The 56093-nt window shown below is 60.4% G+C and carries 52 protein-coding genes and 8 pseudogenes (2 of these 60 running past the window's edge); 31 read left to right on the forward strand and 29 right to left on the reverse strand.

Annotation, left to right across the window (positions count from 1 at the left end; genetic code table 11):
* Positions 1-230 carry the 3' end of an FAD-dependent monooxygenase gene (locus ACP2YO_RS08185; RefSeq protein WP_426440419.1) on the forward strand. Its footprint begins 1387 nt before the window's first position, so the window shows 230 of its 1617 coding nt (coding positions 1388-1617); its start codon lies off the left edge, out of view; it ends in the stop codon at positions 228-230.
* Positions 231-311: 81 nt separating this feature from the next.
* Here the strand turns inward: ACP2YO_RS08185 and ACP2YO_RS08190 are convergent, their stop codons facing one another.
* Positions 312-1193 carry a class II aldolase/adducin family protein gene (locus tag ACP2YO_RS08190; RefSeq protein WP_426440420.1) on the reverse strand — a complete coding sequence of 294 codons (882 nt, stop codon included), beginning with the start codon at positions 1191-1193 and terminating at the stop codon, positions 312-314.
* Positions 1194-1532: 339 nt separating this feature from the next.
* On the opposite strand from ACP2YO_RS08190, the gene ACP2YO_RS08195 reads away from it, so the two are divergent.
* Positions 1533-2891 carry an MFS transporter gene (locus tag ACP2YO_RS08195; RefSeq protein ID WP_426440421.1) on the forward strand — a complete coding sequence of 453 codons (1359 nt, stop codon included), beginning with the start codon at positions 1533-1535 and terminating at the stop codon, positions 2889-2891.
* A gap of 66 nt (positions 2892-2957) precedes the next feature.
* On the opposite strand, the gene ACP2YO_RS08200 is transcribed toward ACP2YO_RS08195, so the two are convergent.
* The 6 genes from ACP2YO_RS08200 to ACP2YO_RS08225 all read right to left on the reverse strand — a co-directional run bounded on the left by ACP2YO_RS08200 (position 2958) and on the right by ACP2YO_RS08225 (position 8696).
* The gene (locus ACP2YO_RS08200) at positions 2958-3242 is read right to left on the reverse strand and encodes a DUF6538 domain-containing protein (RefSeq protein WP_426440422.1); all 285 of its coding nucleotides are present in this window, start codon (positions 3240-3242) and stop codon (positions 2958-2960) included.
* A gap of 199 nt (positions 3243-3441) precedes the next feature.
* Complete coding sequence (locus ACP2YO_RS08205) at positions 3442-4365, reverse strand: 3'-5' exonuclease (RefSeq protein WP_426440423.1); 924 nt, start codon at positions 4363-4365, stop codon at positions 3442-3444.
* Entirely contained in the window at positions 4362-6434 is a 2073-nt protein-coding gene (locus ACP2YO_RS08210) for an AAA family ATPase (protein ID WP_426440424.1), read from the reverse strand. Before ACP2YO_RS08210 ends, ACP2YO_RS08205 begins: the two co-directional genes overlap by 4 nt.
* Positions 6435-6554: 120 nt before the next feature.
* Positions 6555-7337, reverse strand: a complete 783-nt coding sequence (locus ACP2YO_RS08215) for a metallophosphoesterase (protein WP_426440425.1) — start codon at positions 7335-7337, stop codon at positions 6555-6557.
* 2 nt (positions 7338-7339) lie between these two features.
* Positions 7340-7768, reverse strand: coding sequence for a hypothetical protein (locus ACP2YO_RS08220; RefSeq protein WP_426440426.1), 429 nt, complete (start codon positions 7766-7768; stop codon positions 7340-7342).
* A 64-nt stretch (positions 7769-7832) separates the two neighbouring features.
* Positions 7833-8696, reverse strand: coding sequence for a hypothetical protein (locus ACP2YO_RS08225; RefSeq protein WP_426440427.1), 864 nt, complete (start codon positions 8694-8696; stop codon positions 7833-7835).
* A 137-nt stretch (positions 8697-8833) separates the two neighbouring features.
* Between ACP2YO_RS08225 and ACP2YO_RS08230 the strand changes: the two genes are divergently transcribed.
* The gene (locus ACP2YO_RS08230) at positions 8834-9109 is read left to right on the forward strand and encodes a helix-turn-helix domain-containing protein (protein ID WP_426440428.1); all 276 of its coding nucleotides are present in this window, start codon (positions 8834-8836) and stop codon (positions 9107-9109) included.
* Between the two features lie 78 nt (positions 9110-9187).
* Here the strand turns inward: ACP2YO_RS08230 and ACP2YO_RS08235 are convergent.
* Positions 9188-9666, reverse strand: a pseudogene (locus ACP2YO_RS08235) (LLM class flavin-dependent oxidoreductase); the annotation flags it as partial.
* Between the two features lie 132 nt (positions 9667-9798).
* Positions 9799-10308, reverse strand: a pseudogene (locus ACP2YO_RS08240) (isoprenylcysteine carboxylmethyltransferase family protein); the annotation flags it as partial.
* Between the two features lie 663 nt (positions 10309-10971).
* Here ACP2YO_RS08240 and ACP2YO_RS08245 point away from each other — a divergent pair.
* Complete coding sequence (locus tag ACP2YO_RS08245; RefSeq protein WP_426440429.1) at positions 10972-12198, forward strand: reverse transcriptase domain-containing protein; 1227 nt, start codon at positions 10972-10974, stop codon at positions 12196-12198.
* Here ACP2YO_RS08245 and ACP2YO_RS08250 read toward each other — a convergent pair.
* A pseudogene (locus tag ACP2YO_RS08250) lies at positions 12118-13026 on the reverse strand (IS5 family transposase); the annotation flags it as partial. The gene ACP2YO_RS08245 and the pseudogene ACP2YO_RS08250 sit on opposite strands and share 81 nt — an antisense overlap.
* A gap of 558 nt (positions 13027-13584) precedes the next feature.
* On the opposite strand from ACP2YO_RS08250, the gene ltrA reads away from it, so the two are divergent.
* Positions 13585-14838: a group II intron reverse transcriptase/maturase gene (gene ltrA, locus ACP2YO_RS08255; RefSeq protein ID WP_426436699.1), complete on the forward strand. Its 1254-nt coding sequence runs from the start codon at positions 13585-13587 to the stop codon at positions 14836-14838.
* Between the two features lie 75 nt (positions 14839-14913).
* Here ltrA and ACP2YO_RS08260 read toward each other — a convergent pair.
* From ACP2YO_RS08260 to ACP2YO_RS08285, 6 genes and pseudogenes are all read right to left on the reverse strand, one after another.
* Positions 14914-15354, reverse strand: a pseudogene (locus ACP2YO_RS08260) (transposase); the annotation flags it as partial.
* 138 nt (positions 15355-15492) lie between these two features.
* A complete protein-coding gene (locus ACP2YO_RS08265) occupies positions 15493-15666 on the reverse strand; it encodes a hypothetical protein (RefSeq protein ID WP_426443547.1) in 174 nt (57 codons plus the stop codon).
* A 30-nt stretch (positions 15667-15696) separates the two neighbouring features.
* Entirely contained in the window at positions 15697-17433 is a 1737-nt protein-coding gene (tnpC, locus tag ACP2YO_RS08270) for an IS66 family transposase (RefSeq protein ID WP_426440095.1), read from the reverse strand.
* Between the two features lie 44 nt (positions 17434-17477).
* Entirely contained in the window at positions 17478-17825 is a 348-nt protein-coding gene (gene tnpB, locus ACP2YO_RS08275; protein WP_082758020.1) for an IS66 family insertion sequence element accessory protein TnpB, read from the reverse strand.
* Complete coding sequence (gene tnpA, locus ACP2YO_RS08280) at positions 17822-18166, reverse strand: IS66-like element accessory protein TnpA (protein ID WP_426440094.1); 345 nt, start codon at positions 18164-18166, stop codon at positions 17822-17824. The genes tnpB (ACP2YO_RS08275) and tnpA (ACP2YO_RS08280) overlap by 4 nt, the downstream gene beginning before the upstream one ends.
* Positions 18167-18254: 88 nt before the next feature.
* Positions 18255-19080, reverse strand: a pseudogene (locus tag ACP2YO_RS08285) (IS630 family transposase); the annotation flags it as partial.
* Between the two features lie 93 nt (positions 19081-19173).
* Between ACP2YO_RS08285 and ACP2YO_RS08290 the strand changes: the two are divergent.
* Together ACP2YO_RS08290 and ACP2YO_RS08295 are read left to right on the forward strand one after the other, a co-directional pair.
* On the forward strand, positions 19174-19413 hold the full coding sequence (locus ACP2YO_RS08290; protein WP_426440430.1) for a group II intron maturase-specific domain-containing protein: 240 nt from the start codon (positions 19174-19176) through the stop codon (positions 19411-19413).
* 963 nt (positions 19414-20376) lie between these two features.
* Positions 20377-21831, forward strand: a complete 1455-nt coding sequence (locus ACP2YO_RS08295; protein WP_426439819.1) for an IS1182 family transposase — start codon at positions 20377-20379, stop codon at positions 21829-21831.
* Positions 21832-22073: 242 nt separating this feature from the next.
* Here ACP2YO_RS08295 and ACP2YO_RS08300 read toward each other — a convergent pair whose 3' ends face one another.
* From ACP2YO_RS08300 to tnpB (ACP2YO_RS08310), 3 genes are read right to left on the reverse strand one after another with little or no spacing between them, the layout of a single operon-like run.
* Positions 22074-22343 carry a hypothetical protein gene (locus tag ACP2YO_RS08300; protein ID WP_426440431.1) on the reverse strand — a complete coding sequence of 90 codons (270 nt, stop codon included), beginning with the start codon at positions 22341-22343 and terminating at the stop codon, positions 22074-22076.
* Positions 22344-22373: 30 nt separating this feature from the next.
* The gene (gene tnpC / locus ACP2YO_RS08305; protein ID WP_426440432.1) at positions 22374-24026 is read right to left on the reverse strand and encodes an IS66 family transposase; all 1653 of its coding nucleotides are present in this window, start codon (positions 24024-24026) and stop codon (positions 22374-22376) included.
* A gap of 47 nt (positions 24027-24073) precedes the next feature.
* Positions 24074-24247: an IS66 family insertion sequence element accessory protein TnpB gene (gene tnpB / locus ACP2YO_RS08310; RefSeq protein WP_426437454.1), complete on the reverse strand. Its 174-nt coding sequence runs from the start codon at positions 24245-24247 to the stop codon at positions 24074-24076.
* A gap of 23 nt (positions 24248-24270) precedes the next feature.
* Here tnpB (ACP2YO_RS08310) and ACP2YO_RS08315 point away from each other — a divergent pair, with 23 nt between their 5' ends.
* The 4 genes from ACP2YO_RS08315 to ACP2YO_RS08330 all read left to right on the forward strand — a co-directional run bounded on the left by ACP2YO_RS08315 (position 24271) and on the right by ACP2YO_RS08330 (position 27604).
* On the forward strand, positions 24271-24600 hold the full coding sequence (locus ACP2YO_RS08315) for a DUF5372 family protein (protein ID WP_426443101.1): 330 nt from the start codon (positions 24271-24273) through the stop codon (positions 24598-24600).
* A gap of 120 nt (positions 24601-24720) precedes the next feature.
* Entirely contained in the window at positions 24721-25185 is a 465-nt protein-coding gene (locus tag ACP2YO_RS08320; RefSeq protein ID WP_426437455.1) for a helix-turn-helix domain-containing protein, read from the forward strand.
* 29 nt (positions 25186-25214) lie between these two features.
* Positions 25215-25490 carry a hypothetical protein gene (locus tag ACP2YO_RS08325; protein WP_038388924.1) on the forward strand — a complete coding sequence of 92 codons (276 nt, stop codon included), beginning with the start codon at positions 25215-25217 and terminating at the stop codon, positions 25488-25490.
* On the forward strand, positions 25487-27604 hold the full coding sequence (locus ACP2YO_RS08330; RefSeq protein ID WP_426440433.1) for a recombinase family protein: 2118 nt from the start codon (positions 25487-25489) through the stop codon (positions 27602-27604). Before ACP2YO_RS08325 ends, ACP2YO_RS08330 begins: the two co-directional genes overlap by 4 nt.
* A 6-nt stretch (positions 27605-27610) precedes the next feature.
* Here the strand turns inward: ACP2YO_RS08330 and tnpB (ACP2YO_RS08335) are convergent, their stop codons facing one another.
* Positions 27611-27820 (reverse strand): IS66 family insertion sequence element accessory protein TnpB, encoded by a 210-nt coding sequence (gene tnpB / locus ACP2YO_RS08335; protein WP_426437457.1) that lies wholly within the window; start codon positions 27818-27820, stop codon positions 27611-27613.
* Positions 27817-28221, reverse strand: coding sequence for an IS66-like element accessory protein TnpA (tnpA, locus tag ACP2YO_RS08340; RefSeq protein WP_426437458.1), 405 nt, complete (start codon positions 28219-28221; stop codon positions 27817-27819). Before tnpA (ACP2YO_RS08340) ends, tnpB (ACP2YO_RS08335) begins: the two co-directional genes overlap by 4 nt.
* A gap of 269 nt (positions 28222-28490) precedes the next feature.
* Here tnpA (ACP2YO_RS08340) and ACP2YO_RS08345 point away from each other — a divergent pair, with 269 nt between their 5' ends.
* The 5 genes and pseudogenes from ACP2YO_RS08345 (at position 28491) to ACP2YO_RS08365 (ending at position 32269) form a co-directional block, all read left to right on the forward strand.
* On the forward strand, positions 28491-28796 hold the full coding sequence (locus ACP2YO_RS08345; RefSeq protein WP_426440434.1) for a DUF2282 domain-containing protein: 306 nt from the start codon (positions 28491-28493) through the stop codon (positions 28794-28796).
* A gap of 43 nt (positions 28797-28839) precedes the next feature.
* Positions 28840-29756 (forward strand): annotated as a pseudogene (locus ACP2YO_RS08350) (DUF692 domain-containing protein).
* The gene (locus tag ACP2YO_RS08355) at positions 29743-30549 is read left to right on the forward strand and encodes a DNA-binding domain-containing protein (RefSeq protein ID WP_426440435.1); all 807 of its coding nucleotides are present in this window, start codon (positions 29743-29745) and stop codon (positions 30547-30549) included. Before ACP2YO_RS08350 ends, ACP2YO_RS08355 begins: the two are co-directional and overlap by 14 nt.
* The gene (locus ACP2YO_RS08360; RefSeq protein WP_426440436.1) at positions 30549-31049 is read left to right on the forward strand and encodes a DoxX family protein; all 501 of its coding nucleotides are present in this window, start codon (positions 30549-30551) and stop codon (positions 31047-31049) included. The genes ACP2YO_RS08355 and ACP2YO_RS08360 overlap by 1 nt, the downstream gene beginning before the upstream one ends.
* Positions 31050-31711: 662 nt before the next feature.
* Entirely contained in the window at positions 31712-32269 is a 558-nt protein-coding gene (locus tag ACP2YO_RS08365; RefSeq protein ID WP_426440437.1) for a DUF1109 domain-containing protein, read from the forward strand.
* A 25-nt stretch (positions 32270-32294) separates the two neighbouring features.
* Here ACP2YO_RS08365 and ACP2YO_RS08370 read toward each other — a convergent pair whose 3' ends face one another.
* On the reverse strand, positions 32295-32882 hold the full coding sequence (locus tag ACP2YO_RS08370) for a sigma-70 family RNA polymerase sigma factor (protein ID WP_426440438.1): 588 nt from the start codon (positions 32880-32882) through the stop codon (positions 32295-32297).
* A 262-nt stretch (positions 32883-33144) separates the two neighbouring features.
* Between ACP2YO_RS08370 and ACP2YO_RS08375 the strand changes: the two are divergent.
* Positions 33145-33237 (forward strand): annotated as a pseudogene (locus ACP2YO_RS08375) (LysR family transcriptional regulator); the annotation flags it as partial.
* 63 nt (positions 33238-33300) lie between these two features.
* On the forward strand, positions 33301-34002 hold the full coding sequence (locus tag ACP2YO_RS08380; RefSeq protein ID WP_426443102.1) for a LysR family transcriptional regulator substrate-binding protein: 702 nt from the start codon (positions 33301-33303) through the stop codon (positions 34000-34002).
* On the opposite strand, the gene ACP2YO_RS08385 is transcribed toward ACP2YO_RS08380, so the two are convergent.
* Positions 33988-34383 (reverse strand): hypothetical protein, encoded by a 396-nt coding sequence (locus tag ACP2YO_RS08385; RefSeq protein ID WP_426440439.1) that lies wholly within the window; start codon positions 34381-34383, stop codon positions 33988-33990. The two genes, ACP2YO_RS08380 and ACP2YO_RS08385, sit on opposite strands and share 15 nt — an antisense overlap.
* 43 nt (positions 34384-34426) lie before the next feature.
* Here ACP2YO_RS08385 and ACP2YO_RS08390 point away from each other — a divergent pair, with 43 nt between their 5' ends.
* Together ACP2YO_RS08390 and ACP2YO_RS08395 are read left to right on the forward strand one after the other, a co-directional pair.
* Positions 34427-34852 carry a hypothetical protein gene (locus ACP2YO_RS08390; protein ID WP_426440440.1) on the forward strand — a complete coding sequence of 142 codons (426 nt, stop codon included), beginning with the start codon at positions 34427-34429 and terminating at the stop codon, positions 34850-34852.
* A gap of 32 nt (positions 34853-34884) precedes the next feature.
* A complete protein-coding gene (locus ACP2YO_RS08395; protein WP_426443103.1) occupies positions 34885-36051 on the forward strand; it encodes a patatin-like phospholipase family protein in 1167 nt (388 codons plus the stop codon).
* Positions 36052-36160: 109 nt separating this feature from the next.
* Here ACP2YO_RS08395 and ACP2YO_RS08400 read toward each other — a convergent pair.
* The 4 genes from ACP2YO_RS08400 to ACP2YO_RS08415 all read right to left on the reverse strand — a co-directional run bounded on the left by ACP2YO_RS08400 (position 36161) and on the right by ACP2YO_RS08415 (position 41535).
* Positions 36161-36912, reverse strand: a protein-coding gene (locus ACP2YO_RS08400) for an IS5 family transposase (protein WP_426440441.1) whose coding sequence is annotated in 2 segments (ribosomal slippage) — positions 36161-36582 and positions 36582-36912 — 753 coding nt in all. Because the reading frame shifts where the segments join, the coding sequence is not laid out codon by codon here.
* Positions 36913-36994: 82 nt separating this feature from the next.
* Positions 36995-37944 (reverse strand): IS630 family transposase gene (locus ACP2YO_RS08405; RefSeq protein WP_426435017.1). Its coding sequence is split into 2 segments (ribosomal slippage): positions 36995-37608 and positions 37608-37944, totalling 951 coding nucleotides; the frame shifts between segments, so codons are not numbered across the junction.
* A gap of 1463 nt (positions 37945-39407) precedes the next feature.
* Positions 39408-40310: an N-acetyltransferase family protein gene (locus ACP2YO_RS08410; protein WP_426440442.1), complete on the reverse strand. Its 903-nt coding sequence runs from the start codon at positions 40308-40310 to the stop codon at positions 39408-39410.
* A gap of 31 nt (positions 40311-40341) precedes the next feature.
* Positions 40342-41535, reverse strand: coding sequence for an acyl-CoA dehydrogenase family protein (locus ACP2YO_RS08415; RefSeq protein ID WP_426440443.1), 1194 nt, complete (start codon positions 41533-41535; stop codon positions 40342-40344).
* Between the two features lie 155 nt (positions 41536-41690).
* Between ACP2YO_RS08415 and ACP2YO_RS08420 the strand changes: the two genes are divergently transcribed.
* Complete coding sequence (locus ACP2YO_RS08420) at positions 41691-43256, forward strand: winged helix-turn-helix domain-containing tetratricopeptide repeat protein (RefSeq protein WP_426440444.1); 1566 nt, start codon at positions 41691-41693, stop codon at positions 43254-43256.
* Positions 43257-43262: 6 nt separating this feature from the next.
* Positions 43263-43499 (forward strand): helix-turn-helix domain-containing protein, encoded by a 237-nt coding sequence (locus tag ACP2YO_RS08425; protein ID WP_426440445.1) that lies wholly within the window; start codon positions 43263-43265, stop codon positions 43497-43499.
* A 976-nt stretch (positions 43500-44475) separates the two neighbouring features.
* On the opposite strand, the gene ACP2YO_RS08430 is transcribed toward ACP2YO_RS08425, so the two are convergent.
* Positions 44476-45069 carry a TetR/AcrR family transcriptional regulator gene (locus ACP2YO_RS08430; protein ID WP_426440446.1) on the reverse strand — a complete coding sequence of 198 codons (594 nt, stop codon included), beginning with the start codon at positions 45067-45069 and terminating at the stop codon, positions 44476-44478.
* Positions 45070-45379: 310 nt separating this feature from the next.
* On the opposite strand from ACP2YO_RS08430, the gene ACP2YO_RS08435 reads away from it, so the two are divergent.
* The 9 genes and pseudogenes from ACP2YO_RS08435 to ACP2YO_RS08475 all read left to right on the forward strand — a co-directional run.
* Entirely contained in the window at positions 45380-46534 is a 1155-nt protein-coding gene (locus ACP2YO_RS08435) for a hypothetical protein (protein WP_426440447.1), read from the forward strand.
* 673 nt (positions 46535-47207) lie between these two features.
* A complete protein-coding gene (locus ACP2YO_RS08440; protein WP_426440448.1) occupies positions 47208-48659 on the forward strand; it encodes a hypothetical protein in 1452 nt (483 codons plus the stop codon).
* A gap of 35 nt (positions 48660-48694) precedes the next feature.
* Positions 48695-49894: a methionine adenosyltransferase gene (gene metK / locus ACP2YO_RS08445; RefSeq protein ID WP_426440449.1), complete on the forward strand. Its 1200-nt coding sequence runs from the start codon at positions 48695-48697 to the stop codon at positions 49892-49894.
* 171 nt (positions 49895-50065) lie between these two features.
* Complete coding sequence (gene ahcY, locus ACP2YO_RS08450; protein WP_426440450.1) at positions 50066-51493, forward strand: adenosylhomocysteinase; 1428 nt, start codon at positions 50066-50068, stop codon at positions 51491-51493.
* A gap of 15 nt (positions 51494-51508) precedes the next feature.
* A complete protein-coding gene (locus tag ACP2YO_RS08455; protein WP_426440451.1) occupies positions 51509-52420 on the forward strand; it encodes a hypothetical protein in 912 nt (303 codons plus the stop codon).
* Complete coding sequence (locus ACP2YO_RS08460) at positions 52417-53451, forward strand: adenosine kinase (RefSeq protein ID WP_426440452.1); 1035 nt, start codon at positions 52417-52419, stop codon at positions 53449-53451. Before ACP2YO_RS08455 ends, ACP2YO_RS08460 begins: the two co-directional genes overlap by 4 nt.
* A 148-nt stretch (positions 53452-53599) precedes the next feature.
* Positions 53600-54460 carry a formyltetrahydrofolate deformylase gene (purU, locus tag ACP2YO_RS08465; protein WP_426440453.1) on the forward strand — a complete coding sequence of 287 codons (861 nt, stop codon included), beginning with the start codon at positions 53600-53602 and terminating at the stop codon, positions 54458-54460.
* Between the two features lie 327 nt (positions 54461-54787).
* Complete coding sequence (gene folD / locus ACP2YO_RS08470) at positions 54788-55672, forward strand: bifunctional methylenetetrahydrofolate dehydrogenase/methenyltetrahydrofolate cyclohydrolase FolD (RefSeq protein ID WP_426440454.1); 885 nt, start codon at positions 54788-54790, stop codon at positions 55670-55672.
* Between the two features lie 196 nt (positions 55673-55868).
* Positions 55869-56021: pseudogene (locus ACP2YO_RS08475) on the forward strand (IS5/IS1182 family transposase); the annotation flags it as partial.
* 22 nt (positions 56022-56043) lie between these two features.
* Here ACP2YO_RS08475 and tnpC (ACP2YO_RS08480) read toward each other — a convergent pair.
* Positions 56044-56093: the end of an IS66 family transposase gene (gene tnpC, locus ACP2YO_RS08480; protein WP_426443053.1), read on the reverse strand. It continues 1555 nt past the right edge of the window; 50 of the gene's 1605 nt are visible here — the last part of the coding sequence; its start codon lies beyond the right edge, outside the window; it ends in the stop codon at positions 56044-56046.

The raw sequence follows: 56093 nt of genomic DNA on the forward strand, positions 1-56093 counted from the left end.
ACACTTTGTTGCGGCTTGACGGTTCGCACAAGACCGATGCCCTCGAATCGTCGTTTCGTAAGCGAGGCGTGAGCTTTTCCGTACTCGACATCGCTGACGCGACGGCGCGCGCGGTCTATGATCGCGACCTGTTGCTGTTGCGACCCGACATGCATATCGTCTGGCGCGGCAACCAGCCGCCGGAGAATCCCGCGGAGCTGGCCGCGGTCGCTACGGGCCACGGCGATTGAACCGCGCCGGTCCGGCGGACCGCCAATCAGATAAAGCGATACAGGCGCCTGCACGGCTCGTCTTAATGAAACGCATTCTGATTATTGACGTGTGGCAGCCTCTTTAAGTTTAAGTGCAGTCCATTCACGTTGTTCTAGGTCAACGGCTTCCATTTTCATGAGAGCTCGATCCTCATCTGTAGTTAGCGACTTGATTTCCCGTCCCAGCCGATAGCTGTCGAGTAGGACCTCGCCGTTTTTTGCAGCGTTCAAAGCCCGCGTGGTGACGATGCCAACGCTCGGTCCGACGATAACGTCACCGTGACCGCGAATGAGGATCATCTGATTTTGGCCGAGCGTTGCGGCGAGTTGCATTCCAATCGCCTCATTTGCGATCAGAAGTGTCGGGTTCGTCCCATCGGAATCTGCCTCAAAGACCGGCACATGGTCGCCAATGAAAGCACCGAAGTGAGTGACGGCCCGTAACGGAATGCTCGAGATACTGAACGCAATCGAGCTCGCGGAATGACTATGCACGATAGCCATCACATCGGGCCTGGTTCGATAGATCGCCGAGTGGATGAAACGCTCGAGGTAAAGCCTGCGGCCTGCATCGTCGACGACCCTTCCATCCAAATCGAATTCGAGGATATCTTTCGTCGTCACAGAGTTCGGTGCAAGCGATCGGGAAAGAAGGAAGCAATCTGCGCGCACCGGCGAGCGCGCGCTAACGTGGCCGTAGTTATCCAGTACGCCGTGGGAAAATAGGATATGATTGGAAGCCACCAAATCCGCGATGGTTGTAGCGGTCGTATCCTCCGCGAGAGACCGCCGCGAAAGCCCATAAACGCCGAGAGCGAACGCGCCCCACAGGATTTGACGACGGTTCGATATGTCATACGGGCGATATTGCCGACGGGGTGCATCGATTGCCAGGACGTGGCCGTCTGTCTCTCGGACACTCTCTGAATCAATGATATCCATTGTTCTCACCTTCGCCGGCCCGTGCTGACCGCACGGCAGTTTTGACAACAACTTGCGCAAAGGATTGACAGGGATCGGCGCGATTTGAATGTGTCGCACTGCAGCGGCCCGCTTTATCACGCTGAAATCGTCATTCGTCCGTCGCGGTCTGTTATTTGGCTTGGGCAAATTGGATCGATCCCAAACGCGCGCATCAGGGTCAAGATAGACTTGGCAAGCGGGTCTAACTACCGTTCAAAATCCGGGGATTTCGCGACCGAGTATGCTCGATCGCGGCTATCTGAAGCGCAGCGCGCCTCTTAGACTATAAGCTTGCCGGCTCCGAACGGAGAGGATCCCATGGACGTCGCTTCAACTCGTCCCCTTAAGGCCGCCAATCGATTGCCCTTGGACGTCGCGGCATTGATCGACGCGCATCCGCTTAGTCCGTTCCAGAAATGGATCATGGTTCTGATCGGTGGCGTGGTGGTAATGGATGGTTTCGACGTCCAGGCCATAGGCTTTGTCGCACCCGCCCTGACCCAGGACTGGCAGATCGATCCATCCGCTCTCGGCCCTATCTTCGGTGCGGGATTGCTTGGCATGCTCGTCGGCTCAATGCTGCTGAGTATCCTCGCCGATCGCATCGGCCGACGGCCGGTACTCGTTGGAGCAACGGGGCTCTTCAGTTTGTGCATGCTTGCGACCGCGCACGTTTATTCCTTACCACAACTGGCCGTTTTGCGCTTCCTAACCGGTCTCGGGATCGGCGGGGTGATGGGTAATGCCGTTGCGCTCGCGACGGAATACAGCCCGCGGCGTCGACGCGCGTCGCTGTTGATGTGGATATCATGCGGGTTCACCGGGGGCGCCATTGCCGGCGGCTTGATTTCCGCGGTGATGATTCCGCGGGGCGGGTGGCAGTCCGTCTTCGTCATCGGAGGGATATTACCTTTAGGAATTGCCTCGGTGATGTACTGGCATCTGCCGGAGTCGCTTCAGTTCCTATCGTTGCGCGACACAAATTCGAACGAGGTACGCCGGTTGCTGCATCGCATCGCGCCGGAAGTCGATTTAGATCACGATTCGCATCTGGCTCACCCCGAAGAGTTCCGTGGACGAGGTTCGCTCGCAAAACTCTTCAGGGAGGGGCGAAGCCCGATGACTCTGCTGCTTTGGGTTGTCAGTTTCGCCAATCTCCTCAATCTCTTCTTCCTCGCGAATTGGTTGCCACTGCTCTCGACCCGGATGGGATTTGGCCAGTCGACGGCGGTACTGATGGGCTCGAACCTCCAGCTTGGTGGTTTAATCGGAGCACTCTTCATGGGGCCGATGATTGACCGATTTGGCTTCTATCGCGTGCTTGTCCCTTTATTCTTTATCGCTGGGTTCGCGGTGGCGGGTATTGGGCAGTCGGCGTTACCAATTTCTGTCCTATATGCGGTCATCTTCATGGCGGGGGTCTGCGTTGTCGGCGCCCAGCCTGCGCTTAATGCCCTTGCCTCTACTCTTTACCCAACGGAGATTCGTGCGACAGGCGTCGGCTGGAGCCTGGGTGTCGGACGGGCCGGAGCCATCGTCGGGCCCGTCGTTGCGGCCCAGCTCATAGCCCTGAATTGGTCGACTCAAGCATTGTTCTTGGCTGCGGCGATCCCTGCCGCGTTATCCTGTCTGACGATTGTTGCGCTCGCGAGCGTCGTGCGCGGTAAGACCGCATGAACAGTCTGATTGCGCGTCGCCGGACGAATTGCCGAACGCTGGGTGGCCGCTAATGGTCTGAGCTGGCTAGTAACGGCTGGTGTCGAGGTGGATTCTCGCTTGCGGATCTGGGCCTCGCGCTCCTGCTCGTGGACGAGCCGCTGTAGCTCGCTGAGGTCCCGGTCGGCCATCGTCCGGGCCGACGCGGTCGTCGTTCTGCGGGCGGCTCGAGCCGCCTGCAGGCGATCGCCTCAGTCCTTCCAGCTCCAGGCTGAGCTTATGGCAGCGGACGATGGCCGTCTTGAACTCGGTCGTATCCAGCGAGCGCCGGACCTCGCCTCTGCCGACGACGTCCCGATAGCGCTCCGGCACCGAGCCACCAGACGTCTGATTTGTTGGATCCGTCCTTGTTTTTCTTGCGGACTGGCTCTGGCATTCGGATGCTTCCCACGGTGTAGCCCCGAGACGTGCAGGAAGCCCTTATTTCGCCGATAAGATTTGAAACATCAGCGGGTTAGTTCAACGGGGGTAGTGGGAATCCCTCCCTCCGCGGATCGTTGTGCCATTTGCTTCAAAACTCCGACCTATCCGAGTATCGTTCGAAGGCGGTGAGCAATCGTGCGTCGATGACGGCGTCGTTCCGACGGTAGATCTCGGTCCGCAGGAAATCGCATTCGGTCTCGAACGCTTCCTCGGCGACTTCGCTCCACCAGGCGCCGCGCGTCGTAGCGACGCCGGGCTCCCATCTGTAACCTCTTCGCTTGAGAACGTCGCGCAGAGCATACGGCGCGCCTAGCGCGCGGATCCGCCACCGCGGACGTCGCGCGGATTCGAGCAGTGCGCTCAGCACCGTCCTGCCGCTGCGCGGCAGCGGCCTCGAAAGCAGTTCGAGCGCGGCTTCGCAATCGTTGAGCGCTCTGTGGCCGTCGAAGAAGAATCCGTCGCCGTTCGCCAGCTGCGAGAGGCGCGAACTCTCGAATCCTTCGGCCTTCCAATCCACTTCATGAAGGGAACAGGCCCAAGGCTTTTGCGCGAACACGGGAAACAGCCGTTCGCAGAAGCGGCGGTCGAAGGCCGAGTTGTGCGCGATCACGAGCGCCGCTCCTTCGACGAACGCGGCGACTTCGACCGGGTCTATGTGCTTTCCGCATACCATCTCGTCCGTGATGCCGGTCAAGGCCGACACTTCCGCGGGGATCGGGCGGCCCGGATCCCTCAGCCGGTCGAACGATCCCGCCGGAGACGCGAAGGTGCCGTCAATGCGATAGTCGAAGGCGAGCATCGCCAGCTCGAGGACTTCGTCCGACTCCGGGTCCAGACCGGTGGTCTCCGTGTCGACGAAGACCGCCCGCCTCGTCGACGCCGCGTCCGGCGGAGAAGCCGCCTTCCTCAACCGCAATCGCCGAAGGATTCGGTATTCGCCACTCGCTTCGAGCGCCGACGCATAGCCCTCGAGCTCTTCGATGAACCCGCCCCGCGAGTCGAACGCGTTCATGACCCTCTCCTCGGCGGGTCGCCGATCGGATCGCCTGGGGACGGTGAGCTTCCCGTCGCCAGGATCGCCTCGATGTCGGTGGCCGTCAGGAAGCGCCGGCGGAGCAGCGTGTCGGCGATGTCCGCCACCTGCGTGCGGCGCTCGCGGACGATTTCGATCGCGCGCGCCTGGAGACGCTTTAGGTCGTCGTTGACCCGCCGGCGCGCCGCCGGATCGAGGCGCAATTCCGCCAGCGCGTCCTCGGCGCTGGCGAGATAGATCAGATCGTCGCCCGCCAAGCCGCAGGATAGGGTCGCCGCGGCGAGCATGCGCGTCGCGGTCGCGAGATCCGATCGCTCGTTTCCGCCGGCTCCGACCGAGGCCTCGCCCAACAGCACGATTTCGGCGGCGCGACCCGAAAGCACTTCTACCACGCGCTGTTCGATCCAGGTCCGCGTCTGCAGATCGTCCGACTGCTCGTTCATGGTGGTCAAGCCGCCTACGCCGTCGCGGCCGCCGATCCGGACCGACCTGACCCGCCGCCGACCGAAGAACTCGGCCGACACCACGTGCCCCGCTTCGTGAAACGCGATTCTTCGCAACGCGTCCGCCGGCAATTCGAGTTCGGGAAGCGCCGCGTTCCTCAGGTCCGCGATCGAGAGATCCCGACGGTCGTGCCGCGCCTTCCGCCGTGCCCGCCGCACCGTCTCCATGATCTCCGCCGGCGTGGATCCTTCGAAGAGTCCGACGATCTCGCGAAGCTCGTCGTCCGACAGGCTACCGCGTACGTGGAAGCGGAGAATGTTCAGGATGCCGTCGGGCCCGGGTGCCACGATCTCGATGGCGCGCTCCAGCCTTCCGGGTCTGAGGATCGCCGGATCCACGGCGCCGATCCGGTTGGTGGCGCCGATGACCACGACGCCCTCCCGCTTTCCGCTGGTGGCGTCGTCGAGCTGCAGCATGAAGTCCTCGATCACCGGCATCCACCAGTCTCTGTTTCTCGAGTCCAAGGATTCGCGCGACGGGAGTCCGTCGATTTCGTCCAGGAACAGGATGCAGGGGGCCGCCGCCGCGGCGCGGGCGAACAGCTCGCGCATGCTCTTGATGATGCCGTCCAAGTAGCCCGAACTCGTCGCGAAGAGCTCTCCCATGCTGCCGACGATGAGCGGGACCCCGCATGCGCGCGCAAGGCTTCTCGCGAGAACACTTTTGCCCATGCCGGGGCCGGAGTGGAATACCGCGCCGCGATCGATCGCGCTCCACGACAGATTGCCCGCCTTGTACTCTCGCAGGTCCCGCGCGAGCGCGAGACCCCATTCGCGGGCCAAGCCGTATTCCGTCGCCGTCGTCAGGTCGGGGACGTCGTCGGAGCCGTTGTCGCCGGCACGGACTTTCGCGGCGGCGGCGATCCGCGACACAGCGCCGTGCGCATCCGAATGCGGACGCATCGCGGCCACGATATCGTCGAAGCCCAATCCGATCAGATCGGCTTCCCCGAGGTCGGGAGGAGCCCCGCCATACACCGCGCCGATGGTTCGGACGAGCACGCCTTGGTCGAAGGCCACTGTGATCCGCAGATCCGCCGCGGCGATCAACGTCGCCGGCAGCAACCTCTCGGGCCCGACGGCGATGCCGACGACGGAGTGTCCTGCTGCGAGGTCGGATGCCACCACCGCGTTGCCGAAGGTCGGCTTGTGACGCGTACGATCGGAGCCGTCCCGCGCGACGCAGCTCCACTTCCTTCCGAACGCTCGGTCCTCGAAGAAATCCTTCACGGGTTCGACCCAGTCGCTGGTCGGAACGGAAACCACTACGGCCTGCGGCGACTTTCCCTTCAGGGTCTCCTCGATCTCCGGCGTGATGGCTGCCGAGACGGCGAGGGCGACGAGCGCGCCTCGCGGGTCGTGCTTCGCGGTCTTGTCAGCGGCCAACGAGGACGTCCCGTCCTGCTGGTCGTCGTCTTCCGCCCGGCGGTCCACGTTGTCGAGCAGTTGCTGGTCTTCCGCACGCCGGGCATGTCGGGTGGCGAGGTGACCGAAGCCGGTGAGAGTTCCATCGGTCTTTGCCCCGGAGTCATGAGGGTCGGTCATCGTGCACGCTCCACCGACCGAACGACAGTCGGGCCGCGTCCGGGGGATTCCGAACACTGGGAAATTGAACGACGCTGCGGCGCGGCGTTCGCGACGGCGGAGCCGTTGTTGGTGCTAGTTCTAGACATCGGTAAGCTCGACGACGAGGTTCGGTTTGAAGGCGCCGTTTTCGCCCGGGTAACCCGCCGGGTTGCTGATCATCCGCGTCCGGCCCCGTTTGAGGTCGATGCAATGATGGGTATGACCTGTGACGACCAGATCCGGCTGGAAACGATCGATCATGGGCAGCATCTCGGAGGCGTAGGCGGCGGTCAGGATGCTGCGCTGGTGAGCAGGTGCCACCGCGTCCATGGTCATGGCATGATGCGAGACCCACACGGACGGACCATGATGGGGTCTCTGCATCTCTTCCTCGAGGAACAAGCGCGACCGATGGTGCATGATGCGCGCCTCGGCGGGCCGAAATCTCGCCCACGGCTCCCGGGACCACTTGATGCGCCGGTGGTCGAGCATGTTCTCGGCGGCCGTCCGCATCGCCGCCTCTCGCAGGGCGTGACCGAACAGTTCGTAGTCGGTCCAGAGCGTGCACCCCAGGATTCTGATGCCCCTAATGGTCGCGACCGAATTCTCCAGAAGGCGTACGCCGTGCAGTTCGGCGGCGGCATGGCCCGCTTCGAAGTGCTCTTTGAAGTCGAGCTTCCGCGACCAGAGCTCATGATTTCCGGCGACCATGACGATCTCCGTCGGAGACGGATAGGCACGGCGCAGCGTCTCGATCGCGGAGACGAGACCCTGGCACGTGTCGCCGGCGACGACGACCAGGTCGACGCCCGGAACGAGCGGCGGGACGCCGCGGCTGCCGGGGTAGTCGACGTGAAGGTCGCCCATGATCTGGAGTTTCATGCCTAACTCCGCACTGATCGGCCCAGGATGTTCGAAGCGCGAAGCGCCCACGCGTCCCCGAGGTCGGATTCCTTGTCGCCGGCCCGGGGCAGATTGATGATGACGTTGCCGACGACCACGCAGGCGGCGGCGCTTCCCTCGCACGCGCAGACCGCGAGCACAGTCATGGCGAGGTCGAATTTCTGACGGAACGATCCCTTGGGATTCATCGCCAGCACGATCGCGATCGCGCTGGAGGCGTCGCCGGCGACTGCGGTGTGCCAACGGGGCTCGCCGAAGAATTCGACCTGCGAGGCGACGGATCGCATTGCGCGGAGGGCATCCTCGTGAAAGTCGGACGGCGGAAGAAGGCGCCACCAGCGAGTGGGCGGATGATCCCACGCGGTCGGACGGTCGTGGATCTCTCCCGCCATCAACGATTTGCTGCTCATGATCGCCTCCTCGGCAAAATCCTCGGCGCCGCCTCGCCCGGAGCGTCGGCGGCGCCGAAGGGGACTACGCAGCGTCGCCGATCTGGACGGGCTTGCGCGGTCCGGGCCCGGTCGGACGCGCGTTGGCGAAATGAGTGACCACTTCGTCGCCCGGCACGGGATCGGGCACCAGCCCGATGCCGCGGGTCGTGAAATCCTTCTTGGCGTTCTCGCGGTTGACCGCCTTGATGACCGTGGAGAAGAGGGTGGGCAGCTCGGCGAGCAGCGCCTTGCGGAGGCACAAGGTCACCTTGTCCAACGTCTCGCGGATCGACACCTCGAAGTGCGCGTCGAGTTCGTCGCCGCTGATCTTGAAGCCCTTGTTGAAGCCGGTGGCGCCGTAATAGTCGATGACGCCGGCCGTGACGCGCGAAATGTTCGGATAGCCGCGCTTCGCGAGATAGCTGGACAGCACCATGCCCGCGGCCCTCAGGTCGTGCTCGATCGGGCGGCGGGTCCGGCCGTCGACCGGGCCATTGCCACGCTTGACATCGTAGATGCCGGCCCAGCCCACCTCCGGATCAATCACCGTGAGATCGACCGTGACGATGCGCTCGGCGGCGGCGTCGGCGCGGATGTTGATCCGGGCCAGGTCCTGCGCAGAGTTGCGGGCGAGCAGCAACTCGTTGGCGGCATCGACGATCGGGATCGCGACGTCGACGAGGACATCGAACCTCCCGCTCGCGGCCAGCGCGTTGGCCATCGTGCTCTGGAGCAAGAGGCCGTGGCGCTTCACCACGGAGCCGACCACCGAGATGGCGCGGCTAAGGTCCGGGCCGATGATGGGATCCTCATTGAATGCCGATGCGACGGCGTTCGCGACAAGCGTCTGGGCGGTGCGAGCGAGCTCGCCCTCAGAAACCGAATGAACGTGCGACTCAACTTCCATACTGGTACTCCTGTTACATGTGACCGCTATCCGCGTTGTGCTGAAAGCGTGTACACAAGCTATATAGGCTTAAACACGCTTTTTGCACAAGAGAGTTCTGCAAAGAATCCGCTTGTGAGGCGGCTCGGACTTTCGTGATGGTTAAGAAGCCCTTTACGACGACAGGAACGATCACCGGCCAACAGGTGAAGGCTGCCAGGGCCTGGCTGGACCTGTCTCAGGATGACCTCTCGGCAGAGACGATGGTTGCCCGACGCGCCATCCAAGATTTCGAGACCGGCAAAGGGGCTCCCAAGCCGCGGACATTGCGCGACCTGCGGGCGGCGCTGGAAGGAAGAGGAATCGCCTTCCTATTCGTCGATGAGCGCGCCGTCGGGATCGCCGTCGGCGATCAAGTCAGCCACAAGGAATGACATTCGCGTAGGCGCGCTCAAGTGAGCCATCGCCGCGGACTTCCGCTCCTCAATCGGACGACGGACGGGCCTTTGCGACAGCCGGGTGATGACATCGAGATATTCGCGCGCCCGTTCGTAGCGTTCGCGGCGCGGTGTATCCTCGTGCAGGCCAAGATTCTGCGCCGCCTGCGCCGTGCTCGTCGTCACGATTTCCAGCCGGCCCGGCCGCCACTCAGATGATCGAGCGAGGCGAAAGGGCGGGCAAGATTGTAGGGTTCGGTGTAAGTCGTTGATGCCGTTGCGATCAGGCTGATGCGCTTTGTCGCAACGGCGATCGCAGTGAGCCAGGTGATCGGCTCGAAACGGAAGCGCTGGGCATAGCGGACATTGTCGGCGAGCGCCGGTCCGTCGGCAAGGAAGATCGCGTCGAACTTTGCCGCTTCGGCCGTTGCGCCAGCTCCTGATAATAGCTGACGTCGAGGATCCGGTCGGCAGCGGACCCCTTGTAGCGCCAAGCAGCCGTGATGGCCACCGGGATAGATGAAAAGATTAAGGGAAAGCCGTCGATCGCTCATATCTGAAGCTCGCAAGGCCGCGAAGGAAACGTTCCTCAAGCCGGGCCTTGATCCAGAATCCGACCACAGGACAAATACGCCGACGACAGCCAGCGCGGTGCCCAGCTGCGCTGCGGTCGCCGCGCAGGCGATGATGATGCCGGTGTAGATCGGATGGCGCACGATGGCGTATGGGCCTGTATCGACGACGCGATGATCAGCCTTCTTGGTCACCGAACTCGACCACATGCGTCCAAGGTAGAGCCGAGCCCACCATGTGAACGCGATGCCCGACAGGACGACCAAGACGAGCGCATAATCGACAACGGGCTCAAGCGACCATAACCGGTCCGCCGTGCGAGAGAACTGTGCGCCGCCGGCAACGAGCAGGACGACGCCGGCAACCGTCACCGCGCGATAGAGCCAAGCTTCGCGCCTCGCCGGTCGCTTTTCCGCCCGATCGGCCCAAAACGCGGCACCAATCCACGACAGAACAAATGCGCTCCAGGCCATCATTGTAACGAGTTGGGGGGTCATGCAGAACTTCCTCCTCACAAAGCAAGTTCGGGCGAACTTCGGGCTCAAGCTCAACACGAAATCTGCCTGTCTATCAACGGAGACCCGCGTCTTCTGCCCGGACTGACGTTCCCGTCTCCTTTTCATGCCTTACTGGTTCGTGATCAGGCTTGTCAGCGGGTTCATGCGCCGCCGTTTTCTCGCTGCGGTGAAGCGGTCCGCCGAACTGAGGCAGCCCGCTGTCGAGGGCCTCCCGGCGGACGCCATATCCTGACCCGCGGTGCGGCATAAGCCAACCCGAGGTCAGTTTAGGGTGTGCGCCGTGAAAAGGCGGCGCTTTCCAGTGGGTGCAAGTCCCACCCGGCAACCGCTCCAGCCGGAAGCAACCGGAGCAGTCATGGAGGTAACGAAATGGCTGAAGCCTCTGGTTAGCGTGTCACGATATACGGTGACAGCGCGAGTGTGCAGGCCGTAACGCGAGTAAACGCCGAGCAAGCCTCGAAAAGGACGATGCGCAGGCCGACCCGACAACCCTTTCGGGGAAGGCTGATACGGCTGGGTGAATGAGCGAAGCAGTACGCCCAGCCGCTGCGCCGGGGTAGTGGCGACAGCATGTACACAAGGAAAGCGTACGCAACACGGGAGACCCCAGGACGTGGTCAGGGATGATCAACCGGATGCCCGTGAGGGACAGGCCGGGCGCCCTGGGGAGACGGAGAGGTTCGCAGTACCGCTGAAGCCGGGTAATGCCGGGGGAGGGAAGGGACCTCAGTTCAAGACGAACGCAAGACGTAGTGAGGGACCTGGAGATTGGGCAACCTATCAACTCCGAAAAGTGTTCAGAAGCTGCAGACGGCGTTGCACGCGAAAGCGAAGGCAGAAGCCGGCTATCGCTTCTATGCCTTGTACGACAAGATCAGCCGCGAGGACATCCTGGCCCATGCCTATGCCCAGTGCCGCTCCAACAAGGGCGCACCGGGCGTGGATGGGCAAGATTTTGCGGGCATCGACGCGTATGGGGTGCAGCGGTGGCTTGGCGAACTGGCGCTTGCGCTCAGGCAGGAGACTTACCGACCGGACCCCATCAGAAGAGTGTTCATCCCGAAGGCCAACGGCAAACTCAGGCCGCTGGGCATCTCAACCCTGCGGGATCGGGTCTGCATGACAGCAGTGATGCTGGTGCTGGAACCGATCTTTGAAGCCGACCTTCCACCAGAGCAGTACGCTTACCGTCCCGGGCGCAATGCCCAACAGGCGGTGGTCGAAGTGGAAGCGCGGCTGTTCCGAAGCCACCCGGAAGTCGTTGACGCCGACCTCGCGGACTACTTCGGGAGCATTCCGCATACCGAACTTCTAAAGTCGGTAGCGCGCCGGATTGTTGATCGGCGCGTGCTGCATCTGATCAAGATGTGGTTGGAATGCCCCGTGGAAGAAACCGACGATCGAGGAAGGAAGACACGTACGACCGAAGCCCGGGACAACCGGCGCGGCATCCCGCAAGGTTCACCGATCTCACCATTGCTGGCAAATCTCTACATGCGCCGGTTCGTGCTGGGATGGAAGATGCTCGGGCTGGAACAAAGCCTCGGCTCTCGCATCGTGACCTACGCCGACGACCTTGTGATCCTGTGCCGGAGAGGCAAAGCCGAAGAAGCCTTGCAGCGACTGCGCGAGATTATGAGAAAGCTGAAGCTCACGGTCAACGAGGAGAAGACACGAATCTGCAAGGTCCCGGAAGGGGAGTTCGACTTCTTGGGTTACTCGTTCGGGCGGATGTACTCAGCGAGGACCGGCCAGGCACGCCTGGGTTACCGGCCATCAAAGAAGAGCATTAAGCGCATGGTCGAGAACGTCCACGCGCTGACCGACCGATCGGGGACATGGCAAGAAACCACAGAGCTAGAGCGTTTCACGATTTGGCGGAAGCATAACCTGCGTTGGCGAAATAGTCGTCCGTTAAGAAACCGAATTAAGCGGAGAGCGGTCGCTGGCGGCAGCGATGAGGGTGGTCAGGATCAGGCACCAAAGAGCCCTTAGCCAGGCGATGATGCGGCGGAAGTTGTGGCCGACGGCTGAGAGGATGACGTTAGCCGCATCGCCGGCGCGGCCTTTGAGGTAGCAGCGGCCGAGGTGACCATCGGTCTTCAGGTGTCCGATGATGGGTTCGATGGCGGAGCGGCGGCGCAGCTCGCGCTTGATGACACCGAAGACGCCGCGCTTCTGGCCAGAGATGAAGATTCGGCGGGGATTTTGTGCGTTGTGACCGCGGTATCCCTTGTCGACATAGGCCCGCTCGATCGCGCAGCCGGTGAGTGTCTCGGTGCGGTCAATGACGTCCTGCAAGGTATGACCGTCGTACGGGTTATCGGGTAGCGCCGTGGCGTGCAGCACGAACAGGCCCCCAGGAGCCAGGCGGTTGTTGGTGACGATGGAGGCTTTGACGCCGAACTCGTAAGGCGCGGCTGCTTTGCCCTTGCCGATGCACTCCACCTCCGGGGCGTGGAAGGAATAGAGCTTCCAGCCGCGCTGGCGTTGCTGCTGCGAGCGGATCTGCGAAGCCCGGCTGAGCGGGAGGGCGAACGCGTTCTCGATCACAGCCTGACCTTCGATCTTGCGGCGGAGATCGCGGATGATCCGGCCCAGCCGGCTACGCAGGATGCGCAACTGCCGCTGATGCCGTTTGAATTGCTTGGCATGGGCGTAGCGCCCCGCCATCATTGCCGCGGTCTTGGCAATGCGAAGGTAGGACTGCCGCAGCTTGACCCCGTGCTTCCTCGCCAGGCGGTTGAGCCCCTTGATCGCCGCGTGCAGCAGCTTGGCATCGGTCGGGAAGGTGATCGCCTTCGGCTGCACGGTGGTATGTGCGCCATGACGGCGCGAAGAAGGAGGTTGAATATGTAGACCATCTTTCGAGCAGCCTTGCTGCGCAAGAGATGAGGGCAGGTCCCTCGGACTCGGATTGCAGGATCAGAGTCCAAACCGCCACAAGCTGCTTTAGCTCAATGGCTGAGGTGGTGAGCGTTGCTGGAAAAGGCGGGCGATCAGCCCGTCAGGTGAGCCACGGGAAGACGAACGCAAGTAAACCGCCGATGATGCATCGAAAGTACAGTTCAGGTGTTGTCGAAACCAGGGGCGATACCACCTCCTGGGATCAAGCGCGGCGAGAGCCTGTCTATTGGCCGAGCGGCAACCGGTGTAGAGGCGGCGTGATCCCGATGGCAGGCTCTTGCGCGGAACATGGGAACCTGCGTCGCGATGCCAAGGGAGACCCCAAAGGCGGCGGACCCGCCGAGGGCAGAGTACCAATGCGCGACGCAGGGGCGGACGGGTTCGTAATAGTGATGAGGCCCGGTAATACGGGCGGAGCGAAGGGACCCGATCTTCCAGCCAAAGTCACAGGCCAACCGGAAACGGGAGGAGCCGATGACTGAGGCAAAGTCGTATCAGATCCCCAAGCATCTCGTTTGGGAAGCTTGGAAACAGGTGAAAGCGAACCGCGGGTCAGCGGGTGTGGACGGGGTCTCCATCGAGGAATTCGAAAAGGACTTGAAGAGAAACCTCTACAAGATCTGGAATCGAATGTCGTCGGGGACATACTTTCCGCCTCCCGTCCGTCTCGTGGAAATTCCCAAGGCTAATGGAGGGAAGCGACCGTTAGGAATACCCTCTATAGCTGACCGCGTGGCTCAGACGGTTGCAAAGATGGTTATGGAGCCGACGATGGAACGAATATTCCATCCCGACTCCTATGGCTATCGGCCCGGCCGTTCGGCGCTTGACGCAGTCGGGACAGCGCGAAAGCGTTGCTGGAAATTCGACTGGGTTATCGACCTTGATATCAAGTCGTTCTTCGACTCGATTCCTTGGCACCTGATCGAAAAGGCCGTCGCCCACCACACGGAACTGAGTTGGATTCGTCTCTACGTAAAGCGGTGGCTGCAAGCTCCCGTGGAGAAAGAAGACGGAATCCTTGTGGAGAGAACACGCGGAACCCCTCAGGGTTCAGTGGTTTCACCGCTGCTCGCAAATTTGGTTCTGCACTATGCATTCGATCACTGGATGCAGCGAACCTTCCCTTGTTTGTGTTTCGAAAGATACGCTGACGATGCGATAGTCCATTGCAGAACTGAAAGCGAGGCTCGAACCGTGATGGAGGCGATCCGAAAACGTCTTACGGAATGCGGTCTGGAGCTCCACCCGGAGAAAACCCGGATCGTCTACTGCAAGGATAATAAACGGAGAAAGGAATGCGAACACATCTCGTTCGACTTCCTTGGCTACACCTTCCAGCCGCGCAGCGCTCGCGATCGAAAGGGCGAGAAGTTCCTCAACTTCCTCCCGGCAATCAGCAACAAGGCTGCCAAAGGAATCCGACAAACCATTCGCTCATGGCGACTGGGTTCGACGCGAAACCACTGGAGTCTTGAAGAACTCGCCAAGCTGATTGATCCTGTCGTGCAAGGATGGCTGAACTATTATGGACGGTTTTACCGGACAGAATGTGTCAACGTCCTTCGTCACGTTAACGACGCGCTCGCCCGTTGGACGAGGCGGAAATACAAGCGGTTGAAAGGCCGGAAAGTCGCCTCAGTATATTGGTTGGGACGGCTCGCACAGCGCGATCCGAACCTGCTCTATTTGTGGCGAGTCGGCATTCGACCTGCGGCTGGAAGATAGAAGCCGGATGAATCGAGAGGTTCACGTCCGGTTTCGTGAGAGCCTCGGGGTGCAATTCCCCGGGGCTACTCGACCGACCGTGACCCGCTTGAGGTCCTGGCTGCGTAACGCGCCGGCCTCGTGCGCCACCCGCAAGCTCTCGGCCAGCAACAGCTCCAGCTTGTTGCCGAGCCGTTTGCGCCAGTGGCTCAGGTCCGAGCGCTCGTGCGGGAAGGCGTGCTGAAAGAACTCTTCGCCGGTGAAGAACTGGAAGTACGGGTCGTGGACCCAGCGCTCGCACACCCCCTCATCGGACAGGCCATAAACGTGCTTGAGCAACAGCAGCCCGATCATGAATCGGGTCGCGATGCCTGGCCGACCGTTCTCGCTATAGAGTGGCGCGATCTCACCGTCGATCCAGTCCCAATCGACTTTGCCGGCGAGCTGAACCAGCTCGTGCTTCATATTGATGATCTGGTCCAGCCTGGCCCGGAACAGATCGCCCGATCCCGTCGTCCTGTGCTTCTTCGGTCGCATCGCCACCTCCGATGCGACGACGGAATCATGACTGGCGATTCGACGGAATCCTGAAAATGAAATTGCAGGGTTCCGATGCTCGAAGCATCAAAACCCTGCAATCGCAAAACAGTCCACAACGACAAATGCGATTCTAGCTCAATCGCTTAGCCGCTCTTCACGGACGACGAAATAGTTGCTGCATTCGCGGGGCTGGATAGTTGCAACAAGGTCGCCGATGTGACGCCAAGTGTCTTCGAGGGTGCGCTTCTGGGCGATGCGCATCGTACGCATACGACGAAGACCGCCTGATTGACGCATGCGCGCGGGCATGGCGAGCTCTATGATGGCGTTGCGCGAAGGTCAGGCGGCCTGCTGATCGGCAGGCTTGCCGGCTTGGCGCAGGAGCTTCCATTCCCAGGGCAGCAGTTCGTGCAGACGCGATGCGGGAAGATCTGCGATACGGGCGAGGACGTCGGCGAGCCAGGCCTTGGGATCGACGTCGTTGAGGCGACAGGTCGTGATCATCGTCAGCATGATGGCGGCACGGTCAGCACCCCGCCGGCTGCCAGCGAAGGTCCAGTTGCGCCTTCCCAAGGCGATGCCTCTCAATGCGCGCTCAGCGCAATTGTTGGTCAAGCAGATCCTGCCATCGTCGAGGAAGCGGGCGAAGTCGTCCCAGCGCCTGAGCATGTAATTCATCGGTTTCAGGACCTCGGCAGAGCGCGACAGGGTTTCGCGCTCACGCAGCAACCAGGCGTGCATGTCCTCGAGAAGCGGCTTGCTCTTTTCCTGGCGCACGGTGCGCCGCTCGTCGGCGCCGCAGCCGTTAATGGCGCGCTCGATCTCGAACAACGCATCGAGGCGTCTGACCGCCTCCAGCGCGATCGGAGAGACCGGTTTGCCCTTGTTACCTTCCCGAGCATTTTTCTCGATGTCGGCCAGCTCGAAGAAGCCCCGCCGCGCATGGGCCAGGCAAAACGCCGGTGTGATCGGCAGCACCTTCTTGCGCGGGTCGAACAACGGCTCAAAACCATTGTAGCAATCGGCTTGCAGGATGCCGGCGAAGGCGGCCAGATGCTTCTGCGGGTGCTCACCTCGCCGGTCGCTCGAGGCGTAATAGACCGCCGCCGGCGGCGCAGGCCCGGCAAAGGGCCGGTCATCCCGCACATAAGTCCAGATCCGACCGGTCGTGCACTTGCTTTTGGCCAGGATGCGGATGGTGGTGTCGTCGCCATGAAGGCGCTCGGCAGCGAGCACATGGCGCTCGATCAGGTGGAAGAGCGGCATCACGGCGAAAGTCCCGTGGCCGACCTGATCGGCCAGCGTCGACAGCGGCAAGTCGATCCTCTCGCACTTGAAGCGCGCACTCTGGCGGTTGAGCGGGATATGCATGCCGAACTTGTCGAACAGGATCGTCGCCAGCAACTGCGGGCCGATGAAGCCGCGCGGCGTGGCATGGAACGGCGCCGGCGGCTGGGTGATCTTCTCGCAATCGCGGCAGGTGAACTTCTCGCGCACCGTCTCGATGACCTTGAAGCGACGCGGGATCTCCTCCAGCGTCTTGGTCACATCCTCACCGATCTTCGCCAGCCGCGATCCACCGCAGCAGGCGCAGGCCGTTGGAGCCTCAATGACGACGCGCTCGCGTTCGATATCATCCGGCCATGGCTTGCGCACCGGCCGCTTGCGCATGAAGGGGCGGACGTTCTGCGTCTTCGCCGCCGCGGCCTGTGCGGCAAGCTCATCCTCGCTCGCCGTGGTGACGAGTTCTTCGAGCTCCAACTCCAGCTGCTCGAGCAGCCGTGCCGTGCGCTCGGAGCGCTGCCCGTACAGTTCGCGTTTGAGCTTCTCGATCCGCAACTCGAGATGCGCGATCAGCGCCTCGTTGTCCGACAGCTCCGCCCGCGCATTGGCCGCTTCGGCTTGCCAATTGATGGCTTCGGCTTGTATCTGGGTGACCTTCGCCGCGGCCGCATCGCGTTCGACCTCGACCCGCAGCCGCGCTTCGCGTTCAGCCCGCAACGCCTCACGTTCGATCAATAGCGCCGCCTGGGCGCTGGCAAGATCCGAAGGAAGATCATCCGGCTTCAAACTCATGAAGCCAGTGAATCAGATTTCCCGGGAGGTTCAATCGCAGAATGCTATCCAACCCGCGTTGGACGCAAAGTTTCTTGAGGATTCCGCCAGTCGATCCCAGACAGCAGGTAAGAAAGTTGTGCCGGAGAGATCGTTACGGCTTCACCAGCAGCCGAAGGCCAAATGAATCTTCCTCTTTCGAGTCTTTTTGTAAACAGGCACGCTCCCTGAGAATCGTGCCAAATGATTTTTATCAGGTCTGAACGGCGCCCCCTGAAGCAAAACAAATGACCCCCCAGTGGGTCATGCTTCAAGACTTCCTGCACCTGCAAAGCCAAGCTCGGAAAGCCGCGCCGCATATCGGTATGGCCCGTCGCCAGCCATACCCGCACGCCAGAGGGGATCGGAATCATCGCAGCGCCTTCAACACCGCCGACACCAGCAAGGGCGGCGCCGACCCGCAAATCCTGATCCGTCCGCTCCCCGTCAATTCCACCACGATCACTTCACCGGACGGCGCCGCTTCCTTGATCGGCTCCGCTTCCATCGAAGCTTCCACAAAGCCCTGGTCAGCAAGGTCCTGGCGAAGCCGGCGACGCCAAGTGTAAATCAGACCCGTCGAAATATCGTGATCCCGCGCAACCTGCGCCACACACGATCCCGGCGCAAAGGCCTCCGCAACGATCCGGCACCGTTCATCCTCGCTCCAACGCCGCCGCCGTTCCGGCCCCGTCAGCACCGAAATCTGACCCATCAACCGCTCTTAAGCTCGCTCTTAAACACGTGCTTATGAGTGCTCAATCCACCTCTCAGAACAAGGCGGTCTTCATCGTAGGCGTACTGCGCATCCAATGCTTGATTTTAGCAAAGGCCTGCTCGATCGGATTGAGGTCTGGTGAGTAAGGCGGCAGATACCAGAGCTTGGCGCCGGCGCCGCGGATGGCGCGGCGCAGAGCGGCCGACTTATGGCTGCCGAGATTGTCCATGATGACGATGTCGCCCGGCTTGAGAACGGGGATGAGCTGCTGTTCGACGTAAGCTCGGAAGCACTCGCCGTTGATTGGCCCATCGAAGACGCAAGGGGCCGTGAGGCCATCGCAACGCAGAGCGCCGAGAAAGGTCAGCGTTCGCCAGTGGCCGTGCGGGGCAAAACCTCCCACTCGCTCGCCCTTCGGTCCCCATCCGCGCAGCGGGGCCATGCTGGTTTTGATCCAGGTCTCATCGATGAAAACCAGGCGCTGGGGATCCAGGCTGGCCTGCCATGACCGCCAGCGTCGCCTCCGACGCGCAACGTCAGCGCGGGCTTGCTCGAGGGCGAACAGCGTTTTTTTTGAATCGCAGCCCTTCGCGCCGCAGGAATGTCCAGACCGCATTGTGAGAGACCTTGACCCCGCGCGCAGCGAGTTCGTCCTTCAACTTGTGCAGCGTCAGATGCGGTGTCTGGCGAATCCGCTCTTTGATGAACGCGCGGTGCGGTTCCAGCACCGGCTTCCGGTGCCCGCCCATTTTGCCCGGCGCCACTGAGCCGGTCGCCCGGTAGCGCTGCGACCACTTCACTACAGAGGACACTGCAACACCAAACCGTGCCGCCACTATACGGCAGCTCTCGCCAGTTGCCACCGCTGCCACCACGCGCTCTCGCAGGTCATTGGAAAGAGGTCGGCCCATCAGATGCTGGCCCCCAGCCCAGCCAGCATCTTGAATCACAAACCGCCCCTCAGGAGAATCCCTCCCGATTCATCCTAGCCATGAACCGCTCTAGTGGGCAAGTTGAACCGCACGCTACGCGGATGGGCCAACTACTTCAACGTAGGCACCGTCAACAAGGCGTATCGAGCGATCGACAACTACACAGCTGTGCGGTTGCGCCGGTGGTTGCGCATCAAGCACAAAGTTAGGCGACGCAAGGGCGGGACTTATCCACTCTCGCACCTCTACGGGCACTTCGGGCTCGTACGCTTAACTGCGCGTGGGCGCGACGTGCCGTGGGTGAAGGCGTGAAGTCTTGTCCGAGAGCCGGATGCGAGAGATTCGCCCGTCCGGTTCGATGAGCGGGATGTGGAAACGGAGTCATGGTTGAACCACTAAGGCACCGCCAGACGAAAGAGGCGGCAACAGATATGTTCAGCCTAAAGCCACCGCGCCACATCTCGACTCTACCAATCTCTACATTGTGCCGCTGGCCTGCCACGTCCGATCTGCCCCCATCTCCAGACATACCGCTGCACTGCGCCGACTGACGCGATGGGCCAACAACGGACTAACTCACTCACTTGAAGACGGCCCCACCGCCCGATCGCGCCATTGTGCCATGAGGGCCGCTAAATCATCGGCCGACATGCCGAACGTATCTGGGAGCATCGCATTATAACCCAGCCGCGCGGTCTCCCATTGCACAAGCCTCCAACCGCCCCATTGAGTATCATTGTATCGAATGAACTTTGTGCGCGAGGGGGGCGAATAGCCCACATTGATGTTTGTCACGTTTTGCCACCGAGCTCTTCGGACGAAGTAGAATTGCTTCACTCGGAAGCCATCCGCGTCTAGCGTTAGAGATGCAGAGCCGGGAAGAAGAGTTGCTGCGAAACCAGCCGCGCCAAGCGCGAAAAATATGACACAACCCCACACCATGGCGCTGCTACCATCCTGAGCCAAACTGGTTGCGCCAATGGCCACGAAGGTTAGGGACCCAACAAAGAACACAATAGACTTGAGCCGGCTGGGTGGGGTACAGCGTCAGAGGACCAGGGAATTGAGACATATGGGATTGATCCATGTTGGCACGCTGATCGCCAAGCCGCCTGACCGACGCTTAGCGATAGGTTGCAGAACGGCGCACCGTCAACCAGCATAAATCAGCGTGCTAAAGGTTGAGTAAAGCGGGTGCGACTTCCGCTTTGGGTCCAGGCTGTGTGAAAACCCAGTCGATGCTATGATTCTCTTGCTGAATCGGCGGGGGAAGAGATGCAGGGTTTCGTTCAAGGGGCGGATCGCCAGCAGACGACGCTGTTGCCGGGATGCCTCGATGATTGGGTCGACGAGGGCAATTCTATTCGGGCGGTCGATGTGTTCGTGGATGCGTTGGAACTGCGCGACCTCGGGTTCGATGGTGTTGATCCTGCAGCGACCGGCCGGCCGGCGTATCATCCATCGCCGATGCTCAAGCTCTACATTTACGGCTACCTCAACCGGGTCCAATCGAGCCGGCGGCTGGAGCGCGAGGCTGGCCGCAATATCGAGGTGATGTGGTTGACCGGACGGCTCGCTCCGGATCACAAAACGATCGCGGACTTCCGCAAGGACAATGGCCCAGCGATCAGGAAAGTTTGCGCGCAATTCGTTGCGTTGTGCCGCAAGATGGGCTTGCTGACGAAGGCCAGCGTTGCCATCGACGGCAGCAAGTTCAAGGCCGTGAACAGTCGCGACAACAACTTCACGCAGGGCAAGATCCAGCGCCGCCAGAAGCAGATCGAAGAGAGCGTGGCGCGCTACATGAACCAACTCGACACCGCCGACCGTCAGACTGCCGCAGGAGAAGAGCCGTCGGAAACGGTGCTTCTGACCAAGACGCGGCTTAAGGAAAAGCTGGCGAAGCTAGAAGAAGAGGTAAAACGGCTGGCCGCGATTGAGAAGGCATTGCTCGCCTCGCCCGACAAGCAGATATCGCTGACCGATCCCGATTGCCGCTCGATGGCAACGAGCGGACGCGGCTCAGGCATGGTCGCCTACAACGTACAAAGTGCGGTCGACACCACGAACCATCTGATTGTCGCGCACGAGGTCACCAACGTCGGCACCGATAGATCGCAACTGGCGACGATGGCGCAGGCGGCGAAAGCCGCGCTGTGCAGCGGTAACTTGGACGTCGTGGCGGATCGGGGCTACTTTAAAGGTGAAGAAATCCTGGCCTGCGAACGGGCCGGGGTCGCGGTCACTCTGCCCAAGCCGCAGACCTCGGGCGCCAAGTCGGCAGGCCGTTTTGGGAAATCTGATTTTGTTTATTTGGCCGAGGACGATGTCTACCGCTGCCCGGCCGGCGAGAAGCTGGCGCACCACTTCACCGCTGACGAAGATGGCCAGAAAATGCGGATTTACTTGACGAAGGCGTGCCGCATCTGCCCGTTCAAGGATCAATGCACAACGTCCAACGAGCGCCGCATCAAGCGCTGGGAACATGAACATGTCGTCGAGGCCGCGCAGACGCGGCTCGATCAGAACCCGCAAGCCATGCGTGTGCGCCGCGAAACCGTCGAGCACCCGTTCGCCACACTGAAGATGCGGATGGGTGCGACGCACTTTCTAATGAAGCGGTTGCCCAATGTAGCGACCGAAATGGCGCTGAACGTACTCGCCTACAACCTCACGCGCGTAATGAACATCGTCGGCATCAAGCCACTCCTGATGGCAATCCGGGCGTGAAGAGTTCGTGTTGTTATGCGTATCGTGTGACCGTTCAGGTAGCCAGCGTGGCCCGGGCTTGCGGCCGGGTTGACTCTGGACCCGACAAAGCAAAAATATGCTCAGACCGTCGTGTCTGACACGGATAGTCCCCGGTTGCGTGCAGTTTTTGGGGGAGGAAAGACGTTTTTACACAGCCTGGGTCATTTGCGTCGATATTGCCATGTCTGTGAATGCTGATCGAAAAATAACCCCCATCGGCATCAGCGGGACCCCTCCAGACCATTGATTTCGTTGAATTGGGAGGACGTGACCCCGTTGCCGATCTTAGTCGGGACCCCGGGCCGAAACACAGAGAAGAATTGCCGGGAAAATAGAAGATATACGTAAGAGCCGTGGACTTCGGCGTCATCGAAGCTGGCCTCGATCGTCCGTCGAGTCACCGCGCCGAACAAGCCGACGATATCGGCGAACTCGTAGTTCACGGTACGCATACGACGAAGACCGCCAGATTGACGCATGCGCGCGGGCATGGCGAGCTCTATGATGGCGTTGCGCGAAGGTCAGGCGGCCTGCTGATCGGCAGGCTTGTCGGCTTGGCGCAGGAGCTTCCATTCCCAGGGCAGCAGTTCGTGCAGACGCGATGCGGGAAGATCTGCGATACGGGCGAGGACGTCGGCGAGCCAGGCCTTGGGATCGACGTCGTTGAGGCGACAGGTCGTGATCATCGTCAGCATGATGGCGGCACGGTCAGCACCCCGCCGGCTGCCAGCGAAGGTCCAGTTGCGCCTTCCCAAGGCGATGCCTCTCAATGCGCGCTCAGCGCAATTGTTGGTCAAGCAGATCCTGCCATCGTCGAGGAAGCGGGCGAAGTCGTCCCAGCGCCTGAGCATGTAATTCATCGGTTTCAGGACCTCGGCAGAGCGCGACAGGGTTTCGCGCTCACGCAGCAACCAGGCGTGCATGTCCTCGAGAAGCGGCTTGCTCTTTTCCTGGCGCACGGCACGCCGCTCGTCGGCGCTACGGCCATTGATGGCGCGTTCGAGCTCGAACAGCGCGTCGAGGCGCCTGACCGCCTCCAGCGCGATCGGGGAGACCGGTTTGCCCTTGTTACCTTCCCGAGCATTTTTCTCGATGTCGGCCAGCTCGAAGAAGCCCCGCCGCGCATGGGCCAGGCAAAACGCCGGTGTGATCGGCAGCACCTTCTTGCGCGGGTCGAACAACGGCTCAAAACCATTGTAGCAATCGGCTTGCAGGATGCCGGCGAAGGCGGCCAGATGCTTCTGCGGGTGCTCACCTCGCCGGTCGCTCGAGGCGTAATAGACCGCCGCCGGCGGCGCAGGCCCGGCAAAGGGCCGGTCATCCCGCACATAAGTCCAGATCCGACCGGTCGTGCACTTGCTTTTGGCCAGGATGCGGATGGTGGTGTCGTCGCCATGAAGGCGCTCGGCAGCGAGCACATGGCGTTCGATCAAGTGGAAGAGCGGCATGACGGCGAAGGTCCCGTGGCCGACCTGGTCGGCCAGCGTCGACAACGGCAGGTCGATCCCCTCGGCCTTAAAGCGCGCACTCTGGCGGTTGAGCGGGATATGCATGCCGAACTTGTCGAACAGGATCGTCGCCAACAACTGCGGGCCGATGAAGCCGCGCGGCGTGGCATGGAACGGCGCCGGCGGCTGGCTGATCTTCTCGCAATCGCGGCAGGTGAACTTCTCGCGCACCGTCTCGATGACCTTGAAGCGACGCGGGATCTCCTCCAACGTCTTGGTCACATCCTCGCCGATCTTCGCCAGCCGCGATCCGCCGCAGCAGGCGCAGCTCGTCGGAGCCTCGATGACGACGCGCTCGTGTTCGATGTCATCCGGCCATGGCTTGCGCACCGGCCGCTTGCGCATGAAGGGGCGGACGTTCTGCGTCTTCGCCGCCGCGGCCTGTGCGGCAAGCTCATCCTCGCTCGCCGTGGTGACGAGTTCTTCGAGCTCCAACTCCAGCTGCTCGAGCAGCCGTGCCGTGCGCTCGGAGCGCTGCCCGTACAGTTCGCGTTTGAGCTTCTCGATCCGCAGCTCGAGATGCGCGATCAGCGCCTCGTTGTCCGACAGCTCTGCCCGCGCGCTGGCAGCCACCGCTTCGGCTTGCAGCCGCGCCTCACGCTCGGCCTGCAGTGCCGCCAGGGCACTCACAAGGTCCGAAGGAAGATCGTCCGGCTTCGATATCATGAAGCCATTGAATCAGATCAAGCAGCAGATGCAAACCGTAAAAGCGGCTATCCGACCCGCGTCGGACGTTGGGTTTCTTGAGGATTGCGCCAATCGATTCCGGACAACAGATAGCTCAACTGCGCCGGAGAGATCGTTACCGATTCACCGGCAACCGATGGCCAGATGAACCTTCCTCTCTCGAGTCTTTTGTAACTCAGTTGGAAATGCAAGCGGTTCATCAGTCCCGTTGCAGCTTGTGACGGTGAGCCATCCCTTTCATCCGTATTCCGGCCAGAGAGGTGCCTGCGTCGGGAGGCGTGGCAACCGAGCGGGCAAGCTGTTGCTGCTGCGCTTTGACGATGGCCGAATTTGCTCTGTTCCGCCGCAATGGACCGATGCAGCAGGCCCCAATCTCGAGGGGGTGGTGGGAGATGGGCGCGCACTGTGCAGTCTCGCCGATCTACTGGCTCTCAGCGGCCTTGTAGAGCGCCTCATGTTGCAAGGCAGGTGCATGACGCCGAAAGGCTGTAAAGTAAATTTTGCCGGAAATGTAAGCGAAATAACGCCGCAAAGCCCATGGACGCTTCGCTAAATGTTGCCTATTTGTAGATCTCAAATACACCATTAGGCGGCAGCGTGGTGCTTGACCATTTAGTCTTGTGCGGCATATTAATAGTTACGTTTATTGAGTCGACCTTGGAGAGCGACGCAGGTGTCGGACGGCGTCAAACACAAGCGATCGAAGGTCAGCGCTCTGGCCGCGGATGGGGTGCTCAATCCGGCTCCGGAGAAAGTCGGCGACCCGAAATTCCAGGAGAACGACTTCTTCGACCCGCGAGACATCGTGCAAGTGAAGTACGAAATGCTGCGGCGCGTATCGGTCGACAAAATGTCGGTAACGGAGGTGTCCGACGAATATGGCGTCTCTCGGCCAACTTTCTACCAGGCCAAAGCGGACTTCGAGGACGCGGGTCTGGCCGGTCTGGTGCCCAGGAAACGCGGACCGCGCGGGCCACACAAGATCCAAGGCGACGTACTGGCCTTCCTCAAGGCACAGGTGGAGCCCGGCGAACCCATTCGGGCGCGCGCACTGGCAAACCAGCTTCGGACCGAGTTCGGCCTCGATATCCATCCCAGAACAATCGAACGTGCGCTCGGCGTAAAAAAAACAGCGTGACCAATCGTGGCCCGGGACCGCATTGCACGATGTCGTCCAACGCCACCGAACAATACGAAATACTGCGCGCAGCCGCGCTCGGCGCCGTTTTGCCGCCGGAGGCGCGCAGCGGCCTTACCATCCTTCTACACCGCGGCATGTGGGCGTGGACGCGTGCGATTTTGCGTGAGCCTTGCCGGCGCCAACCCATTGCCGTGCCGCTGAGGGCTGGCCTGCCCATCGCGGACGAAACTTCCGAGCGACACACAATCATCCACTTGCTCGCCGCCATCGTGATGGCAACCCCTGAACGGAAAACAGCATGAACGAAAAGCTCAAGGTCCAATCGCATCATCTCGAGCGGAGCGCCTATCTCTACATCCGGCAGTCGTCGATGCGACAGGTCATGGAGAACGTCGAAAGCACCAAGCGTCAATACGATCTTCGCGGTCGCGCGATCGGACTTGGATGGCGCGACGACCAGATCATCGTCATCGACAGCGACCAGGGCGTATCCGGCGCATCTGCGTCATGGCGCGAAGGCTTCCAGCACTTGGTGTCCGATGTCGGCATGGGGCGCGCGGGGATCGTCATGGGGCTGGAGGTATCCCGCCTCGCCAGAAACAATGCAGACTGGCACCGACTGCTAGAGATATGCGCCTTGGCTGACACGCTTATCCTCGATGAAGACGGCGTGTACGACCCGGCCAACTTCAATGACCGCCTGTTGCTCGGGCTCAAGGGCACGATGAGCGAAGCTGAACTGCATGTTATCAAGGCCCGATTACGCGGCGGCATCCTCAACAAGGTGCGTCGTGGTGAATATCGTTGCCCTCTGCCGACCGGCTTTATCTATGATGAGATTGGCGATGTCGTTCTCGATCCGGACGCTCAGATCCGGGAGATGATCTCCCACTTCTTCGAGACGTTCTCGCGGGTCGGGTCGGCTACGCAGACCGTCAAGACGTTCACCAGGGAAGGTCTGCTCTTCCCCTCACGTCTGCGCAACGGCAAACAAGTGGTCTTCCAACAGCTGACCACATCGACCGCCATGCGCATGCTGCACAATCCTCGTTACGCGGGTGTCTATGCCTATGGCCAGCGCCTTTACCGCCGGACCGTCGATGGAAAGAAGCAGCTCCGCAAACGGGACCCCAAGGAATGGCTCGCCTGCATTCCGGACGCCCATCCCGGCTATATCAGCTGGGAGCAGTTCCAGCACAACCTCAAGGTACTCGAGGCCAATGGCCAAGGTTATCAAGCCGTTCGCGCTTCGCCACCGCGCGAAGGCGCGGCTTTACTACAAGGGCGTGTCATATGCGGGCGTTGCGGCAGTCATATGAGCGCCCGTTACGCGGCCCGACGCGGCCAGGTGGACACCTGGTATGTCTGTCACCGCGCTTACGCCTCTCGCGGCGAACCCCACTGTCAGTCGATCGCAGGCTGGCCTGTCGACGAAGCGGTCGGCGAATTGATCGCCGCCGAAATGACGCCTGCCGCCGTGGAGTTAGCATTGGAGATCCGAAAAGAGATCGAAGCGCGTCATGACGAAGCGGACAGACTCCGGCTCCGTGCCGTCGAACGCGCCCAGATCGATGCCGATCTTGCACAGCGGCGGTTCATGCTGGTTGATCCGAACAACCGCCTGGTTGCGGACACTCTTGAACGCGAATGGAACGAAAAACTGCGCGTGCTGGCTGATGTGCGAGAAGAAAGAGAACGTGCTCTGTGCGAAGATCGGGTGACGCTCGACGATGCGATCCGGGATCGATTGATCGCCATGACGGCCGACTTCAAAACAGTCTGGTGTGATCGGACCTTGCCGAACCGCGAACGCAAGCGGCTCCTTGCCTATCTCGTCGAAGACGTCACCTTGCTCAAGTTCCCGGCCGAGGGAGAGACCCGGATCCACATCCGCTTCAAAGGCGGAAAGACCGAAACATTGACCACTCAGAACCCAAAATCCTCCGCACAACAGGTAAAGACCCGGTCCGAGGTGGTCGAACTGGTCGACAAGCTTCTCGACGATCATATCTGCGCCGAAATCGCTGACATCCTGAATGACCGAGGGATCCGCCCCGGCGGCTCAGCACGCCGTGCTAAAGCCGACGCGAAGTTCACTGATTTGCGGGTCATCTATCTTGTTAAACAATATGGTCTGCGCTCTCGCTATGATCGGCTGCGCGAACGGGGGATGCTGACAAAAGCGGAGGCCTGCGCCAAACTCGGCATCACCGAAAGTACCCTGGTCAGATGGGCGAAATACGGCATCGTGAAAAGACATGCCTACAATGGCTATATCGGCCTCTATGAACCGCCAGGACCGCACGTTCCGGCCAAGCAATGCAGCCGATGGAATCAGCTTGCCCACCGCGCTGAGATCATTCGTCAGCTCAACTCATCAAAATGCACCGATCCCAAAGAAAGGGCTGTAGTATGAAGCCAATTAGTTGGTAAACAGGCATGCTCCCTGGCCATCGTGCCAAATGACCTTCAAAAGATCGCCGCGTTTGCCCCTGAAGCAGAAAAGACCGCCGCCCATGGCGTCGCGCTTGAGCACTTCCTGCACGCGCAGAGCCAGGCTCGGAAAGCCACACCGCATGTCGGTATGGCCCGTCGCCAGCCATACTCGCACGCCTGTCGGTATCGGGATCACCGTAGTGTCTCCAGCCCTCGCATGATCCGTAGCAAAACCGCGACATCGACGTTGCGATCCACGATCACGCGGCGGCCATTCGCGGTCACGACTTCCAGAGTGCCAGTCGCCGCCGGTGCCGCACGCTCCGTCGTGGACTGGACTTCCGACACAACCCGGGCCGGGACAAATCCACCTACCTGACAGCCGCCACCAAGCTGGCCGTCGCGATAGGCCTTGCGCCACGAAAACAGAAGCTGTTTCGAAAGCCCATGATGCCGTGCCGTCGCCGACACCAGCCGCGGACCCGAAAAACTTTCCTCGACAATCCGCAGCTTCTCGGCAGCCGACCAGCGCCGACGCCGACCAGTCTCCACAATTTCAAGGCGACGCACTTGGCGACTATCAGTAAGGATATCCATACCGACAGTCAGCTACAGACCGGATAAACTCGCAAGACGGCCGTCTTCGGACGAGTACAGTTCACGCGTCAGTCTTCCGTTTCGGAAACGCATGGGTGAGTGATAAATCCCCGCTCAGGTTCAGCCTTGCCGGTATGCCGACTTGCGATGAGTCCGATCACCTAATTTGTAGTCACATGATCGTGACAGTGTAACTTTGATCCTCAACGACACGGACTTCTCCATGTGCACCGGATAGCCGCTGCGCTCACATTTTATTGGAGAACTTCATGTCAGTCAGAACTAAAGTTACGACAGCGCTGCTCGCGAGCGCTGTCACGACCGCACTCGCCTCGTCCTCATTCGCCGCTCCCTTGACGAAGGCCGAGATGGACGCCGCGACTGCAGCCCACAAGGAGAAGTGTTACGGCGTCTCGCTCAAGGGCCAGAATGATTGCGCGGCTGGACCGGGCACCACTTGCCAGGGGACCTCGACGATGGATTTTCAGGGCAATTCCTGGAAATTCGTCCAGCACGGGACCTGCGCTTCCATCCAGGTACCTGGCGGCAAGACCGGCTCGCTGACCGCGCTGTAACTCGACGACGACCTGCCGGAAAGCGGAGCAGCCGATGAATGCGATGATGAAATTTGCTGACCCGCCAGGATCGGCTGTGCTCCGCTTTCCAGTTCACTCCATCGCGGGTTTGGCGGGCACCAGCTTCAAGCCCGAACATCTCGGCGAAATTCTCGCCGAGCGGCCACGGCATGGGTTCTTTGAGGTTCATGCTGAAAACTACATGGGAGCGGGCGGCCCGCCCCACCGCGGGCTCGAAAATATCCGACGCGATTATCCGGTTTCGCTGCACGGCGTCTGCATGTCGATCGGCGGACCGCAGCCGATCGACATGGCCCATCTCGGACGGTTCGCCTCGCTAGTCGAACGCTACGAGCCGGGGCTCATCTCCGAACATCTGGCATGGTCGACCCACGGCACAACCTATTTCAACGACCTTTTGCCGCTCCCCTACACGGAGGCGACGCTTGCGCGGGTCGCCGACCACCTCGATCAGGTTCAGGAGATGATCGGCCGGCCCATTCTGCTGGAAAATCCATCCACCTACGTGGTGTTTCGCGAGTCCACGATGAGCGAGACCGATTTCATTCGCGAATTGACCAGACGGTCCGGCTGTGGGCTGCTGCTCGATATCAACAACGTCTTCGTGTCCGCCGCCAACCACGGCTTCTCGACGCTCGACTATCTCGCGGATTTCCCGCTCGAACGGGTCGGGGAAATTCACCTCGCCGGACATGCGGAACAGACTGACATGAGGGCGAGCGACTCCTGATCGACAGCCATGACGGCCCCGTTGCCGATGCGGTTTGGTCGTTGTTCGACACCGTCATTGGTCGGCGCGGGCCAATTCCGACTCTGGTGGAGTGGGACAGCAAGATCCCCGACTGGTCGGTGCTCAAAGCCGAAGCCATCGCGGCGCAGGCGATGTTGGATCGTCATGCAAAGGCTTTCGCCTGCGGAGCGACCCATGCGCCTTACTGATCACCGCCACAGCAACCGAGCCATGCCGGACTATGGAGCGGTGTTCTCCGCTGGCTTGCTCGATCCGGAACTAGCCACGCCCGATGGCGTGACCGGCCCTCTCGGGAAGGCGGCAACACGGCGCTATAATGTCTATCGCAACAACGTCACGGTCAGCCTGATCGAGGTGTTGGGCTCGATCTATCCGGCGGTCCAACGCATCACCGGCTCGGAGTTCTTCCGGGCCATGGCGCGCTTCTACGTTCGCGCCAATCCGCCAAGCTCCGCGCTGCTGTTTGAATATGGCCGCGAGTTCTCCGATTTCATCGCGAAATACGAATACGCGCAATCGGTGCCATGGCTGGCCGATATTGCGCGGATCGAGCGAGCATGGCTGGACTGTTATCATGCGGCCGATGCCGAACCTCTCAGCACAGCAGTCCTGGGATCGGTCCCGCCCGACAAGCTCGCAGACCTGGTGTTCGTTCCGCACCCGGCCGTTCGGATCGTCTGCTCGCGTTTTTCGGCGGTTTCGATTTTCGCCGCCTATCGCGACCAGAGACGGCCCGCGCCGGATCACGCGACCGTAGCCGAGGATGCGCTGATCAGCCGGCCCGGCCCGGACGTTGCGGTCCGGCACCTTCCCGCCGGCGCGGCGGCCTTTCTCACCCGGCTGATCGAAGGCGCGCCGCTTGGCGTAGCCGTGTCAGCCGCGCTGGAGGCAGCTCCGAACTTTGATCTTCCCGCCAATATCGCCGGCATGATCGATGCCGGTGTTTTCACGACGATCAAGAATGGAGATCCACGATGGTGATGACCGAGCAAACCGCGAGCGGCGGCCTTCGCCAAAATGTCGTGGCGCTGGTGGAGCGGGCGATCGGCATTGTCCGGTTGATCGCGCATCCCGACCTGGTCCAGTTCGTCATGCGGGTAGCCTTAGCTGTCCCATTCTGGAAATCCGGTATCCTGAAGTGGACCGGCTTTCTCCAACTCAGCGACACCGCGGTGACGCTGTTCACCGATGAATTCATGATCCATCTGCCGGGCGGGCCTTATCCGTTTCCTGCGCCGACCGTCTTTGCGTTCCTGTCCGGATCGGGCGAGATCATGTTTCCGATCCTGCTTGTCCTCGGGCTGGCGACGCGTTTCGCGGCGCTAGGCCTTTTATTCATGACGATCATCGTGGAATTGACCGTGCCGGACGGCTGGCCAATCCACATCACCTGGGCGGCGATGGCGCTCGGCATCATGGCGTGGGGGCCCGGACGCGCCTCGATAGACCATGCGATCGGTCATGGATTCGAAAAGCCGTGAGCAGGCGTGTTCGTTCGACCTGCCTGCTTACGTCCTTACCGGGAAGGTTCGCATCAGACCGCTGATCTCGGCATAATGCATTTCGACGGCAAAATGCCTGGTTTCGAAGAATTACATCTCGGCCTTGGGCAGATCGCGTCTGTCGGCTCAGCGCCGGGTAAGATATTGCCTCACCGCAAGCAGTGGTGGTTGCCGCTCCCGGAAACTACGATGGAAATTGGGGTAAAAGTCCACATTGGCTCGATAACTCAGGACCAAATCGGGCTGAGTGTCTCGCCCGCCCGGCTTGCCCACGCAAATTGGTCGAATGTAGCCATCCAGGAGTTGGGCCGGCGCTGCCTGCTGTTAATGCATGTGGATCGCCTCGTCGGGCGGCGCAGCCCGAAGGCGTCTCGTGTCGCGTTGGACGGATCGCGCCAATAGGCTTGGAACGGACGCCAGATATCGCTCAGCCTGTTCGATTGAATTTTCGACTCATTTCCCGCGGATTCCTGTAACCTTTCGTTGCGGCGCGCGGATTTATCGGAGAAACCGTCACTTCCTCCGCATTCGTTCGGGCCGCCAATTGAAAGTCTATCAATTTGAAGAGTCCGGAACTGATCCGTGCGCTAGCGAATGACCTTACTCCGGTTCGTCCGGGGAAGACACGCAACGATCTGCTTGTGGGCCTTGGCCTCGGCGCCGCGGTTTCGCTTGTGCTTGTACTGGTGATCTACGGCGTGCAGCCCGGCCTGCTCAGCATCGCCCACGGCGGCCCGATGGCGATGAAGGTCGGCTATGCGCTCTCGCTTGCAGCGATCGCTGGATCCATGCTCATGCCGATGCTGCGTGCCGGAGACCGGATCCTCGACCGCCGGAAACGCTTCGCTACTCTAGTCGTTCTCCTGGCGGGGCTCGCTTTATGGCAGACGACGACATCGGATGCCGACCCCGTTTCGCTTTGGTTGGGATTGACCTGGCAGCGGTGCTCGCTGTGCATCGCGGGCCTATCGGTGCCTGTCTTTGCCGGTGCATGTTGGGCGATCCGCCGACAAGCGCCGCTGCGCCTGCGCGCGACGGGTGCCTTGGCCGGATTGGTATCGGGTGGCATTGCGGCAACCGTGTACGCGCCCGCATGCAGCGAGAGCGGAGCCGGCTTTGTGCTCGTCTGGTACACACTTGGAATTGCGATCAGCGCCGCGTTCGGCGCCACCACGGGCCCATATTTGCTGCGCTGGTAGCGATGCTGCCGCGCATGAATGCTCGTCAGATGACCTCCGCGGCGGCAATTTCGCTAAGCCGGCTAAGGCCGCGGTGGATGTTTACCTTCACCAGTGAGGTCGACTGACCCGTGCGTTTGGACGCTTCTTGGATGCTCAGCCCCTCGAGTTTCACCAGCCTGATCGCTTCCGACTCCGAGGGCTTCAATTGGCTCAAAAGTTCGCGGAGCAAGAGCGCGCAGATGATCGCGGGGCCATGATCGTCGATCGCGATGTCCTCGGACATGGCCTCGGAAGAGGGGGCTGCGGGGTCACGTTCCAGGGCACGCAGCCGGTCGATCCATTTGTACCGCGCGATGCCGGCGACCCATGCCTTGAATGGACGGCCGGGCTCGTAGGTATGGCGCCGGACGTGGAGCGTAAGCAGCGTGTCCTGGGCAGCATCCTCAACCATCGAGGGCGGCAGGCGGCGTGCGTAATAGCGGCGCAACCAGCCATCGACTTCGGTCAGAAGACGTGTGTAAGCGCCGCCGTTCCCACGTTGGGCCGCGGCCATCAAATCGCCCCAGCAGTCGTCGGCCGCGTGGGGCAAAGCCGCTTCTTCGCGGGGAGGTTTCCTGATGACGGCGAGCATGGGAGCGGACTCCATCGAAGGGCAATCACCTCGCCCTTTCCGATGCCAAATTCGCTCAGACGGAAATGTAAGTGAACGTCACCTGCGTTTATGTGTTTGATGCGCGGCGGCTATGCCGGACGGCACGGCACTCAGCAGGTTGTGATCGAAGGAAAGGTCTCAACCTATTGGCTACTTCGCGCCGGGCCCGACAGGTGCAATTTCGGCCGATCCGTGGCATAAACCGCCCATGGAGATGCATCAGGTTCGATATTTTCTGGCCATGGCGCGAAGCCTGAATTTCACGCGTGCGGCGGAAGAATGCAACGTCACGCAGCCATCGCTCACCCGTGCGATCCAGAAGCTCGAAGAGGAGTTCCGTGGCCCGCTGTTCCGACGGGAGCGGTCGCGAACTCATCTGACCGACCTTGGCCGTCAGATGCTGCCGCATCTTGAGCGTACTTACGAAGCCGCGCAGGCGGCAACTGTTCTGGCGCGCGAGATCGGCAAGGCACAGGTAACACCGCTGACACTCGGGATTGCGGCGACGATTGAAAACGACGCCCTTGACGCGGTGCTGGAGGAAATCGGCGCAGGCCTCCCGGGCTTCGAACTTACTCTGCAAAGTGGCTCGTCCGAAGAGATGATCGAACTCGGTCTGAACGGCGCGCTCGATCTCTTCATCGTCGAAGTGCCCGAGGACGCGCCGGAACGATTCGAAGCCTGGTCGCTGTTCGATCATGTCTATCACGTGATCACGAGAGCCGAGCATCCGCTGGCGGCCCGGGATGCGGTCACGCTCAACGACATACGCGACGAAATCTGGATCGAATGCCGCGGCGACGGAGCGCGGGCTCTGCGCGATGCTGCCAAAACGGCCGGGTTTGAACCGGCATTCCGGCATCGCGCGGACAGCGCAGTCCATCTTCGCAGGCTGGTGCTGGCCGGACTCGGCAGCGCCTTCCTGCCTCCGCCACGCGATCGCGCACGGCTCGCTGTGTTCCCTCTCTCCGGAGTGGAGGCTTCCCGCAGCGTCGTGCTCGCGGCGATTGCCGGGCGGCGCCGGTCCGTTGCGGCCGATGCCTTCGTCCGCGCGTCGCGCGCCCGCGCCTGGAATCAGCAGCCGTCAGCGCGTCAATGAGGCGACGACAACGACGACATGTTCGGGCTCCGCGCGGAGCCTGAAATCGGGCTCGACGAACGCATATTCGATGATGCCGTCCGTTCGCACGACGAAGGTTGCCGGCACGGGAAGCAGTCCGGCCGCCCCGCCGTAGAGCTTGTTCAAATCGATGCCGATCTCGCGATAGTCAGCGATCAAAGTTGGTCCGACATGAAATGCCAGACCTAGTTCCAGGGCTAAGCCGTGATCGACGTCGCAGAGCGCTACTGCGCCCGGCCCGACGATATCGCCGAGGGCCTGGCTCCGGCCACCGAGTTCTGCCGTCACGATAGCGAGTGTGCCGCCGGCTGCCTTGAGACCGGGTAGCGCTGCGCTTGCCGACCGCAGCGGCCGCGTCAACGTCGAGCCGGATCTGAGCGTCCCCGGTCATCCCGAGATTTTCGTGATCGGTGATACCTCAAGCCTGGTCGACGCGAGCGGACGTCCGGTGCCTGGCGTAGCACCAGCCGCCAAGCAGGAGGGCATGCATGTGGCCCGCTCGCTGCTCGCACGGTTCACCGGCCGTCGGGCGCCGCTGCCCTTCCGCTATCGGAACTGGGGAAATCTCGCGACCATCGGACGCAAGCGTGCCGTCGCGGAGATCGGCACACTCCAGATCGCCGGTCTGCCTGCATGGTTGCTGTGGTCCACCGCCCACATTTACTTCCTGGTCGGCTTCCGCAACCGCATCGTCGTCGGCGCGAATTGGCTGTGGAACTATCTCACGTTCGAACGCGGCGCGCGGCTCATCACTGGCTTGACACACGCAACGCGCCAGCAAGCCAAACCTCTCAAAACGTCCTCACAGACGCTTCACCAAGCCACCTAATCCCATCTTTCATCGAATTCAGGGTATTCCGTATGTCGCAGGACATTATAAATTCAGATGTAAAAGCCTTTGGTCAGCAAGTGCTGGTGCTCCAGGGTGGTGGAGCGCTAGGCGCCTACCAAGTCGGCGTCTATCAGGCACTCGATCAGGCCGGCATCGAGCTTGACTGGGTAGTCGGTACGTCGATCGGCGCCATCAATGCCGCGATCATCGCCGGTAGCCCGCGCTCCGAACGCCTGGAACGGTTGAGCGCCTTCTGGAAGCGTGTCGAGCACGGCCGGATGTTCGAGGGATTGTTGCCTTCCCAGCTCTCTTCGCCGCTACGAAACTGGCTTGCGATGTCGACCGGAATCACAGGTTTCTTCAAACCCAACGCGTCGGCGTTTCTAAATCCTTTGCTGGCATTGAACCCGGAGGGGGCGGGCTATTATTCAGTCGAGCCGCTCAGGCGCACGCTGTCCGACCTGATCGATTTCAATCTCGTCAACGCTGGACCGACACGTCTCACCGTCGGGGCTGCAAACGTCCAAACCAGCGAAATGGTCTATTTCGATTCACGCACTGCGCCGCTCGACATCCGACATGTGCTGGCGTCCGGCGCTCTGCCGCCCGCTTTTCCGGCGGTCGAGATCGACGGTCAGCATTACTGGGATGGCGGCATCCTCTCCAACACGCCCGTCGAAGTCGTGTTCGACGACAATCCGCGGCGTGATTCGATGGTGTATGCGGTCCATGTCTGGAACTCGGAAGGCGACGTGCCGAAGACAATGAGGGACGTTGAGAATCGCAGGAAGGAGATCCAGTACTCGAGCCGCGCTGTCAGCCATATCGTGCGGCAACGGCAGTTGCACCGGCTGCGTCATGTCATTACCGAGCTCGCCGACCTGCTGCCAGCGGAGCAGCGTGCCGAGTCCGGCATTCGCGCCCTTGCCGGTTTCGGCTGCCGCACCCGAATGCACATTGTCCGCTTGCTTGCGCCGCGGCTCAGCGAGGAGGATCAAAGCAAGGATCTCGATTTCAGTCCATCGGGAATCCGGCAACGATGGGACGCAGGCTATGCGCACACGATGCGCGTGCTTGAAAGCGCTCCTTGGCTCAAGGAATTCGATCCGCTCGAGGGTTTCGTGCTGCACGATACAATGGTCAGTGAACGGAGCGGCGGCGTGGCCGGTGAAGCTATCCATCTGTCCCCGGAGTGAGCTCGCCGCGGTGGGCTTCGACGAAATCGGCGAAGGACGCCGGCTGGGTGCCCGTCATCCGCTGCTAAAGATCGGAGACCCGCATTGGCGTCCTAGGGTCTGTTGAGATTCATCTGGAATGGATGACGGCGGTAGCGAGGTAGATCATGGCCTCGAAACTGCCGTCTGTCTTGTCGGATCGCAATGCGATGCGTTTGAATTCCTTCAGCTTGCCGAAGAGGTTCTCGATCAGGTGGCGCCATTTGTAGATGTCCTTGTCGATGTCGAGAGGCTTGGTGCGACTTTGATGTTGCGAGATGACGATCTTCGCCCTGCGTTCGTTGATGTCTTCGATGATCCAGTTGGAATCAAAAGCCTTATCGGCGATCAAGCCGCCGAATTCGATATCCTTGATCAGGGGCGCGAAGCCGACGGTGTCGAAGCGGTGGCCGGGCAGCAGGATGAACCGCACCAGATTCCCGAGCGCGTCGGTCAGCGCGAGGATTTTGGTGGTCCAGCCGCCCTTCGACTTGCCGATGGCCTGACTTTGGGTCCCCCTTTTGCACCCTGGGCGTGGCGGTGAACTTTGACGATCGTCGCGTCGACCATGGCGAACTCCATGTCCGGATCATCTGATACGGCGTCGAAAATCCGCTTGAAAACGCCCGCTTTCACCCAATCGCGATAGCGCTTGAACACCGTATTCCAGTTGCCGAACATCGGCGGCAGATCTCTCCACGGACTGCCCGTGCGGGCGATCCACAGCACCGCTTCAAGAGACATACGGTTGTCACCTCCCGTGCGGCCGGGATCGGTGGGCTTACCCAAACAAAGCGGCTCCATCTTCGCCCACTGGCCGTCTGTCAAAACGAATCGCTGCATGCAAAGCTCCTTGCGGAGCTTGAATCACGGACATTCCCTTCTGTGAATCCTGAATCTCAACAGGCCCTAGTCTAGAGCGTTTTCATGGTTGGTGACGATAACCGGCATCGGCGAGAAAGTTCAGGCATTCTGTTGGCGAGAAGCGGGTAAGGGCGTCGGCGATTGCGTTGTCGAGGGCTTCGAGAGTTCGTGCGCCTGCCTTGCGCAGCAGGGACTTTAATTTGGCGAAGAACTGCTCGATCGGATTGAGGTCCGGGCTGTATGGCGGCAGATAGCGCAACATCGCACCGGCCGCCTCAATGGCTTCGCGGACGCCCCTGACCTTGTGGCTCGACAGATTGTCCATCACGACAATGTCGCCCGACCGCAGCGTCGGAACGAGGAACTGCTCGACCCAGGCGAGGAATGTCTCGCCGTTCATCGGGCCGTCGAAGACGCACGGCGCGGTCATGCCGTCCTGGCGCAAAGCTCCGACGAAGGTGGTTGTTTTCCAATGGCCGTGCGGGACTGTGCAAACGAGCCTCTTGCCGCGCGCGCAGCGGCCGTAAAGCCGGGTCATTTTGGTGGACGCGCCGCTCTCGTCGATGAAGACCAGGCGCTCCGGGCTCAATTCCGCCTGACCGGCGCGCCATTCCACACGCGCCTCGGCGACATCGGCCCGATCTTGCTCCGCAGCTCTCAGTGACTTTTTTTGAGCGTCAGGCCGAGCTGGCGCAGGCGCTTCCACAAGCAGCCGATACTGACCTTCACGTCGTGCGTGGCCAGCAGCCACGCCCGGATCTCCTCCAGCGTGGCGTCTGGCTTGTGCACGATCCGCTGGCGCAGCGCTTCATCGTGAGCAGCAAGTTTCGGAGCCGGCCCGCGGCCCGACGGGCGAGCCGTCGTCTCGCCAGTCGCCCGCCAACGCCCCAGCGCCTTGTAAATGTAGGAAACGCTGACCCGCAGCAGCGGCGCTGCCTGATACGCTCCCATTCCGCCGTCGACGACGGAAATGACCCGTTCACGCAAATCTTGAGAATAAGGTGCTCCCATCAAAGCCTCCGCCTCGAATCAATGCGGAAACTGAATCATGGAGCAACCGCGCTGGGAATCCTCCGATTCCACCAATTGTGAAAATGCTCTAGTGCGGAGCGCGACCGACTGGGCTAGGAGAGGGTCGGCGCCGCGCGGAGTCGGCTCGCTGGTCAAGATCCGCCGCGCCATCGGCGGGAATGAGTGCTCCGAAACGAGAAGCTCCTTCGACCTTAAATAAGCGGCGCAACATTGCGTCGGGCGTTTCTTTTGGTATCAGCTGCTTCACGCAGGCGATTCGGCGCGTGGTCGACTGAGAATCAGTAAGACGGCGAAGTGCGTTGCCGAGCTACGGCAATTGAATCTGTGCTGGCGTGCCCCAGTTTTTGCGGTTGCCGGCGCAATCACAGCGGCGACGAATTTCCGCCGTTTGCTTACTCGATTGAATGATGCTCAATCGAAGTTCAGTTCGTGCGCACATATCGCGCTGTAAAATAAGTGAAACCTGGCGCACCCGACACGAACGTGTGACCTTTGCCTTCGCAGGGCAACGGTGAATTCGTTCTGGATGAAGGCCTTAACCGCCGCGAGGTTGGACCGAAATCACGTTCGATCACTGCCTAAGAATGCTCAATCATGATTGAGCGTGAAGACGGCCCGCGAGCGGAATTGTTGTGGACCAGCAAACTCAAAACGAAATTGCTTTGGAAAACAATCGTCGGTTCGTAGTGCCAAACAATTGGGGTATGGGTCGGGGATCGGTCCTCTGTGCTCGATCATGACAAACCCGAGTAAGCACAAAGAGTCTTTGCCTGCACTTGACGATCCTATCAAATCACGGATTCCGAATCGACATCAATCCTCGTCGCATCCATTGCCGAGCGTCTCGGACGTAATGCATCCGTTTCGGGTGACCGACGATGGCACGGCTTCTAACTCGCCTCTTCAATAGACAGTGACCTGGAGGGTCGGCAGACGATGAGATTTCTGCGATCCCAACGTTCAAGTTCCTCGAGAGGGTAGAGAACGGCCTTGCCGAGCTTTAGGAACGAGGGCCCGACTCTCATGGAGCGCCAGTTGCGCAAGGTCCCCTCGCTGATCCGTCCGCGATAACGGTCGACAACCTCGCCAAGCGTCAGGAACATTTGATCGGACATGCCAGTCTTCCTTGTTGTCCGGACACTTCCGGCATCAAGGCGTGCGATTATGTTCGGTGGTCCTGTTTTAACCGCAACGGAGGTCCGGGACTGAATAATCCATCGGTTCTATGCATACTACAAAAATTCAATCCCACTAAATGTCCGATGCATCGGCGCCCCAATGATGGATTGGAACGAGAGTTCGATATGCGGGAACTCACTTTGGTTCCTGAGCAGCCATTCGCGTTTTGGCGAACTGATCAGCCACCCGCGCGCCGTGGGAGATTTCAGGGATCGAGGCCTGCCGCTCCGACCTCCGGCTCCGCATCGAAGCCGGCTCCGCGATCACATGAAGCCGGGGTTGCGGGGCAAATACTGAGCCCAATTTCCGAAATCATGCGACGACATTAGCAGCATCGGAAACTTGATCCGCATTCCGTGCCCAATCGCGGTGTTGAGAGACGCCTCGCTCGCGCCGGGCAGGAACGCTGACACTTGCGACGAGCCGCTCTCTATGGCCAAGTGCAGGGCCGTCCTGAAGGCGGTAGTGACGGCGTGGCGATGCAGGACGGCGAGCGGCCCGATATGTCCGCTGCCGTCGACGTAAACATAACCTGCCCAATCGTTTCCGTCATGAAGATTGAACCCTCTGGTCCCGCCATCGTTCATCAGGTAGCAATGATGCTTTTCGCGGGACACGCCAAGGACCCTTCCATCCACCAGCGCGAGGCGACGCAGGGTCGAAGGTTCCTTCTTGAGCGGCGTGAAACTGAATTGCGGCCCCTGCAGCCTGCCGACCAAATGCTCTCGCGCTACAGTCACGCTGTAAATGGGGAATCGCGGAAATAGTCCGTGGCGGATGTAGAGGCCTTGCGAAACGGTGTTGAAGCTGAAGGTGATAAGGACCTTGTTGGAAGCGCCCGATTTCTCGGCGTGTTCCAGGGTCCGTTTGATCAACTCGTTGCCGATGCTCCGCCCCTGTTGATCGGACGATGCGAAGAGCTGCGCCAGAAACCACATGTCGCCGCAGACCCAGCTCCATGCGAAACCGAGGATCCGATCGTCCTCTTCCGCCACCCACAGACCATCGGCGTCGTCGTTTAAGGAAAACGACTGAAATTTGGGCGGCGACGACACGGCCATCGGCCCGAAGCCATGCCGCTCCGTGAGATCGTTGATGCTGGAGACGACAAGGGCGTCGGCGAATTCCAGATCCTGCGCGCGTGCTGGCCGGTAAACCACAGACATCTGATAACTCCGCTGCGCGGTCGCGTAAGGTTCAAAATCTCGCCGTGCCGGGATCGAGCCCGAGCGCCAGCCGGCCGGCAATGATGTAGTTGTTCGGGCTCATCGCGATATGCTTGGCCGCGGCGCGCACGTCGCGGACCGCGCGCTCCAGGGCGCAACTCTCGAAGATGGCGGCGGCGCCCGCGCTGGCGGCCAGCATGTCGGCGACGGACATCGCGGTCTCGGCCGCATGTGCGTTTGCGATCCGAATGGACACGCGCGCTTCCACCAGCCGTTCGCCGCCTGCCTCGGTCGCGGTCATCAATTCCGTCATGGCATCGATCAGGAAGGCGCGGGCGGCGCGAAGCATCGCTCTTGTCCGCCCGACCGTCGCCTGAACGGTTTCGCGATCGCGCAGCAAGGCCCGGGCACCGAGGCGGCCTTTCCCGGAGGCAAGGTCTGCGAACGAGGCGATGGCGCCGTCTGCGATACCGAGCGGCACCCCGCAGATGCTCCACGCGAACACCGAGGATGGCGGCATCCGATAGAGCTGCCCGGATTGGGTGGGTTGCAGGCCGAGGAAGGGATGGGCGTGAGCGGCAGGCACGAACAGGTCGCGCACCTCGAAATCGCAACTGCCGGTGCCGCGAAGTCCGGACACATGCCAGTTATCGAGGATCGTCACATCCGCCCGGCCGGGATAGCAGCAGATCAGGGGTGAACCCGGATCCTCGGGCTTGACGCTGGCCAGCACCATGAATCGCGTCGCGTGATGCGCGCCGCTGCCGAACGGCCAGCGCCCCGAAACGCAATAGCCGCCTTCGACAGGGATCGCTCTGCCGACCGCACCGGTCGAACTGACGACAAAGGCGCGCGGCGCGGCAAACCAATCGCTTGCGACAGTCTCACCGAGATAGCCGCCGATCCGGCTCATGCCGCCGCCGTTGCCGACGAGCCAGCCGACCGAGCCATCGAGCGGCGAAGCGGCCTCGACGACGCTCATGAACGAGAAGGGGGACAGTTCGGGCCCGCCGAGCGCTTTGGGTAGCCACAGGCGGAACAGGCCAGCATCGGCCAGCGCCCCGAAAACCGCGTCGGGCAATCGCCGGCCGCCGTCGAAGTCGTTGCGCTGCGCGGCGATCAGCGGGGCCAGCGACCGGATGGCCTCGAGCGTGCTGCAAACCCGATCCGGGGCATCGGCAACCATGGCCGGGCCGGGACCGGCCATCAGATCAGACTGCGCCATGATCGTTGGCCCTCCGCCGCATTGCAGGGATCACGCATCGGGTCGTATCCGACGCTTTCCTCAACCCCGTTGCAGCATGATCGCCTGTTCCCCCGGAGGTCCTGAATCTGTTCCGAAAAAGTTGCAAATTCCTCCGAAAATGTAGTCTCTAGACCATGGTGACGATCCATGAATTCGGTCCCTATCGCCTCGACGCGGACGCCGGGATGCTGTTTCGCGAATCCGAACCGACCACGCTCGGACGGCGCGCGGTGACCCTGCTTCGGCTGCTGGTCGAGCGGGCGGGAACGCCGGTTTCCAAGGACGCATTGATGGAGGCCGCGTGGCCGGGGCTTGCGATCGAGGAGAGCAACCTGACGGTGCAGATCGCAGCGCTTCGACGGACATTTGCCGGCATCGACGGGGGCACGACCTGGATCGAGACCTTGCCGCGCCGCGGCTACCGCTATATCGGGCCGCCGGTTGCGACCGGATCCGAAGCGGGCCCGCTCACGCCACACCCGCCTGCGGTGTCCGACAAGCCGTCGCTCGCGGTGCTTCCGTTGTCGAATCTGAGTGGCGATCCCGCGCAGGATTATTTTTCCGACGGGATCACGGAAAACATCATCGCCGAATTGTCGCGGTTCAGGTCGCTGTTCGTCGTCGCCCGCCACTCCAGCTTCGCCTACCGGGGCAAGACGGCCGAGATCAAACGGGTCGGCCGCGAACTCGGCGTCCGGTACGTGGCGGAAGGGAGCGTGCGCAAGATCGGCAGCCGGGTGCGGGTGACGGTCCAGCTTCTCGATGCCGCGAGCGGCTACCATCTCTGGACCGAGCGCTACGACCGTGAACTCGAAGACATCTTCGCCCTTCAGGACGACATCGTCCGGGCGATCGTCGCAGCCCTGCCGGGCCGGCTGGAGGACGCCGGCCGCGAGATCGCCAGACGCAAGCCGACTTCGAGCTTTACCGCCTATGATCTGGTTCTGCTGGGAAACGAGCGGTGGCGCCAGTTGACCGTGAAAGGCATGGCGGAGGCAAGGGAGTATTTCCGGAGCGCCGTCGCGCTCGACCCGCAATATGCCTGCGCCCACGTCAACATCGCCTGGACCATCATCTGCGACGTGTTTCTCGAATCGCCCGCCACCACGACGTTGGATGAGGCGCTTCGAGAAATCGAGACCGCGCTCGATATCGACGACGGCGACGCCTGGTCTCACGGCGTCTTCGCGCAGTTGCTGTTCCTGCGGAACGAGGACGCCAGGGCCGAAATCCATTTCAGCCGCGCGCTCGCACTGAATCCAAACGACGCCGATGTCGCCGCCGTTTTCGCAAACATCCTGATCTACTGGGGACGGTGGCGCGAGGCGCTTGCATGGATCGGGACAGCCAAGCGGCTCAACCCGTTTCCGCCCAACCTATACCATTGGTATCACGCGCTCGCCCTTTATTCGGGGCGCGATTACGAGGGCGCGGTCAAAGCGTTGATGGAGGCGCGATCCCTCGACAGGTGGTCGCACGGCCTGCTTGCGGCCTGCTTCGCTCAGATGGGCCGGTTCGGCGAAGCGCGGTCCGAAGCGGAGGCATTCGTCAGCGAGCGGTATCGTGAAATGAAGGAGAATGGCGAAGCACCACCCGCAAATACCCTCGACCTCGCTCGGTCGCGAGCCGAACGGTACAGAAATCCCATCGACCGCGAACACTTCCTCGGCGGCTTGCGAATGGCCGGCCTGACGAGCTGACACCAGTTGAATGATCTCACGCGCCGCGTGGGGTGCGGACCTATCGAGTACTTGTCGCGATGGCGAATGGCACTTGCGCAGGATGCGCTGACTCGCGGCGTTAAATCCCTCGATCGGATCGCTGATGAAATAGGCTACGAATCCGCAAGTGCTTTCAGCACGGCTTTCCGCAAGCGTCTGGGCTGCTCACCAGGCAAGTTCGCCAAGCTTGCCGGCAGCGCGGCACATCAAGGCCAGCCATGACGACGGGTGCACCGGAGAGGAAGTATTCAGCCGAAGTTGGCCAACCGACAACCTCCGGTCATACAACTGGTAAGTCGGCGCCTGCGGACATGCCTTCGAAGGGCTACGCATAGCCGTTCAGGCGGCCGCCTGGAACAGCAATCTGAGATAATTGCGCGTCGCCGATTGAACCTGTGCAGCCGCAGATCGCCCGGACGATATCCCCGGTGTGGCCTTTTCGCGCGACGGGCCCGCCGAATCTACGATCGAACCTTGGTGGGTCTAGGCGTTCGCGAAGCGGAGCGCTAAGTCGATACTGTTATCGCGCGCTCTGGAGTTAGCCCAAGCGTTGGATCATGCTTGATCATTTCGGTGCGGGATTAGTAGGGACCAAACGGGCGAGTGGGGTATCGAGTAGGGTCTTGTGCACCAATCGACTCCCAACGTTTACCGTATTGATTTTATAGAGATTTATCGATGAAGAGAATCGCGCTGGGATAGGTGTCTGGGCGCTGTAATAGGTGACTGTTCGCGATCATCCCGATGTCTCAAGCTCCGTCCTGCTCGATGTTATTATAGCACGGCAGATCACGAGATTCTTCCGATCCCATGCCTCTAGCTCAGCGAGCGGATAGAGCACCGCCCTTGCCAATCTTTAGAAAGGACAGTCCGACCTTTCTTGGAGCGCCAGTTCCTCAAAGTGCCCGCGCTGACCTCTCCTTGATAGCGTGCGGAGATCTCATCGGTTATGAGAAACGCAGTGGCAGGCATAGTGGGATAACATCGGAGCGTGTTTGGGCAGCATGCCAGCCAAAGAGACGTTCGGAGGTGAGGGGAGTGCTGTACTTCCCTGTCGCGTCGAGCATCATCTCAACGATGCCTTTATCAAGAAGTGTTTTTGGCGTGGCCGATTAGGGCGAACTCGCTGCTGCTTGCGGCGCCCGCCATTCGCAAATTGTCGCACCCCTTGACACCAACTGTAACGGCGTGCAGTTCGCTAAACGCCGGGGTTTCGCGCCCAGCCCGCGAGTATCAATTGAGCTGCGCGCTTGGCCTCGCGTGCGGCATTCTTGTTACCTTCACCGGCCGAAACGATCGAACCCTTCATCAGCATATGCCAGGCCTGCGAGAATTCTTCAGGATCTTGCAACTTCGCCTCTTCGGCCAAGCCGCGGATAATGGCGCGAATTTTGGCGAGATGGATCGCGGCTGCCCGGCGTACGGGGCTCTCGATATCGGATTCAAGCAATACGTTGATGAACGAGCACCCCTCAAAAGTCTTCTTTCGAAACCAGCCGTCGAAAACATCGAAGATGGCAAGCAACCTCTCCTCGGGCGTCGAAGCGCGGCGTCTGATCTCTGCCTCGAGCCATCCGCGCGTCCAGACAGTCTCGCGCCTGTCGAGGAAGGCGATTGCGAGGTCGACCTTGGAGTTGAAATTGCTGTAAAGGCTGGCTTTCGCACATCCTGACTTAGCAAGAATCGTATCGATGCCGACCTGGCCGACGCCCTTCGTGGCAAACAGCTCGTAGGCCGCACCAAGAAGACGCTCGCGCGGTTTCAATGGGTCTTTCGTTTCCGGCTTTGCCACTTCGATTCCCCGATGACCCGTTGTTGGACGCCAATTTCGGTCCACGGCCACACCGGCTTTTCGCATCAGTTCGGCGGGCGTGCAAGCGAGGGACTTGCTATTAACCTCTCTCAACGCACGAGTTGACGATCTAGCTCCCGATCGAAATCTGGAGCTGCAGCAACGCGTCCTCCGCCAAACCGCCTCTGGCTCCTTGGACAGACTTGACCGCGGCGTCGAACCGGAATCTAATATGGACAGACCAGTCTGTCCAGTTCTTCCTAGGGCTCGCGGGTCTGCAAAAAATCATAAAGTACAAAGGAGGATTCAAATGCACGTTCCGACAGAACCCGTCGGCTCGCTTCCGCGACCCGCAAAGCTTCAGGCGGCCATCGCCGCATACGACGCAGGCAAGATCACAAAAGATCAATTGACGCAGGAACAGGATGCGGCATGTTTCGATTCCATCAAACGCATGGAAGCGGCCGGCTCGCCGATCGTCTCGGACGGCGAGCAGCGCGTGTCGAGCTTTGCTACCTATCCGCTGGCGGACACGCTTGCTGGGACAGGCCTTGCTCAAAACCTCGCCGGTGATGGTCAGTATTTTGCGATCTTCACAGATGGCCATCATCGCCAGTTGCCCCGTCTGATAAGCGGCCCGTTCAGATATCAGACTTACGCCGCAGAATATGTGGAAAAAGCAAAGAGGATGGCAACCAAACCCATCAAGCAGGCGGTTATCGCGCCCTCCATGCTGTCGCTGCTCTATCCGCTCGATGGCGAGGTGAAGGGCTACACGCGCGAGCAGTTTCTCAGCGATCTCTGCGATGAGTGTGAAAAGGATATTCGCAAGGCGTTCAAGGCCGGCGCCTCGCGGGTCTCGATCGACTTCACCGAGGGACGGCTTGCATGCAGGAACGATCCAAAAAATCCTTGGACGGGGCGCAAGATGCTCGCCAGCTTCATTGAGCTGAACAACCGGGTCATTGATCGCTTCTCGGCCGAAGAGCGCAAGAACATCGGTATTCACACGTGCCCGGGCGGCGACTGCGATGCCACGCACAGCGCCGATGTGGACTACGCCGACCTGCTTCCTAGCATGTTCAAGATGAATGCCGGGTACTTCCTTATCCAACTCGCGAGCGAGAAGGACAAGGAGCGAGTCTACAAACTGATCGGCGAGCACAGTAGGAAGGACGCGAACGGCGTTCCTCAAGTTGCCTTCATCGGTGTGATCAATCCGCAGAACCCCCGCGTGGAGACGCCGCAGGAAGTTTGCGACGACCTCATGCTGGCATCGAAATACATTCCGAAGGAAAGACTGGGCGCGACCGATGACTGCGGCTTCTCGCCATTCAGTATCGATGCGAAGCCCAAGCACGGCTCCCCGGACGTGGCGCGCGATATAGCGTTCCAGAAGATCAAGTCGCGGATCGAAGGAGCAAGAATGGCTTCGGAAAAGCTCGGCCTTGAAGCCGCAGCCTAGTACGCGCAGTCCACGCGGGTCCCGATTGGCCCTGAATGGAGCAACCATAGGACAGGCCCCGCCCTGAAATTCAAAGGGTGGGGCGCATTTCAGAGCCGAACCGTCGCGGCGCCTCGGCGCAGTTCTTGATAGATCACGATGGCGGGCGCAACGGAGCATCTCCGCACGCGCGGGAACGTCAGAGCGTTGTTGAGAGATTAGACCGGCAGGGAGGCAACATGTCGGTCACCAATGGCTTTGGTCCGGCAACATTCCCAATCAGGTTCGGCCTTGGCTTCACGGACGATCTGTCAAGCGGGAAGCAAGTCTCTGACTATCTTGGTCGGATCGGATCTAGTTCACCAGTCGCTGGCGAACTTCACGAGCCCAGCTTCAATTGCGTGACGTTTGTCCAGCATCAATCTAAGTCGGACGCTGCGCCAGCACTCATATCTCCCACGCTGTTCCGACCAGAGTGTTTTCGTGCGTTGCATTTATGCGTGGATACGATCTCCATGCCAATTGGCAACTGTATGATGAGCTTATCTTTTCTAGTGGGCAAGAAGTGGGTTCTAGTGGGCAACGGATGGGAAATATTGTGGTTGTTCACCCTCAAACATCTAGCCGATACAGGTGTGCGATGTAGTTCGGCGGCGTGTGTACAGGTTGTCCGAATTCATAAGCGGTGCGTGTGATGGATAGCGAAACGCTGATGCTTGAAATCCGTGAATACTGTCAGCGTTTTTCGGTTGCCGAAACAACCTTCGGTCGCTTGGCTATCAACGACGGAAAATTGGTTTCGAGACTTCGATATGGCGGACGAGTGACCGCCGAAACGGTGGATCGCGTGCGCGCGTTTATCGGAAAGCCGCCCCGCGAGCGGGGGCTCGCCACATCGAGGCGTCCCAGAACTCACAAGGTTGCCCCGCAGACTGGAGTCTTAGATATGAATTCCACCGCGCAGATTCTCCAACCGTCCCAAGTTGTCCCTTCCGGATCCTTCGACAGGAATCCAGAACAGAACTTCCGCTTTTACGACAATCGCCAAAAATATTTGATGTTTGTCAATACGTGCAGCGAGAAGCGAGTTGTCGCAGAAAGAGTCTCGCAGGAATTAGCGAACATACACCCCCGCCCGCCGGCTCTGCGGGTGTTCGACGCGGGCGTCGGCGACGGAACTGTTCTATCCCGCGTCATGCGCTCAATGCATCAGCATTTTGAAACGCTTCCATTCTATGTTGTTGGGAAGGAGATAAGCCTCGAGGACATTCGCCTGACCCTGGAGAAGATTCCAGACAGGTTTCAAGAGCATCCGGCGACAGCGCTGATTCTTACCAACTTGTATTATTCGGAAGCGCCGCTTCTCATACCGAACTCGCCGGCCGTGGCGGCGCGGCTGGTTTGGCATGAGGTGCCGTTGAGAGGAACTACATCTGCCGAATATGAGCAACAGATCAACGATCTTGAGCCGTTCCTTGCGCAGCATTGGCGAGCAAATGTCAGCAAGAAAACCGGTAACCCGGTCTATGAGCAGCCCGCAGTGCTCGTTCTTTATCTCGAGAAATACAAGTTCTTGTTGAACCAAGTGTTGCCAAAGCGTGGATCAATCACCACCGACTACGATCTGATCCTGGCTTCGCAACCGTATCGTGCACGAGCTTCGGCCACGTTCAAAGCGCAGAAGGTTATCGCGCCTTTGGTTCAGGGATTGGCTCCCGGAGGCCGCCTGGTGGGCGTCCATTCGTGCGGCGACGACCCAGGTTTGGAGATTGTGCAAGCTGTCTGGCCGGGCGAGGCCCCGTTCAACAGCACCCGCCACGACATCCTTCGTGAAACCAAGTCGGTGCTTGGTAATCGCGCTCGCTATTTCAATTTTAATTCCTATTCGGACGAGCGTTCGAAATTCAAATACCAGATGTACACCCTGCCAAACGAGATCGATGCGGAGGCCACATCCATCGGAACGTCGACGCTTGTTGCAGCCTGGAACAATGCAACCTATGTTGCCCAGATTGAAGACCAGCGGCTGACCGAGGTGATGATGAGCGGCCTATATCTGGAAGCGACGAGGCAGGTGCTGCGGAAACACAACGGGCTTTGGTTCAACGATGAATCTTACGTGATCTCACGCAAGCGCGACATCTGAATCCGAATCTTGAGACGAGTCTGAGGGAGGCCAAAATGAGAACAGGCGAGTATTTGTTCACGAGCGAGTCAGTTTCCGAAGGCCATCCGGACAAGGTCTGCGACCGGATTTCCGACGAGATCGTCGATCTGTTCTATCGTGAAGGCCCGAAAGCCGGCATCGACCCGTGGGCGATCCGCGCGGCGTGCGAAACGCTCGCCACCACCAACAGGGTGGTGATTGCCGGTGAGACCCGCGGGCCCAAATCCGTCACCGATGATCAAATCGAGAGTGTCGTTCGCGAGGCGATCAAGGACATCGGTTACGAGCAGGATGGCTTTCACTGGAACACCTGTGAGATCGAGATACTGCTGCATCCGCAATCCGCCGACATCGCCCAGGGCGTCGATGCGCTGCAGTCGGGCACCAACAAGGAAGAGGGCGCGGGCGACCAAGGGATCATGTTCGGCTATGCCTGCAACGAGACGCCGGATCTGATGCCGGCCCCGATTTTCTACGCCCACAAGATACTAAGGCTCATCTCGGAAGCGCGACACTCCGGCGGCGAGAAGGTGCTGGGTCCGGACTCCAAGAGCCAGGTCACCGTGCAATACGAGAACGGCAAGCCGGTCGGCGTGCGCGAAATCGTGGTCTCGCATCAGCACCTGGTCGAGGAAATGTCCTCCGATCAGGTTCGCGAGCGCGTCGAACCCTATGTGCGGGAGGCGCTGCCCAAGGACTGGATCAACGGCAAGACCATCTGGCACATCAATCCGACCGGAAAGTTCTACATCGGAGGTCCCGACGGCGATTCCGGCCTCACTGGCCGCAAGATCATCGTCGATACCTATGGTGGCGCGGCCCCGCATGGCGGCGGCGCGTTCTCCGGCAAGGACCCGACCAAGGTGGATCGTTCGGCAGCGTACGCCGCCCGCTACGTCGCCAAGAACGTTGTCGCGGCCGGCCTCGCCGACCGCTGCACGCTGCAGCTCGCCTACGCGATCGGTGTTGCGCGGCCGTTGTCGATCTATATCGACACCCACGGCACCGGAAAGGTGCCGGAGGACAAGCTTGAGAAGGCAATCGCCGAGACGATGGATTTGACGCCGCGCGGCATCCGCAAGCATCTCGATCTCAACCGGCCGATCTACGCGCGCACCTCGTCCTACGGGCATTTCGGCCGCACCCCGGACAATGAGGGCGGGTTCTCCTGGGAAAAGACCGACCTTGCCGAGGCGCTAAGACGCGCGGTGTGATCTTTTCTCTGGCCTCCGCGCCGCATGAAACGCAAGGCTGACTCGACGCTGACTTAGCCGCCTTGAGTAGCTGCGCCCACACAAATTCTCTCTCGGTCAAACTGGGAGAGAGCACAGGGACAGATTGGAATCGACCGCAATGAACTCCGTTTCGACGTCAGGGATGATCACATGACCACGGCAGCTGCCAAGAAGCCCGGCTTCACCGACTACATCGTCAAGGATATCTCGCTCGCCGATTTCGGCCGCAAGGAAATCTCGCTCGCCGAAACCGAGATGCCCGGCCTGATGGCGACCCGCGAGGAATACGGCGCCAAGCAGCCGCTGAAAGGCGCGCGCGTCGCGGGCTCGCTGCACATGACGATCCAGACCGCCGTGCTGATCGAGACGCTGGCCTCGCTGGGCGCCGACATCCGCTGGGTCTCCTGCAACATCTATTCGACCCAGGACCACGCTGCCGCCGCGATCGCCGCGGCCGGCATTCCCGTGTTCGCCGTGAAGGGCGAAACGTTGACCGAATATTGGGACTACACTGCAAAGCTGTTCGACTGGTATGGTGGCGGCACGCCCAACATGATCCTCGATGACGGCGGCGACGCTACCATGCTGGTGCATCATGGGCTCCGCGCCGAGCAGGGCGACACCGTTTTCCTCGACAAGCCTGCTTCCGAAGAGGAAGAGGTCTTCTACGCGCTGATCAAGCGCCTCCTGAAAGAGAAGCCAAAGGGCTGGTTCGGCGAGGTCGCCAGGAACATCAAGGGCGTCTCGGAAGAGACGACCACGGGCGTGCACCGTCTCTATGAGATGGAGAAGAAGGGCACGCTGCTGTTCCCCGCCATCAACGTCAACGACAGCGTGACCAAGTCGAAGTTCGACAATCTCTACGGCTGCCGCGAATCGCTGGTCGACGGCATCCGCCGCGGCACCGACGTCATGATGTCGGGCAAGGTGGCGATGGTCGCGGGCTTCGGCGACGTCGGCAAGGGCTCGGCCGCCTCGTTGCGCCAGGCCGGCTGCCGCGTCATGGTGTCGGAAGTCGATCCGATCTGCGCGCTGCAGGCGGCGATGGAGGGCTATGAGATCGCCACCATGGAAGATGCCGCGCCCCGCGCCGACATCTTCGTCACCGCGACCGGCAACAAGGATATCATCACCATCGACCACATGCGCGCGATGAAGGACCGCGCCATCGTCTGCAACATCGGCCACTTCGATAACGAGATCCAGGTCGCCACGTTGCGCAACATGAAGTGGATCAACATTAAGCCGCAGGTCGACGAGATCACCTTCCCCGACAAGCACCGCATCATCCTGCTGTCGGAAGGTCGCCTCGTGAACCTCGGCAACGCCATGGGCCATCCATCCTTCGTGATGTCGGCCTCCTTCACCAACCAGACGCTGGCGCAGATCGAGCTGTTCGCGAATCAAGGCAAATACGAGAAGAAAGTCTACGTGCTGCCGAAGACGCTGGACGAGAAGGTCGCCCGCCTGCACCTCGCTAAAATCGGCGTGAAGCTCACTGAGCTGCGCAAGGACCAGGCCGACTATATCGGCGTCAAGCAGGAAGGCCCGTACAAGTCGGATCATTACCGGTATTGAGGCGAGGGCACAATCATGCCATTTCGCGAAGCTGTCGTTACGATCAACCGAGATGACGTCAGCGCGTTTCTATCGGATTGGTCGATTGAGATAGTTCCAACGGAGGGTCTTGCAATCGACACCTCCTTGCGAGGCGCACGGGAGGGCACGCCAATATATGTGACGGCAATACCTGGCCACGACACGCGCAACGTTATCGACGCTTCGGTCCGGCTCAGAAAGGCCAACTTTGAGCCTATACCGCACATCTCGGCGCGAGGACTGGTTGATCATAAACAACTCAATGATCTGCTCGTGCGACTCCGGGGCGAGGCCGACGTGCACAGCGCACTATTGCTCGGCGGGGATATTCATGACGTGGTCGGAGATTTCGCATCTAGCCGTGCGATACTGGAAACTGGGCTTTTTACGAGACATGGCTTCAGGAAGGTCGGTTTCGCAACCTACGCGGAACCTCACCCTTGGATCTCGCAAGCGCTGCTTGAACGTGAGCTTATGAGCAAGCTCAGGCTTTCGGCCGAACAAGGTCTTGAAAGCTGGCTCGTCAGTCAACTCTGCTTCGCCGCCGACAGCATCGTTCGACACGCCGAGTACCTTCGCGCGAACGGCATAACCGCACCGCTGCATGTCGGCTTCGCTGGGCCGACGAGCTGGAAGAGCATGGCAAAGTTTGCCGCCATCTGCGGCGTTTCAAATTCCGCACGTTCCTTGTCGGCGCAAGTTTCGCGCGTTGGGCGGCTTCTCGCGGGTTTCGAGCCGTCGGAAATGATAAGCCGCATAGCCGCTACCGCCACCGCTCAACCCGACCTTGGTCTGGTCAAGCCGCATTTCTTCACGTTTGGCGGAGCGGAAAGGACGGTGAAATGGATAAATTCGTTCTCGGCAAGACACCCTGGGCGCGACGTCGACGAATGGAGTGAGTCATGAGCAAAGCGGCGCTTGATGTGACCGGCATCGGAAACGCCATTGTCGACATCATCTCCCACGCGGATGATGCGACGATTGTTCGGCTTCAGATGTCGAAAGCCACAATGGCTTTGATAAATCTGGAGCGATCGGAGCAACTTCGGAAATTGATGGGTCCGTCCGTGCAGCTTTCCGGCGGCTCGGCAGGCAATACTATTGCCGGACTTGCTTCTCTTGGCGCCAAGGTCGGCTATATCGGAAAGATCCGGGGTGATGCTCTCGGAGACGCGTTCCGTCATGACATCATATCGATGGGGGTGCAGTATCCAACGCCTCCCGCGCTCGATGGGCCGCCGACAGCTCATTGTGTGATTTTTGTAACGCCAGATGCTCAGCGCACCATGAACACATATCTTGGTGCCTGCGTTAATCTCACCGTGCACGATCTCGATCGCGAAATGATTGAGGCAGCCACGATAGTCTATCTCGAAGGCTATCTCTTCGATCTACCGAATGCTCAGAATGCCTTTCGGGCCGCGGCAGACATGGCGCACGCTGCTGGGCGTCAGGTCGCGTTGACCTTATCAGATTCCTTTTGCGTCCAAAGGCATCGGCGGGCGTTTCTCGATCTTATCGAAAATCGTATCGATATTCTTTTCGCCAACGAAGCGGAGTTGGCGGTCCTGTTTGATACCGAAGTCTTGGATGACGCCGTCGCCTTCATCGTTCCCAAGGTTAGGTTTGCCGCTATCACCCGCGGATCGCTGGGCTCCATCATCATCACGGGCGGACGCATCATTTCCATACCCTCTGCGAGAGCAACTTCCGTTGTTGATACTACCGGTGCGGGCGATCTCTATGCGTCTGGCGTTATGTTTGGTTTGGCGACCGGGCGATCTTCTGAAGAATGCGGCTGGCTCGGAAGCGTGGCCGCCGCGGAGGTCATTTCGCATTTTGGGGGCAGGCCTGTGATTCCGCTCAAAGACTACCTTACTTCCCGATCGATCGATCGAGATACCGGCCACGGCGCGCCACGTGCAAATCCAGCGTAAGCAGGTAGCTCAATGACGAGAACGCCCACGCGACCGCCCAATGGATCGATTAGGTGAGCCATGGTGCCCTCGCATACTGAAGAATGGAGTTCGGTGTTGAAAAACTCGATCAAATATTGACCATAATGCCCCAGAGCGGTGTTAGCTGATGCCCAGCCGATCATTCGTACTGACCCTTTCATGCCTAAATCGCCCAGGGATCGTGGCCGCATTTTCCAGCACGTTGTTTCGCGCGAACTGCAACATTACCGATGCTCAGCAGTTTGATGACACCGGAAGCGACCGGTTCTTTGCACGCGTGATGTTCGATTCTAATGAGGCGACAGCTAGCGCCGAAATTCTTCGAGCCGAAATCGAGGCGGCGCTTCGACCATTCAAGGCTACCTGGAGCATTCGCGATCGCTCATTGCGCCGTCGTACCATTGTGTTCGCGTCAAAGCTCGATCATTGTCTAGCCGACATCATATATCGATGGAGAATCGGGGAGTTAGAGATGGATCTGGCTGGGATTGTCTCGAATCACCCAAAGCAGAACTACACAAACCTAAGTCTGGACGGAATTCCGTTCCATTATCTTCCAGTATCGAGGGATAGCAGGTCCACCCAGGAAGCGCAGATTGAGCAACTATTGGTCGTGGAAAGAATCGATCTGGTTGTCCTTGCGCGCTACATGCAGATATTGAGCGACGGCCTCTCGTCACGGCTGCTGGGTCGTTGCATCAATATCCATCATTCGCTTTTGCCAGGTTTCAAAGGTGCAAAGCCATATCATCAGGCGCACGAGCGAGGAGTGAAGTTGATAGGTGCTACGGCTCATTACGTTACCAGTGAACTCGATGAAGGACCGATTATCGAGCAGGATGTGGAACGAATTACCCATCGTGATCGACCTGACGATCTGGTTCGTAAGGGCCGGGATATTGAGCGCAGGGTATTGGCTCGGGCCCTGCGTTATCACCTGGAGGACCGTGTTTTTCTGAATGGGAAGACGACAGTTGTTTTCCCCTAGCAAAGTCGGGTCTGCGAAACATGTAACCTGACTAGGGCAGGGATCATTTCGGGCGGCCCGCGAGTTAGGCCAAGTTGCACCGCTGCGCAACCGCTGAGCCGAGGCTAGGGACGAAGCAGATAATACTCGCTTTGTCGGGTAAACGTTGCCGCCTTCAAAGACATCTCAATATCGCTGCACGCGTCCAGATGATCAGCGTTTAGCGATCAATTTTTCGATGCGCAGACCTGGAGACCCTGCGGGACGAGTCTTGGTCGTATCAAAATTGCTGGTAGCGCGCAGGTATCCTAGCGGATCGCGTTTAAATCGAAACAATTGAGGATTTGCATGGTAGCTCGGATCATCGATGGAAAAGTCATTGCCGCTAAGCTTCGAGCGCGTGTTGCCGACGAGGTTACGAGGGTCCAGCGCGAAGATCAGCTTACGCCGGGGTTGGCCATGATTCTAGTTGGCAACGATCCCGCCAGCGAAGTTTACGTCCGAAGCAAGCACAAGCAAACGCGGGCCGCCGGCATGGCGTCGTTCGAGCACGTGTTGCCCGCCGATGTCGCGCAGTGCGAATTGCTCATGCTGATCGCAGGGCTCAATCGCGATCCCCTCGTGCACGGAATTCTCGTGCAACTCCCGTTGCCGAAATCGCTCGATACCGAAAAAGTCATTGCGGCCATCGATCCCGCGAAGGATGTCGATGGATTGCATCCGCACAATGCCGGACGCCTTGCGGGTGGACTGCCGGCCCTGTCGCCCTGTACGCCGCTTGGCTGTATCATCCTGACCAAGAGCGTGCATGCGTCGCTTGAAGGCATGGACGCTATCGTGATCGGGCGGTCTAACCTTGTAGGGCGGCCGCTGGTGCAAATGTTGCTCAATGAAAACGCGACTGTGACCATCACGCATTCCCGCTCGTGCAATTTGCCGCAACTTTGCGCAAGTGCCGATCTGGTCTATGCCGCCGTGGGCAAGCAGGAGATGGTGCGCGGAGATGGGATTAAGAAGGGCTCGACGGTGATCGATGTCGGTATCAACCGCTTGCCGGGCGCTGACGGGGAAATTCGTCTGGTCGGTGACGTTGCCTATCACGAGGCATTGAACGTCGCGGGTGCGATTACCCCGGTGCCCGGTGGCGTCGGGCAGATGACCGTGGCATGCCTGCTGGTCAATACACTCCGCGCGGCCTGTACAATTCACGGGCTGTCGGCTCCGAAAGTCTAGTCGAACTAGAAAGAAGGCACGGGATCACGCTCTATCATTTTGGCTCCCGGATCATCTGTGATCAAACGTGCAGATTGGGTACTGAGTGGGATACTTGTGCACCAGGATTATCGTGCTGTGTTGCTCGGCTCGAACTTCCCACTTCAGATGGTCCTATCGGAACTCAGCAACGATTTTTCTTCGGATTCTCACGGTGGCGAGTGGCCGCTTCGGCAAGCAGGACTTTGTCTATTTTCCAGAGGGAGACGCCCATCGCTGTCCGGCTGGAGAGCGATTGCCGCATCGCTATACAAATGAAGAAGACGGCAAGCTGCTGCGACGTTACTTGACCGCCGCCTGTCAAAATTGTGTAAGCGTGTAGCCGAAGCCGTTCAGGCTCTGAAGTTCCACGGCATGAGGGCATCGATCTGAGTGATCGGCC

Origin of the sequence: Bradyrhizobium genosp. P, from assembly GCF_049949265.1 — a bacterium.
Classification (GTDB): domain Bacteria; phylum Pseudomonadota; class Alphaproteobacteria; order Rhizobiales; family Xanthobacteraceae; genus Bradyrhizobium.

Excerpts from the sequence above, each read along its gene's own strand:
- ACP2YO_RS08190 (WP_426440420.1), bottom strand. The coding sequence starts at position 1,193 with ATGGATATCATTGATTCAGAGAGTGTCCGAGAGACAGACGGCCACGTC.
- ACP2YO_RS08195 (WP_426440421.1), top strand. The coding sequence starts at position 1,533 with ATGGACGTCGCTTCAACTCGTCCCCTTAAGGCCGCCAATCGATTGCCC.
- ACP2YO_RS08205 (WP_426440423.1), bottom strand. The coding sequence starts at position 4,365 with ATGAACGCGTTCGACTCGCGGGGCGGGTTCATCGAAGAGCTCGAGGGC.
- ACP2YO_RS08210 (WP_426440424.1), bottom strand. The coding sequence starts at position 6,434 with ATGACCGACCCTCATGACTCCGGGGCAAAGACCGATGGAACTCTCACC.
- ACP2YO_RS08215 (WP_426440425.1), bottom strand. The coding sequence starts at position 7,337 with ATGAAACTCCAGATCATGGGCGACCTTCACGTCGACTACCCCGGCAGC.
- ACP2YO_RS08220 (WP_426440426.1), bottom strand. The coding sequence starts at position 7,768 with ATGAGCAGCAAATCGTTGATGGCGGGAGAGATCCACGACCGTCCGACC.
- ACP2YO_RS08225 (WP_426440427.1), bottom strand. The coding sequence starts at position 8,696 with ATGGAAGTTGAGTCGCACGTTCATTCGGTTTCTGAGGGCGAGCTCGCT.
- ACP2YO_RS08230 (WP_426440428.1), top strand. The coding sequence starts at position 8,834 with ATGGTTAAGAAGCCCTTTACGACGACAGGAACGATCACCGGCCAACAG.
- ltrA (WP_426436699.1), top strand. The coding sequence starts at position 13,585 with ATGACTGAGGCAAAGTCGTATCAGATCCCCAAGCATCTCGTTTGGGAA.
- ACP2YO_RS08265 (WP_426443547.1), bottom strand. The coding sequence starts at position 15,666 with ATGCCCGCGCGCATGCGTCAATCAGGCGGTCTTCGTCGTATGCGTACG.
- tnpC (WP_426440095.1), bottom strand. The coding sequence starts at position 17,433 with ATGAGTTTGAAGCCGGATGATCTTCCTTCGGATCTTGCCAGCGCCCAG.
- tnpB (WP_082758020.1), bottom strand. The coding sequence starts at position 17,825 with ATGATTCCGATCCCCTCTGGCGTGCGGGTATGGCTGGCGACGGGCCAT.
- tnpA (WP_426440094.1), bottom strand. The coding sequence starts at position 18,166 with ATGGGTCAGATTTCGGTGCTGACGGGGCCGGAACGGCGGCGGCGTTGG.
- ACP2YO_RS08295 (WP_426439819.1), top strand. The coding sequence starts at position 20,377 with ATGCAGGGTTTCGTTCAAGGGGCGGATCGCCAGCAGACGACGCTGTTG.
- ACP2YO_RS08300 (WP_426440431.1), bottom strand. The coding sequence starts at position 22,343 with ATGCCCGCGCGCATGCGTCAATCTGGCGGTCTTCGTCGTATGCGTACC.
- tnpC (WP_426440432.1), bottom strand. The coding sequence starts at position 24,026 with ATGATATCGAAGCCGGACGATCTTCCTTCGGACCTTGTGAGTGCCCTG.
- tnpB (WP_426437454.1), bottom strand. The coding sequence starts at position 24,247 with ATGAACCGCTTGCATTTCCAACTGAGTTACAAAAGACTCGAGAGAGGA.
- ACP2YO_RS08325 (WP_038388924.1), top strand. The coding sequence starts at position 25,215 with ATGTCGTCCAACGCCACCGAACAATACGAAATACTGCGCGCAGCCGCG.
- ACP2YO_RS08330 (WP_426440433.1), top strand. The coding sequence starts at position 25,487 with ATGAACGAAAAGCTCAAGGTCCAATCGCATCATCTCGAGCGGAGCGCC.
- tnpA (WP_426437458.1), bottom strand. The coding sequence starts at position 28,221 with ATGGATATCCTTACTGATAGTCGCCAAGTGCGTCGCCTTGAAATTGTG.
- ACP2YO_RS08345 (WP_426440434.1), top strand. The coding sequence starts at position 28,491 with ATGTCAGTCAGAACTAAAGTTACGACAGCGCTGCTCGCGAGCGCTGTC.
- ACP2YO_RS08355 (WP_426440435.1), top strand. The coding sequence starts at position 29,743 with ATGCGCCTTACTGATCACCGCCACAGCAACCGAGCCATGCCGGACTAT.
- ACP2YO_RS08360 (WP_426440436.1), top strand. The coding sequence starts at position 30,549 with ATGACCGAGCAAACCGCGAGCGGCGGCCTTCGCCAAAATGTCGTGGCG.
- ACP2YO_RS08370 (WP_426440438.1), bottom strand. The coding sequence starts at position 32,882 with ATGCTCGCCGTCATCAGGAAACCTCCCCGCGAAGAAGCGGCTTTGCCC.
- ACP2YO_RS08380 (WP_426443102.1), top strand. The coding sequence starts at position 33,301 with ATGCTGCCGCATCTTGAGCGTACTTACGAAGCCGCGCAGGCGGCAACT.
- ACP2YO_RS08395 (WP_426443103.1), top strand. The coding sequence starts at position 34,885 with ATGTCGCAGGACATTATAAATTCAGATGTAAAAGCCTTTGGTCAGCAA.
- ACP2YO_RS08410 (WP_426440442.1), bottom strand. The coding sequence starts at position 40,310 with ATGTCTGTGGTTTACCGGCCAGCACGCGCGCAGGATCTGGAATTCGCC.
- ACP2YO_RS08415 (WP_426440443.1), bottom strand. The coding sequence starts at position 41,535 with ATGGCGCAGTCTGATCTGATGGCCGGTCCCGGCCCGGCCATGGTTGCC.
- ACP2YO_RS08420 (WP_426440444.1), top strand. The coding sequence starts at position 41,691 with ATGGTGACGATCCATGAATTCGGTCCCTATCGCCTCGACGCGGACGCC.
- ACP2YO_RS08435 (WP_426440447.1), top strand. The coding sequence starts at position 45,380 with ATGCACGTTCCGACAGAACCCGTCGGCTCGCTTCCGCGACCCGCAAAG.
- ACP2YO_RS08440 (WP_426440448.1), top strand. The coding sequence starts at position 47,208 with ATGGATAGCGAAACGCTGATGCTTGAAATCCGTGAATACTGTCAGCGT.
- metK (WP_426440449.1), top strand. The coding sequence starts at position 48,695 with ATGAGAACAGGCGAGTATTTGTTCACGAGCGAGTCAGTTTCCGAAGGC.
- ahcY (WP_426440450.1), top strand. The coding sequence starts at position 50,066 with ATGACCACGGCAGCTGCCAAGAAGCCCGGCTTCACCGACTACATCGTC.
- ACP2YO_RS08455 (WP_426440451.1), top strand. The coding sequence starts at position 51,509 with ATGCCATTTCGCGAAGCTGTCGTTACGATCAACCGAGATGACGTCAGC.
- ACP2YO_RS08460 (WP_426440452.1), top strand. The coding sequence starts at position 52,417 with ATGAGCAAAGCGGCGCTTGATGTGACCGGCATCGGAAACGCCATTGTC.
- purU (WP_426440453.1), top strand. The coding sequence starts at position 53,600 with ATGCCCAGCCGATCATTCGTACTGACCCTTTCATGCCTAAATCGCCCA.
- folD (WP_426440454.1), top strand. The coding sequence starts at position 54,788 with ATGGTAGCTCGGATCATCGATGGAAAAGTCATTGCCGCTAAGCTTCGA.